This is a genomic window from Salinicola sp. CPA57 (assembly GCF_003206035.1).
GTDB lineage: Bacteria > Pseudomonadota > Gammaproteobacteria > Pseudomonadales > Halomonadaceae > Salinicola > Salinicola socius.
Map to the genome: position 1 here is coordinate 1 of NZ_PZJR01000006.1, position 57671 is coordinate 57671.

Below are 57671 nucleotides of genomic sequence, written 5' to 3' on the forward strand. Positions count from 1 at the left end.
GTCGTTGGTGCCGATAATATTGATCGTGATGGTCTGACTCGCGGAACCGTCGGCCGATTTCACTGCAAAGGTCTCGGTCCGAACCTGACCTTCAGCAAGGTATTGAACCTTGCTGTTATCGGCATTGAAGGTCCATAGACCGTCAGCCGTAACGGAGAGCGAGCCCAACGAGGAGGTGGCACCATTAGTCGTTCCACTGACGCCCGTGAAGGTCACGCTACCCGGCTTGAAACTCGACTGGCCAATATCGATGTCGGTTACCGAGAGCGAACCCGTGGTAGCAAGTTTCCCGCCGCTAACGTTGCTATCTTCCACGACGCTGCCAACAGCAGGGCCGCTGATGATAGCCACATCGTTCGTACCAACGATCGTCGCAGTCAATGTGGTTACTGAAACATTGCCGTGGCCATCACTGACGGTGTAACTGATCTGGGACGTGGTTTTTTCGCCCGCAGCGAGTGAGTTGTATGTATCGCCCGGCAAAAACCGATAACTGCCGTCGGATTGAACGATGAACGTTCCGCCGTTAGAGCCGGCAATGGATTTTCCAACGCCCTCCGAGCGGCCATTGATCGCGACGACATGCAGCGTCGACTGGTCGCCACCCAAGTCAGCATCGTTGGCTAGAACGCCGTGCGCAGCATCGATGCTCAGCACCTGCTCCTGCTGGGTCGAGCCCGTGTCGGCAACCGCTGTCGGCGCGGTGATATCGACGCCGTAGCCATGGGTCGTCGTCGCCATGCCGGTATTGCCTGCGGCGTCGGTGTGAGACACGGACGCACGGATGCTGTCGGTGCCGGCACTCGCCAGCACCGATCCCGGCACCGCCACGCTGAAGATGCCATTGGCCCCGACCGTCGTGGTGTAGTTCTGGCCGCCCACGGAGACCGTCACCGTATCGCCTTGGACCGCGTCGCCGCCGGCGGTGCCGGAGACGCTGACGTTGCTCTTGGCTTCGGCCGCGTTGATGACGTCATCGCCGGCCACAGTGTTGAGACTGATCGAGACGCTCGGCGCGACGGTGTCGACGCCATAGCTGCCGGCGGTATTGGCGCTGCCGGTATTGCCCGCTGCGTCGGTGTGGCTGACCACTGCGCTGACGCTTTGGTGGTTCGCCAGCTGTGAGCCCGGCACGTTGATCGAGAACGAGCCGTCGGCTTTGACGCTGCCGGTATAGGTTTGATTTCCGACCGTCAGCGTCACGCGATCGCCGCTGGCGTATTCGCCGCTGACCTGGCCGCTCACTGGGATCGATTGGTTGGCTTCGGCCGCGTTGACGACATCGTCACCCGCGATGGTGTCCAGCGTGATCTCGAGCGTCGGCGCGGTGATATCGACGCCGTAGCCATGGGTCGCCGTTGCCGTGCCGGTATTGCCGGCGGCGTCGGTGTGACTGATCACCGCAGTGACCGTCGAGCCCGCCGCGCTGGCGAGGAGGCTGCCTGGCACCACGACGCTGAAGGTCAGATCGTCGGCGACCGCTGCCTGATACTGTTGGCCACCGATGGCGACGGTAACGATATCTCCGGCGACGGCATCGCCGCCCGCGCGCCCCGTCAGTGTCACGGGCTGCCCGGACTCTGCGGCATTGACGACATCGTCACCCGCAATCGTGTTCAACTGTACGGTTGGCGCCGGCGCCTCGAGATCGACACTGTAGGGCCGCGTCGATGTTGCCGTGACCACACTGCCTTCACCGACATGCGTCAAGGTCGCCGTTGCCGATGGAAATTGCGCTAGCAGGCCTCCCGGAACGACCACCGAGAAGCCAAGATCCTCGCCCAGAACCGTGGAATAGGCGACGCCACCAATCGTGACCGTGACCTGATCACCAGCGACGGCATCGCCGCCGCCTTTACCGCTGAGCGTAATGCTCTGCCCAGACTCCGCCAGAGTGACGATATCGTCGATCGCGATGGCATCGAGACTGACGCTGACCACCGGTGATGGCACAGCCCCCTCACCCGTTGCCGGACTGGGTTCGGGGCTGAAGCTCGCCGGCGTCACCGTCACTCGACCGAGATCCGAAAAAGATGCCGCATAGCGATAGTCGCTGACTTCTTCACGCCCGGTCCGGGCGATATCGAAGGGCGACGAGAAACCGCCCCCACCTGACTGGCTGCCACCACCGTCTGCGCTGGCACCTGCCGCCGGCGCTTCCTGGATCGCCGTCGGATCCTGACCGGAAGCGATGGCCGCCTGCAGTGCGGCAACGTCGGCATCCGCGGCAGCGGGATCCGGCGAGACGAACGTGGCAACACCCTCGATGACCTGCAGGAGCACCGACTGCCCTGCGTTCAATGGCAGGATCGTGCCGTCGGCAAGCACAAGCCGACCACCATCCGGGGCGAACAACGGGGCACCTTCTGGAATCGCCATTCCCTGAACCACGGGCTTGCGGGGTTCCATCAGGAAAACAATGCCATCCACTCGGACGATAGTGACAAGAGCAGCCATCGAATTACACCTCAGCAAAGCGGCGACGAGATGAGCCTCGTCCATGCGCGAAAAGTAACCGTTCTGTATCCAGACTCAACACAATTTTATTAATGACCCGATACATTCTAATTAACCCTAGCGCAAGCGTTACAAAACCTGAACGTATCGGGTGAATCCAATGTTACCGACCGTGGTTTCGATCGAAGCGCCGATTAGCATGCCGCTAGGCGGCGTTATAAGATCGAGCAGGGTCTGATCCCCCATAAATCCCACAACGCCCTCAATCAGCGAGCCCATCATGTCCGACGTCATCCCCTCCCGACTGCGCCGATACTGCTCCTCCCGCGTTCAGGAAATGCCCGACAACCAGATCGTCGCCGTCGCGGACCTGGCCCGTCATGACGCCTCGGTCGTGAGGCTATGGATCGGTGAGGGGGATCTGCCCACCCCGGATTACATCAAGCGGGCGGCGGTGGATGCACTGGGACAGGACGATACCCGCTACAGCTACTCTCAGGGCTTGCCCGAGCTTCGCCAGGCGCTCTCCGACTACCATCGTCGGCACTGGCAGGTCGATGTCTCCAGCGATCGCTTCTGTGTTTCCATTGGCGGCATGAATGCCGTCACCATGGCGATGCAGGCGATTCTCGACGAGGGTAGCGAAGTCATCATGCCGACGCCCGCCTGGCCCAATGCCCGGCAGATGATCGAGATCGTCGGCGGAGTGAACGTGTCGGTCGCGTTCGACTTCTACCCGGATGGCAGAATCGAGCTCGATCTGGACAAGCTGTTCGCGACAGTGAGCGATCGCACTCGCGCGGTTTTCATCAACTCGCCTTCCAACCCCACTGGCTGGCGCATGCCGCGCCGGGACATGGAGCGGTTGCGAGACTTCTGTCGGGAGAAAGACCTGTGGATCGTGGCCGACGAGGTCTACAACCACTTTGTCTATCAGGATGAGGGGGATGAAAGCGAAGGACCCGCGGCCTCTTTCTTGCAGATCTGCGAGCCGGGCGACAAACTGCTGGTGACCAACACGTTCTCCAAGAACTGGTGCATGACCGGCTGGCGCGCGGGCTGGATCGTGTCCCCGCAGGGTATGGATCAGCTTTTTGCGCGACTGTGCCAGTACAACACCACCGGCGTGGCATCGTTCATCCAGCGGGCCTGCATCGCGGCGCTGGAAGGTGGCGACGCCTTTATCGCTGAACAGGTCGAACGCTGTCAGGCCTCGCGGGACATTCTGGTCGAAGGTCTGGCGGCGCTGGACAACGTGACGGTGTTTTCTCCGCAGGGCACCTTCTATCTCTTTTTCAAGGTGCACGGTCTGGGCGGCTCGAGCCTGGACACGGCCAAGCGGATTCTGCGGGAGGCCAAAGTCGGCGTGGCGCCAGGCAGCGCTTTCGGCCCGGAGGGCGAAGACTATCTGCGGATCTGTTTCGCCATCGACCCCGCGCTCGCCAGAGAAGCGCTCGATCGCCTGGTCCCGTTCCTGGCCGCGCTGGCTGAGGCATCACAGGACGTCACCGTCTGACTGCTTGCCGTCCGGAACGAATCTGCCCGGCGTCATGGGCCGGGCAGTCGTGACACCAGACGCGAAACCGATCAGCAGGCCGACAGTCGTGCCAGTAGCTCGCTGCGGCGCTCCTCTGGCATGAACGCGACCTCGATCGCGTTGCCCGCCAGTTGCCTGAACAGGTCGCGATCCCAATCGAAGGCCTCGAAACAGGCGATGTAGTTCTCCAGCACCCCGCCGCCGAAATAGGCCGGATCGTCGGAATTGAGCGTCACTTTCACCCCCTGCTCGAGCATCGCCGGCAACGGATGATCGGTCATCGCCTGGACGACCTTCAATCGCACGTTGGAAAGCGGGCAGACCGTCAGTGGAATCTGCGACTCACGCAGACGCGCCACCAGCTCGGCATCCTGAAGACAGGCCACGCCATGGTCGACGCGGCAGATATCGAGCACGTCCAGCGCCTCGCTGATGTAGGCTGCCGGGCCCTCTTCCCCGGCGTGCGCCACGCGAGGAATGCCCAACGCCTTGGCCCGTTCGAACACGGCCGCGAACTTGGCGGGCGGATTGCCCATTTCCGCACTGTCGAGACCGACGGCATCGATCAACTCGTAATAGGGTGCCGCCTTCTCCAGCACGTCCATTGCCTCGCCTGCGTCCCGATCGCGCAGGAAGCTCATGATCAGCGCCGAAGTCATGCCCCAGCGTCGCTTCGCATCGCGCATGGCGCGAGTGAGCCCTTCGAACGGCACCGCCAGCTCGACACCACGACTCAAGTGCGCCTGAGGATCGAACGACAGCTCGACGTGCACCACGCCCTCTGCCTGCGCGCGTTCCAGATATGCCATCGCCAGGTCATGAAAATCCTGGTCGGTGCGCAACACTCGCATTCCTTGGTAATAGAGATTCAGGAACGACTGCAAATCGCTGAAATCGTAGGCCGCACGCACCTCATCCACCGTTGCGTAGGGCAGCGACACGTTATTGCGCGCCGCCAGCGAGAACATCAGCTCCGGCTCCAGCGAGCCCTCGATGTGTAAATGCAGTTCGACCTTGGGTAACTCACGCAGCCAAGTCTTCACGAGCGCTCCTCGCCATTGGAATGGATGCGACTCAGGATGCCGAAAATGATTCGTGGAGGAAAGCCGACCGTTCTACACCCGCGTCGTCAGCACCTTGATACCCAGCGCGATCATCGCCACACCCAGCACCCTATCGATCCAGTGGCTGAACCGCTTGAACGCACGATGAATCGGCGGCGTAGAGAGCAACAAGGCCACCGCCGAGAACCAGCCGAGCTGGATCAGCATGATCCAGGCGCCGTAGATGGCGATCTGGTAGAGCGACATCGACGGTGACAGCACGATGGTGAACAGCGAAACGAAATAGATCGGCGCCTTGGGGTTGAGCGCGTTACAGAGAAATCCCATACCGACCGTGCGTAGCGCCGAACGGGGAGGCAAGACTGCCACCGCCCCCGGACTCGCTTCGGTAAACGCCGGACGCGAGCGTAATCCCTTGACGCCGAGGTAGAACAGGTAGGTTCCGCCCAGGAGCTTGATCGCCCACAGCGCCTCAGCGGAGTTGGCGATCACCGCGGCAAGCCCGAAGGCGGAATAGACGATGTGAATGGACAGCCCCAGCGCGATGCCGAGACTGCAAAGCAGCCCGATACGCTTGCCATGATTCAGTGTCTGCTGGGTCACCAGCACGAAGTCCGGCCCTGGCGAGGCCGCCGCCAGCAGGTGCACGAAGGTGATGACGATCAGACCGTGTAGCATTTCCATGGAAATCCCTGCGATGCTGGCGTGAATGTGAATATGACGACATGCTGACGAGCGCGCCCCACTTTGGTACGGAATGGACCATGATCGAATATTTTCGCCATCAAGCCTACTGCAACCTGTGGTCGAACCATCGGCTGCTGGAGGCCTGTGCCCGCCTGTCCGAGGACGCGTTTCATGCGAGACGGTGCAGCTTCTTCCCGTCGATTCACGCCACGCTCAATCATATCCTGATCGTAGACGCCTACTATATCGATGCCCTCGAAGGCGGCACGCTGGGCCAGCGGGCCTTCTATGACGAGCTGCCCTACTCTCGTGTCGACACGCTGTGGCCCGCCCAGGAAGCGCTGGATAGACGCTTGATCGCGATCTGCCACGCGCTCGACGACGCCTCGCTGGCCGCCGACATCACGCTAGCGCGGACCGAGCGCCAGCAGCGCGAGCCTGCGCACCGGGTGCTGGCTCACCTGTTCGTGCATCAGACGCATCACCGCGGCCAGGTTCACGCCATGCTCTCGGAGACCGACGTCGCCCCGCCGCAGCTGGACGAATTCTTCATGCTCGACGAAGCGCCGCTACGGCGAGAGGAGTTCGCGGCATTGGGTATCAGCGAAGCGCAGGTGTGGTCCACGCTTCGCTGATTCCCGTCAAACCCGTTGCCGATGGGCCTCGGCCAGTTCCGCCATGCTGTTGAAACGGAAGTCGACCGAGGGCATGTCGCCAGGGTTCATGGTGGCGCCAAAGCCCTGTTTGTCATGGCGGCGGTAGATCCAGCAGTTGGCCAATCCATTGCGGTTGGCCGGCTGATGATCATGGAACATGCTCTCGGCGGTATGCAGGATCTGAGACTTGTCGATGCCGCGCTCGCCGAGCTTCTCCAGCATGTAGTCGAAGTTGCGCTGCGCCGGCTTGTAGGAGCCGATGTCTTCGGCGGTGTAGACCGCATCGAACTCGACGCCGAGCTTGCGCTGGCTGTAGGCAAAGCTCTCGTTATCCACGTTGGAGAGCACGACCAGCTGGTAATGCTGCTTGAGATAAACCAACGCTTGGGCCGTATCGGCGAAAGCCGGCCACTGTTTGACGAAATCGCCGTAAGCCAGGCATTCGTCATGGGTCGCCGTCACACCCCACTCTTCCGCCAACCGTTTGTAGACCACGGCAAGCAGCAGCCGGTACTGCAGATGCGGCGTGTATCGCTGCTGGCTCGACTCGTGGCGGGCATGCGCCTCGAGAATCTGGTCCCGGTTCAGGTTTCGCCCGGTGCGCTCGAGCAGTGGCTGCAGCCCGGCCACCATGCCGCTCTCCCAATCGATCAGGGTGCCGTAGACGTCGAACGTCAGAGTGGTGAAATCGGTCAGTTGCATGAAAGTCTCTCTAGTAGGTGTCCGGTCGTATCGGGAATGGGTCAGTGGACATCGGGCCCAAGGGTCGAATGCATCCCTCGATGACCTGTCGGTCATCAATCGGTATCGGCGCTGAGCAGACGCATCGCCACCTGGAGTTGTAGCCGGATGTCGGCGTCATTCAGGTTCATGGAGAGCGCCGTCTCCAGTCGTTCGATCCGATAACGCAGGGTGCTGATATGGATATCGAGCGCCCGCGCCGTCTGCGCCAGCTGAAAACCGCTATCGGCCAGCGCCGTGAGCGTCTCGAGCGCATTATGGCGCCTTGCCCCCGTACCCAGCGCCTGTGAAATACGGGCCAGAAACAGTCGCCGCGCCTCACCGTCGCCCTCCAGCACGCGGGTAAACAGCAAGGTTTCGAAATCCCGGCGTTCGCCGGCCTTGAGCGTGGGCAGCAGTCGAGCCACGTCACCGGCACCCTCGGCGATCGCTGTCGCGCCCCGCACTTCACGGCTGACCGCCATGGCCGCCTCGCCGTCGCTCAACGCCCGCCACAGCATGTCGGTCGCGACATCGGCCCGCACCAGAAACAGCAACTGATTGAGCGATACGGAGATCAAGCGTGGCAAACCGAGCGCCTCGAGGTGCGCTCCCAGGCGATGCTCCCAGCGTTCGCGTCGCAGCAGGCCCTCCCGGCTCAGCGGTACCGGCTCGTTGAGCAGAATCGCGCAGACGTGATAGCCGGCGTGAGGATCCCACCCATGCAACGACGCCCGCTCCAGGGCCGCCGGCGTGGCCTCGAACCGACCCTCGAGCAGCGAGTCGACGAAGGCATAGCCGAGCCGGGTTTCCTGCGCCTGCAGCGCCCGCTGATGCGACAGGTGCAGCGCCGAGATCAACGCGGCCTGCTCGGCCGCGCGCTGTTCGAGCTCGCTGATGGGAGAGAGGGTTTCATCGATCCACAGGATCGCCGCCGCTTCCTGTATCCGCACCGGACAGGCCAGCATTCGCCGCCCGGCCTCATCGTCCGAACCGCCCAGAGAGCGAGCGGTGGCCGCGCTGAGAAAACGGGCATCGGTCAGCATGGCCGGCGTGGGTAGGCGCATGGCGTCGAACTCGGCGCTGCCGCCCAGCCATTCGCCCTCCAGCCCGGTGAAGAGCACGTCCCGCTCGAGCAAAAGGCTCAACGCCGTGGCGATGTCGCCCAGGCTATGCGCCGTCAACGCCGAACGGGTGAGATCGCGGTGAATGCGTTCCGCCCGCGCGATCAGCTGTCCCTGACGTGCAATCAGCCAGGCATGCACTTCTTCGGTGATCTGGCTGAACGGAACGTCCCAGGGGATCTCCAGCAGCGGGAAGTCGAGCGATTCGGCAACATGCCGGCTGGTCTCCGGAAAGGCGGTCAGAAACCGGGGCACCGCCAGCGCCACGCCGGCCAGGCCCTTTTCGACCAGCGCCTCGATCAGCGCTCGCTCGGCCTTCGGCTCGTCGGGCCAGTGATAGCCGGTGGTCAGCAGTAACTGGCCTTCACGAACCCAGGCGATGATGTCGGGATGATCGACCATATGAACCCAGCGCAACGGCCGCCCCAGCGAGCGCTCTCCGGCCACCACGCGGGCATGGCGCAAATTGGTTTCCCGCAGCGCCGTGGCAAGATCGAGTTCGATCGGCAACCGCGCGCCGACGGGCGCTTCATCCCGGTTCGTCATCAGCCGTCCAGTCGCGTCGAGACGAACTTGAGATCGAGATACTCGTCGATGCCGTAGCGACCGCCCTCGCGGCCGAGACCGCTATCCTTGACGCCACCGAACGGCGCCTGCGGTACGGAAGGCGCACCGTCGTTGACCCCAACGATGCCGTAATCCAGCGCCTCGGAGACGCGTGTTGCCCGCCCCAGATTGCGCGTCCACAAGTAAGCGGCGAGCCCGAACGGCGTGGCGTTGGCCGCCGCGACCCCCTCTTCCTCGCTGTCGAAGACGATCAGTGGCGCCACGGGCCCGAAGGTTTCCTCCTGCATGATCTGCATGTCGCTGGTGACGTCCGCCAGCACCGTCGGCGCGACGAAGAACCCGTCGACATCCCGCGCCGCCGTCAAACGCTTCGCGCCCTTGGCCAGCGCATCGTCGATGTGGGACTGCGCCTTGTCGCGCCCGGCCTGGCTGACCAGCGGGCCGATCTGGGTCGACTCGTCCTCCGGCTGGCCGACGCAAAGCGCGTCCACCGCAGCGGTCAGATGCGCGGAGAACGCCTCGAGAATGCCGCGCTGTACGTAGATGCGGTTGGCGCAGACACAGGTCTGCCCGCCGTTGCGAAACTTGCTCGCCATCACCTCGGTGACGGCGGCCTCGATATCGGCATCGTCGAAGACCAGGAACGGGGCGTGACCGCCCAACTCCAGCGACATCCGCTTCATGGTCTCGGCCGACCTGGCGTAGAGATGCTTGCCGACCGGGGTGCTGCCGGTAAAGGTCACCTTGCGGATGCGTCGGTCGCTCATCAGTTCATCGCTGATTGCGGCCGGGCGCGCGGCTGTGATCACCTGGAACACTTCTGGCGGCCCGCCGGCCTGCTGCCACAGCTGGGCCAGCAGCAGCGCCGTGATCGGCGTCTGCTCCGCCGGCTTGACGACCACCGAACAACCGGCCGCCAGCCCCGGTGCCACCTTGCGGGTGATCATCGCCGCCGGGAAGTTCCAGGGTGTGATCGCCAATACCGGGCCGACCGGCTGACGCAGCACGGCGAGCCGCTTGTCAGGATGCTGGCTTGGCAGGATGTCGCCGTCGATACGCTTGGCCTGCTCGGCGTACCACTCCAGGAAGCTGGCGGCGTAGTCGACTTCGCCCCGTGCCTCGCGGATCGGCTTGCCCATCTCCCGCGCCATGGTCACGGCGAGGATCTCCTTGGCTTCCAGCATCGCCTGGTGCCACGCTTTGAGCAGCGCCGCCCGCTCGAAGGCGGTAGTCTTGCGCCAGCACTCGAAGCCACGCTGGGCGTTGTCGGCGGCCAACTTCGCCTGCTCGACGCCGCAGTCGGCGACTTCGGCAATCACCTCTCCGGTTGCGGGAGAGCGCAAGGCGTAGCGCCCCGTGTCGGCGTCGTCGAAGCCGACGATCGCGGCGGGATAGTAGGCCGCGTCAGCGGGAGCCCGAAGCTGCGCGGATGGATTCTGACGAGACATTGACGAGGAGGACGTTGAGGAAAGAGCCATCGATCCGGTCACCTGTTCGGAAAGTAGGAAGTTCAGTCATCCTACCCGCGAGACAAGGCGAATACTTCATTCAAAAAGCAGTACGTAGCGGCGCTTTTTTACGACTCAAGAGAGGAGGCATTAAACGACTTCCACGTTCGAGGCGTCACTATCGCTCATTGAATCGCGCCACGTCCGGCCCGGGTCGCCAGTGGTCAGAAGGGTATCGAAGTCGGAAAGATCGGCGAAGAACGCTGCGCGCATCACGTCGAGCTTGCTCTCGTCGGCCACCAGAATGCGCCGCGCCGCGTGCTCGATGGCAGCCTGCTTGGGCGCCACTTCGTGAAAGTGGAAGCAGCTTGCCCCCTTGTCGGCATGGACACCGGCGGCCGAGATGAGCGCCTTGTTGATACCCAGCCGGCGAATCGAGGTGGTGACGTCCTGGCCCCCGAAAGAGTCCGAAGCGGCGTAGTAGAGCCCCCCGAGCACGACGAGGCGCATGTTGGGCATCTCGCGCTGACTGAAGGCGTTGGCGACGTTGAGCGCGTAAGTGACGATGGTCACGTTCATCTCGCGGGGCAGCAGCGCACATAGCGGCATCAAGGTGGTGCCGCAGTCGACGAACACGGTATCGCCCTCCTCGATCATCGCCGCCGCGGCTTCGCAGAGGCGCTGCTTGGCCCTGGCGTAGCGGTCTTTCTGTGCATCGAGATTGTAAGCGGCGGCGAACTGGGGGTTGTCGGCCATGACCAGATGGCCGCCGAAGGAAACGATCGCGCCGTTACTGGCGGCGATATCCCGTCTCACCGTCATCTCCGAGACCTCGCACAGCGTCGCCGCCTCGGCCAGTGGAAGGGTCCCACTCCGCCTGATCGCTTCACGAAGTCTCTCTAGCCGTACGGCGCTGCGGCCATTCATGACCTTCTCCCGATGTTGTCTGCCCCTCGACCTTATCCCCGATCCCTCTCTGGAACGCAACGAGGAGCCTGGAGGCTCCTCGTCGATAACGCCCATCGCTCTCGGACCGGAACGTTCAGACCAGAACTGCCAGACCAGCGCTGCCCAGTCAGAACTGCCAGCCGACCCCGAAGTAGTAGCCCCAGCCGGTGGAGCGCAGCTCGAAACTGTCGCCATGGCTGTTGGGGAACGGCGCCATTTCGCCATCGTTCCACTGGCCACCGTTATGAAAATAACGCGCCACTGCCATGAACCGTAGATGCGTGAATTGATACAGCAGCACGTTGGTCGCCACGGTCGACTCGTTGGTGCGCGTCGGATCGTTGTCGCCCAGATCCGAGCCGAAGTCATGATTGGTGAAACCGACGTAGACCAGCGAGGCACCGTTATCGAAGCTGCCCAGCGGATAGGAGTAGTTCAGCTGCGCGCGATAGCCGTCCCAGGAATTTTCGTTGGCGGCACCGTAGTTTTCCCACTGGCGACGCTTATAGACGTTGAACGAGAGCCCCAGCGGCGAACCGGTGTCGATATCGGTGCCCAGGCCGGCATAGAGCGTATTCTGGCGGCTTTCCGTGGTGTGGCCCCAGTCGAAGATGTAGTCGAAGGCGACGAACCACTCCTTGAACGGACCGAAGCTCAGATCCTGACCGGTCATGTCGTCGATCGACAGCCGCGGTTCCAGCTCCATGAAGACCGGCGAGCCCTTGTCGAAGATGCCGCTGTCCGCTGCATTGCCGGTACCGAAGAATTTCGGGAAATCGATATAACCGTAGAGGTCCAGCGGCCCCTTGCGACCGAAGAATTCGTACTCCAGGTAGATATCGTCGACCTGCTGCGGCCCGAACCGGATGTTCTTGCTGCCGATGACGGTGAGGTTCTGGTGATACCAGTCGGACAGATAGGGCCCGTCGGCGGTCTGCCCCTCTGCCGCCGGCCCTTCGTCCGGCGTCTCCTGCTCGATGACCGGCGCGTCGCCCTGACCGTCGGCGGCCCAGGCCGGGAACGCGGCCAGCGTCATCGCCCCCAATCCCAGCGACACCGACAGCGCCAGATGGCGAGATCCTCCTTTCGGCCACCATTCCATAGCACCCATTGGCCGTGCGATTCGTTCTACCATGCCATTCCCCTACTCTTATTGTGTTGTCATCGTGACGTCATTGCGGCGGCGTCATCGTCCAGACGGTTATCGCCGATTTGTGACTATTTTTTCATTCCCCTGACCGCCCGTGGCTGGCACAGGCATGCCATCTCGTCACTGCTACGCAATGGTGACTCGGAAATAGGTCGTAAAGCACTACATATGGGCCCATTCTTTGTCCAAAAGTACTCTATGAGCTTGTGAGAATAAAAACAACAAGTGACGGGGAAAACCAAAAAATGTTAAAAACATCTCAAGAAGATGTCCTGTCGAAAGGCGTTTTCTACCCATCAGGACCAACACCAAGGACAACAACATGACACTCATCATGGGTCTGGTCGGCGTCGTCGTGCTGCTGCTGATCGCGCTGATCTTTTCGAGCAACCGCAAGGCGATCAGCCTTCGCACCGTCATCGGCGCCTTTGCCATTCAAGCCGGCATCGGTGCCTTCGTGCTCTACGTGCCGTTCGGCCAGGCCGTGCTGGGATCCGTCTCCAGTGCCGTTAGCCAGGTCATCAGCTATGCCAACGACGGCATCGGCTTTTTGTTCGGCAACCTCGCCGATCCGACCAATGTCGGCTTCGTCTTCGCCATCAAGGTGTTGCCGATCATCATCTTCTTCTCGTCGCTGACGGCCGTTCTCTACTATCTGGGCATCATGCAGTGGGTCGTGCGGATTCTGGGTGGCGCGCTGCAGAAGGTACTGGGCACCTCGCGCACCGAGTCGCTCTCCGCCACCGCCAACATCTTCGTCGGCCAGACCGAGGCACCGCTGGTGGTACGCCCGTTCCTGGCCAGCATGACCCGCTCGGAACTGTTCGCGGTCATGTGCGGCGGGCTTGCGTCCGTTGCCGGCTCCGTTCTGGCCGGCTACGCCGAGCTCGGCATCCCGATGGAGTATCTGATCGCCGCCTCGTTCATGGCCGCGCCAGGCGGTTTGCTGTTCGCCAAGATCCTGATGCCGGAGACGGAGAATCCCGACGATGACACGCGTCAGGCCAAGGATGTACTGGAAGCCGAGGACAAGCCGGCCAACGTACTGGATGCCGCCGCCTCCGGTGCTTCGTCGGGCCTGATGCTGGCCGCCAACGTGGGCGCCATGCTGCTGGCCTTCATCGGTCTGATCGCGATGATCGATGGCATCCTGGGTGGCGTCGGCGGCTGGTTCGGGATGGGTTCGTTGAGTCTGTCGATGATTCTCGGCTGGCTGTTCTCGCCGCTGGCTTTCGTGCTCGGCATTCCCTGGCATGAAGCGACGCTGGCCGGCTCCTTCATCGGCCAGAAACTGGTGGTCAACGAATTCGTGGCGTACATCAATCTGGCGCCCTACATCAGCGGCGACACCGTGGTGGAAGCGACCGGGCAAGCGATGTCCGCCCACACCGCCGCGATCCTGTCGTTCGCGCTGTGCGGATTCGCCAATCTCTCCTCGATCGCGATCCTGCTCGGCGGTCTGGGCACGCTGGCCCCCAGCCGTCGCCCGGAGATCGCTCGGTACGGGCTCAAGGCGGTACTCGCCGGCACGCTCTCCAACCTGATGTCTGCCACGCTAGCCGGGATTTTTCTGTCGCTGGCCGGTACTGCCTGAACCGGGATGCGTATCGCATGATCGCCATGAAACCCAGGCAGACTCGGCGGAGACATGCCGGGAGCCGGGCTCGGCAGGAAGCCGCCACCAACACGCCGGACAAGGAGATAGGAAGATGAGCAGTCTCGTGCAAGCCGCCAGCCGGGCGCTGGCCATGATGGACCTCACCTCGCTCAACGATGACGACGATGACGCTGCCATCCGGACACTGTGTCGTCGTACCGACACGCCATACGGAGCCCCCGCCGCGGTCTGCCTCTACCCGGCGTTCATCGACGCGGCGGATCGCGAACTGACGGCCATGGGAATTCGCGACCGGGTACGGATCGCCACGGTGACCAATTTCCCCGACGGTAGCGTCAACGTCGAGCGCGCCTGCCGCGAGACCCGGGCAGCCGTCGCGGCCGGCGCCGATGAGGTCGACGTGGTATTTCCCTACAAAGCGCTGATCGGCGGCGATGCCGAGTCGGGACGCGCCCTGGTCGCAGCCTGCCGCGACGCCTGCGGCGATCGGCTACTCAAGGTGATTCTGGAGACCGGCGAGCTCAAGGATCCCTTGCTGATCCGCCAGGCCGCGGATATTGCGCTGGAGTGCGGTGCGAATTTCCTCAAGACTTCCACCGGCAAGGTGGCGGTCAACGCGACGCTCGAGGCCGCCGGGATTCTGCTGACCGCGATTCGCGACAGCGGTCGCGACGTGGGCTTCAAGGCGGCCGGCGGTATCCGCACGGCGGAAGATGCCAAGGCCTATCTGGACCTGGCCGCCGGTATCATGGGCGAGGCCTGGCTCACGCCGTCTCATTTCCGCTTCGGCGCCTCCGGCCTATTGGATGCGCTGCTCGCCACGCTGTCGGATGAAGAGATCCAGCCGGCCACCGACGGCTACTGACAGCTTCGTTCGTTCACAGGCGGAGAACGCCATGCTGACGCAGGAAATCATTCGCCGTAAGCGCGATGGCCAGACACTCAATCGCAGGATGCTCGATCTGGTCGTGCGGGGCATTGCCGATGGCAGCGTCGGCGATGCGCAGATCGGCGCTTTTGCCATGGCCGTCTATCTCAATGGCATGAACCGGGACGAGGCGGTGGCGCTGACCGAATCGATCCGGGATTCCGGCCAGGTGATGCGCTGGACCGATCTTGATCTACCCGGCCCGGTTCTCGATAAGCACTCCACCGGCGGCGTCGGCGATCTGGTCTCGCTGGTGCTGGGACCCTGGATCGCCGCCTGCGGCGGTCATGTACCCATGGTTTCCGGGCGCGGGCTGGGCCACACCGGCGGCACGCTGGACAAGCTCGAGTCGATCCCCGGCTACGATGTCACCCCGACCGACGACATCTTTCGTCGGTTGGTGAAAGAGGTCGGCGTGGCGATCATCGGCCAGACCGGCTCGCTGGCGCCGGCCGACAAACGTCTCTACGGCGTACGCGACGTCACCGCCACCGTGGAATCGATTCCGCTGATCGTCGCCTCCATTCTGGGCAAGAAGCTGGCCTGTGGCCTGGAGACACTGGTGATGGATGTCAAGGTCGGCAGCGGCGCGTTCATGCCGACACCGGAAGCCTCCCGCGAGCTGGCCGAAGCAATCGTCGCCATCGGCTGTGGCGCGGGAACGACGACCAGCGTGCTGCTGACCGACATGAACCAGCCACTGGCCGACTGCGCCGGCAATTCACTGGAAATCCTCGAGGCACTGCGGTTGCTGGGTGGTGACGGCAAACGGAGCCGCCTTTATCAGGTCACCCGGCAACTGGGGCAGGAGATGCTGCTCCAGTCGGGCCTGGCCAGCGATGCCCAAGACGCCGGAACCCGCCTCGATCGCGCTCTCGATTCCGGCGAAGCGTTGGAACGCTTCTCGCAAATGGTGCACGGTCTCGGCGGCCCAAGCGATCTGGCGGAACGCGCCGGACACCACCTTCCCACTGCATCGGTCACGCTCGATCTCGACGCCGATCGAGCGGGTTTCATCAGCGCCATCGACACCCGAGCGCTCGGCCTGGGCGTGGTCGAGCTGGGCGGCGGCCGACGCAACGCGGGTGATGCCATCGACCACCGCGTCGGGCTTTCGCACATCGCCGCACTCGGCCAACGCATCGAGCCGGGCCAGCCGCTGCTGCGCATCCACGCCGCTGAGCGCGCCGATGCAGAGGCGGTCACCCAGCGCCTGCGTCACGCCTTCATATTGAGCGAGACGGACGATGCCACCACCCCCCCGCTGATCCACGCCACCCTGCGCCAGGAGGATCTGTAATGGGTCAGACATCGAACACATTCGCATCGAAGCGCGCCATCCTGCTGGTACTCGACTCCTTCGGCATTGGCAACGCGCCGGATGCCGCAGACTTCGGCGATGCCGGTTCGGACACGTTCGGCCACATCGCCCGCTATCGAGCCGAAGCCGGCCGCCCGCTCCTTCTGCCCAACCTGGCTCGTCTCGGGCTCTATCATGCTCATCATCTGAGCACCGGCGACTGGGCGGCGGGCGTCAGCATTCCAGAAACCGTCGAAGGGGCCTACGCCTGCGCCAGTGAAATCTCCTCCGGCAAGGACACCCCCTCCGGCCATTGGGAGATCGCCGGCGTCCCGGCACTGTTCGAATGGGGCTATTTTCTCGATCGCGAGAACAGCTTTCCATCAGAACTGCTGGAAGCCTTGATCGAGCAGGCCGATCTGCCCGGCGTGCTTGGCAACTGCCAGGCCTCGGGCATGCCGATCCTCGAGGCGCTGGGCGAGGCGCATATCGAAAGCGGCAAGCCGATCGTCTACACATCGGCGGATTCGGTGTTCCAGATCGCCGCACACGAAACCCACTACGGTCTCGAGCGACTCTATGCGCTCTGCGAAATCGCCCGCGAACTGCTGATGCCCTACAACATTGGCCGGGTCATCGCTCGCCCCTTCGTAGGCGAGACGTCGGAAACGTTCGAGCGCACCGGCAACCGACGCGACTACGCCATCGAACCGCCAAGTCCGACCGTCCTGCAGAAACTGCATGACAGCGGCGGAACGGTGCTCGGAGTCGGCAAGATAGGCGACATCTACGCCCACTGCGGTGTCAGCGAGGTGCGCAAGCCGCACGGTTTTGAGGCGCTGTTCGACGCCACGCTAGACGCTATCGATGATGCCGGCGACCGGACACTGGTGATGACCAACTTCGTCGACTTCGACACACTCTACGGCCACCGCCGCGATCCGGAAGGTTACGCCGGTGCGCTGGAGGCATTCGACCGACGGCTGCCGGAAGTGCTCGCCAAACTCGAACCGGGCGATCTGCTGATTCTGACCGCCGATCACGGCAACGACCCGACCTGGCGCGGCACCGATCACACTCGCGAGCAGGTACCGGTGTTGATCACCGGGGGTGTCATCCCACACGGCAGCTACGGCCGCCGCGACACCTACGCCGATATCGGTCAGACGCTGGCCGGACACCTTGGCCTTTCGCCGATGGAATATGGACGTTCAATGCTGAAAGACAGTCCCAAAGACGGAGATGAATGAGATGGCCACGCCGCATATCGAAGCCCAGCCGGGCGACTTCGCTGACACCGTCTTGATGCCCGGCGACCCGCTACGCGCCCAGTTCATCGCCGAGACGTTTCTCGAGAACGCGGTGTGCGTCAATCGCGTGCGCAACATGCTCGGTTTCACCGGCACCTATCGGGGCCGCAGGATCTCCGTCATGGGGAGCGGCATGGGGATCCCTTCGCTCTCCATCTACGCCAAGGAGCTGATCACCGAGTACGGTGTCAGGCGCCTGGTGCGGGTCGGTTCCTGCGGCGCGGTACGAGATGACATCGCGGTCAACGATATCGTCATCGGCATGGGCGCCTGCACCGACTCCGGCGTCAACCGAACCCGCTTCGGCGGTCACGATTTCGCCGCCATCGCCGACTTCGATCTCACCCGCCATGCGGCGGACGCCGCGCGCGAACGCGGCACGCCCGTGAAAGTCGGCAACCTGTTCTCGGCGGATCTGTTCTACACCCCGGATGGCGACTTCTTCCAGACCATGAAACGCCACGGCATTCTCGGCATCGAAATGGAAGCCGCCGGCCTGTATGGCGTCGCCGCCGAGTTCGGGGCTCGCGCGCTGACGGTGTGCACCGTTTCCGACCATATTCTCAAGGGTGAAGCGCTCGACTCCCAGGCCCGCCAGACCGGCTTTTCCGAGATGATGGCGATCACGCTGGAAGGGCTTTTGAAAGACGACCAGGAGACGCGTCGATGAACAGAGTGATGAGCAAGACAATGAACGACGTCCAGGTGCCCGACGAGATCCGTCAAGCGGCTCTGAACGTCCGCGATCGCGCCTACGTGCCCTACTCCGACCACCCGGTCGGCGCCGTGTTGATCAGCGAAAGCGGCAAGACCTACACCGGCTGCAACGTCGAAAGCGCCAACTACAAAGGGCTCTGCGCCGAGGCCAGCGCCATCGCGGCGCTCGTCTCCAGCGGCGAACGGCAGATCCGCAAGATTTACGTCATCGGCCCCGGGGAACATCTCTGCCCACCCTGCGGCGACTGCCGCCAGCGCATCCGCGAATTTGCCATCCCCGCGACTGAGATCGTCGTGCTCGACGGCGACGGCGCAGCGCTCAAGCACTACACCATGGACGAACTGCTGCCCGACTCCTTCGGCCCGGAAAACCTCAACAAGACATCGGGCATGGGCTAACCGTTTCAACGGTTGGAGGGTAACTATTCGCGTAACGGTTTGGTTATACTCGGCGACAAATAAAACCACTCGACGTATCCGCCCACGTCGCCCGGAACGACCGATGGCCGTAGCCCGCTTCTCCCCCTTCGAAGCCCTGCTGTTGAAAAGCCAGAACCAGCGTCAGAGCGCCGAACTCCTGCTGCTGGCGTGGGTGTTCGTCAACAAGCACGAGGCCCTGGACGAGGATCGTCGGTATCTCGAGATGCTGGGCAAGCGCTGCCATCGCGAACGGGATCTCGTCACGTTGATGGAGATCGCTCGGCGCACCGATCTCGGCGATATCCAGCTGGCAGCCGAAGTGCTCGCGCGGGATAGCGCCGAAACGGCATCACTCTTTCTTCGTCAGGCGATCGCCCTGGCGACCAGCGACGGCGAGCTGAGCCTGCGCAACCACCACATTCTGCGCTTCCTGGCGGATCTGATCCGGGTGATGCCGGAAGATCTATCGCGCTGGTTTCTGGAAGTCACAGGTCGCCAGCTGCAAGCGCCGCCGGACCCGAGCCGCCGATCGTACTGGGCCTCGATCGAAGAAGACGCCGAGACAATAGAGCCTCAGGAAGAAGCACCCGCCCCTGACAGCCAGGAGGCGCCCCGCTCGGCCTCTCGTCCCGGCTGGCGCCAGCGCGCCCGCGAGATGGCCGACCGACAGTGGCAGCAGAGACAGCAACGACAACGTCGCCGCGATCAGGAGAGGCAGCAAGCGCAGCAGGAGCGCCTCGATGCCGAGATGCGGGAGAAAGAGCGTCAAGCGCGTGCCGATCAGGAGCGAGCGAAAGAGCAAGCTCGCCAGCGCCGAGAAGAGCAGCGACGGCGCCAGGACCAAGCCCATGCCGAAGCCGCTTTTCACGCGCCCTATCGCTTTCGCATGGCGCTGATCGAACTCGAGCTCGAGGCCAACGCCTCTCCTGTCGAGATCAAGCGTGCTTACCGACGTCTGGCCCAGCGCCATCACCCGGATCGTTTCCACGGACAAAGCGAGTGGCGTCTGAAGCTTGCCTCGCAACGCTTCCAGCGCATCCAGAACGCCTACGAACTGCTGATGCAACATGCGTGATCTCTACCGACGACTCGAGGTCGACAAGGATGCGCCGTTCGTGGCCCTCTCCAGTGCCATGCAGCGCTGTGCCAACCAGGGACTGAGGGCCGATGCCACTGCCATATTGACCGTTTCCGAGCGGCGAGAGGCCTACGACGACATTCACGAGCTGCTCAATGCGCTCGGTAGTCTGAGGATCGGGCTGGGTCTGACCCACGCCCCTCACTGGCAGGGCGAACTGGCCAGCGATTTCACTCAACCGCCACCGGCCATATCGCGACAGCAGCAACTCCTGCACAAACTGGAAGCGGTGCTGACGCAACGGCAGCAGCGCTGGCGTTTCCGGCTCGGTCTGATGGCCGGTTTGACAGTGCTGTCAGGGCTATTGGTGGCCGCTTTCGTACTGGGCCGCTGGAGTGTCTGACCCTGTGACGCGCTAGCACGGCTCCCCCTCAAGACGAGGATCGCAGCGGATCGAGCAGCGGGCTCAGCCCGTTATGGTCGATCTCCTGCATCAAGGCCAGCAGACGCCCGATCTCGCCCTGGGGAAATCCTTCACGGGCGAACCAGTTGAGATAGGGGCCGGGCAGATCGGCGATCAACCACCCTTCGTACTTGCCGAACGGCATCTTGCGGCTGACCAGCTTCTTGAGGTCCTCGGGCTCCATTTTATCTCCTGTTTAAAATCAACGCGTTATTCTATATCGCCTGATAAGTCATCGTCTGGCGCATTGTGACTCAATGCTGTCATGCGCCCGGCGCATACCCTCATTCCCAGCTTGCGTTTGTCGCCCACCATCACTTGGACGGTAGAGTATGAACGCATGATAGCGGCGCATGAGCCGAACGATAATGATAACGGGAGACAGGGTAATGCAGACCTCACTGCGGCCGCTGGTGTTCTGGCCGACTTTCCTCGTGTTGCTGGCGGCAGTGGTCGCCAGCTACATCGATCTCGACGCTTTCCTGGCGACGGCCAGCGCGCTCAATGACGCCGTGCTCGACAACTTTTCCTGGCTGTTCAGCCTTGGCAGTCTCTATCTTTTGATCATGGCCGTGATCGTCTATTTCTCGCCGTTGGGCAGCATCCGTATCGGCGGGCCAGACGCGACGCCGCTACTGTCACGGTTGCGCTGGTTCTCGATCACGCTTTGCACCACGCTGGCCGTCGGCGTGCTGTTCTGGACCACCGCCGAGCCGCTCTACCATTTCATGAGCCCGCCGACCTCCAGCGGGCTGGAAGCCGGTTCCGGCGATGCCATGCTGTTCGCGATGTCGACCATGTTCCTGCACTGGTCGTTCACGCCTTACGCCATTTACGCCGTGCCCGCGCTGATCTTCGCCCTTGCCTTCTACAACCTGCGCCTACGTTTCTCGATCTCGAGCATGCTGGAGCCGATCTTCGGTCCTGGGGTGAAGCGCTTTGCAGGACTGATCGATGCCGTCTCGCTCTATGCGCTGGTCGCCGGCATGGCATCTTCACTGGGCACCGGCGCCCTGACCCTGGCTGGAGGCATGGGCCAATATCTCGGCGGCGAAACCAATCCGCTGCGCCTGGGTATCGTGATTGCGATCATCGTGGTGACCTTCGTGCTTTCGGCGGCCAGCGGCTTGCAGAAGGGGATCGCCCGACTGTCGTCGCTCAACGCCATCTTGCTCGCGATTCTCGGCGTGTTCGTCTTCATCGTCGGGCCCACCGTCTTCTGTCTGGCCCTGGGCGTGGAGTCGTTCGGCGTCTATCTCGACAATTTCTTCACCAAGAGCCTGTTCACCGGCGCCGCCGGCGACGACCAGTGGCCGCAGTGGTGGTCGATCTTCTACTGGGCAGTGTGGTTCGCCTGGGCGCCGGTGGCGGCGCTGTTCCTGGGCAAGATTTCACGGGGCTACACCGTTCGGGAGTTCCTTCGCGTCAACCTGCTCTACCCGGCGCTGTTCGCCAGCGTATGGATCCTGATCTTCTCGGGTACCGCGCTCTACTTCCAGGCTCATACCGACACTACCGGCGCCGATCTCCATGCCGTACTCAGCGATCGCGGCGTCGAAAACGTACTCTACGAACTGTTCCGCCAGCTGCCGTTCTCGCAGGTGTGGATTCCGCTTCTGCTGTTCATCGCCTATATCTCCTACGTCACCGCGGCGGATTCGCAGACCGACGCCATCGGCAACCTGTGTACTCGCGGCCTGACCGCCGACTCCGATCTCAATGCCGGCGTCCCGATGAAAGTGATCTGGGGATTGATCGTCGGCGTGGTCTCCTGGGTCATGGTCAGCTTCGTGGGAATCGACGGCATCAAGATGCTCTCCAACCTCGGTGGTCTGCCGGCCATGTTGATCGTGCTGCTAGCCACCGGCTCGCTGTGGGTCTGGCTCAAGCATCCCGAGCGCCTCGATGTCGCACCGAGCCGCTCGCCCCTTTCACGCACTGCCAAGGACGAGGCATGAAAATCAGACAGGACTTTCCGCACCGCGTGCGTGAAATCGAAAACCAGTGGATCGTGCTGGCCGACGGCACGCGACTGGCTGCCAGAATCTGGCTGCCGGAGGATGCCGAAACGACCCCGGTGCCGGCGATCCTCGAATATCTGCCCTATCGCAAGCGAGACGGTACGGCGGTACGTGACGAACTGACCCACCCCTGGTTCGCCGGCCACGGCTACGCCAGCGTGCGCGTCGACATGCGCGGCAACGGCGAATCCGACGGCCTGATGGAAGACGAATATGCCCCGCAGGAACAGGCCGACGCGCTGGAAGTGATCGACTGGATCGCGAAGCAACCCTGGTGCGATGGAAAGCTCGGCATGATGGGAATCTCATGGGGTGGCTTCAACGGCCTGCAGGTGGCCGCCCTCAAGCCCGAGCCGCTCAAGGCGATCATCACGCTCTGCTCCACCGACGACCGCTACGCCGACGATATCCACTACAAGGGCGGCAACATGCTGCTCGAGAACCTCGGCTGGGCGGCAACCATGCTGAGCTTCTCGGCCGCCGTGCCAGATCCGGCGCTGGTTGGCGAGCGCTGGCGCGAGATGTGGAAGCATCGCCTCGACAACATGCCACTGCTAGCCGAGACCTGGCTGAACCACCAGCACCGGGACGACTACTGGAAGCATGGCTCGATCTGCGAGAGCTACGAAGATATCGAAGCGGCGGTCTACATGATCAGCGGCTGGGGGGATTCGTACATCAATACGATCCCGCGGATGATGAAAAATCTCTCGTGTCCGAAAAAGGCGCTGCTGGGGCCATGGATGCACAAGTATCCACACTTCGCGATTCCCGACCCGGCCATCGGCTTCCTGCAGGAGGCGCTGCGCTGGTGGGACTACTGGCTCAAAGACATCGACACCGGGATCATGGACGAGCCCGAGTGCACATTCTATCTGCAGGATGGCGTACCGCCGGCGCCCAAATATCTCGAACGCCCCGGCCAGTGGGTGCGCACCCATGGCTGGCCCGCGCCAACGGATGAAATCGAAACGTCGACGCTGACCCTGAGCGACAGCGGCCTGAGTGGTGATGGCGAATTGAGTACCGATCGCCTGATCGCGTCGCCATTGACCGCAGGTTCGCTGCAGGGAGAATACATTCCGCTGTGGTTCGGCGCCGATTTCCCGCCAGATCAGCGCCGCGACGACGGTTTGTCGCTAACCTTCGACTCCGCGCCCTACATCGATGGCCTCGACATCCTGGGCCAGCCGACGATCAACGTGTCGATCGCCAGTGCCGAGGCTTGCGGTCAGTTGCACGTGCGTCTGTGCGATATCGCCCCCAGCGGCGAGAGCGCGCTGATTACCTACGGCACGCTCAACCTCAATCTCCGCGACGATCCCGGCAAGATCACGCCACCGGTGCCCGGCGAGCCGATGGACGTGCGGCTATCGCTGGATCTGATCGGCTACCGTTTGCCCAAGGGACACCGCCTGCGCGTGGCGCTCTCGAGCGCCAGTTTTCCGCTGGTCTGGTCGCCGAAAAAGCGTGCCGATCTGACCCTCAAGGCGGGCCGGCCCGCACTGGAACTCCCGCTATCCAGAGCCGAGCCCATCCCGATGCCGTTCGAGCCGCCGGAGAGCGCCACACCGTGCCGGATCGAGACGCTACGCGCCGGTCAGCCCAAGCGTACGATCAGTGAAGACGTCGGCAGCGGCGAGGTGACAGTATGCGTCGAGGATGACATGGGCGACGTCCGCTTCGAGGATCACGGCCTGCGCGTCGAACAGCGCGCGAAGGAGGTCTATTCGAGCCATCCAACCGAGGCCACGCGTACCCGCGCCGATATCGAATGGGTCTATCGTGCCAGCCGTGATGAGGGCGAGGGCCAGTTTTCGGTGGAGGTGACCAGCCGATATCACCTGCACTGCGACGAAACGACGTTCTACCTGAGCGCCGAGCAGCGGGCGTTCGAGGGAAAGGCGCTGATCAGCGAAAAGTCGTGGGCGCAGGAGATTCCGCGTACCGCCATTTGACGGTGGAAAGCCTCGCGGCGGCCGGTATCGGGACGCGCCGTGTTATGCTCCGGAGCCGTGACTCTCTGGCTTCGGATGCCCGCATGCCCTCTCGCGATCCTCTCCCGCCGCTGTCCTGCCTCCGTGCTTTCGAAGCGGCCGCGCGGCATGGCAGCTTCACTCAGGCGGGTGGCGAACTCAGCCTGACCCAGAGCGCCATCAGCCGGCAGATCAAGCGGCTCGAGGACGACCTCGGTCGCCCACTGTTCGAGCGACACTACGATGGCCTGCGCCTGACCCCGGCCGGCGAACACTACTTTCGCGTCGTGCAACGGCTGTTACGCGAGCTGCGCGACGAGACCGCTCGGCTGCGTCGTCGCGGCGACGATCGCCAACTGACCTTGGCATCCAGCCCGACCATCGCCTCGATCTGGCTGGCACGTCAGCTACCCGACTTTCAGCGCGCCCATCCCGATATCGAGATTCGCATTCTGACCGTGGAGGATCCACATCGCCTGGATCTGGCGGAGTTCGATCTTGGCATCTACTATCACGTGCACAATGAAGTGGATCCTCCCGGCGTATCGGCCGATGCCATTTTCTCACGGGAATCCGTCGCCGCAGTCTGCAGCCCGGCCTATCTGGAACGTCACGGCGCGATCCAAAGTCCGGCCGAGCTGCTCACTCGACATACGATGATGGTGGTCGAGGATCACTATCACGACTGGCTGACCTGGGAACTCTGGTTCCGGGAACTCGGCCAGGAATGGCAGCCGCCCATCCACACGTTGCGGGCCAACAGCTTTCAACTACTAATGAACGCCACCCTGGCGGGACAAGGCGTCACATTGGGCTGGATGCGGTTGCTGGCGGCCGAGCTCGAACAGGGAACGTTGGTTCAAGCGCTACCGCATGCGCTATCCAGTCGCGGTCATCTTTCTCTATTCACGCCCGAACATCGTCATCTGACCGAGCCGATGCGTGCCTTTAGGGACTGGGTGCTTCGCTAGCGCCTCTGCAGGTCAGTCGACAACGAACAGTTTGGCGCCCACCTCCGTCGAGGACCGGTGCGCTTCTGCCTGATCGGCAACTTGATAGCTCTGGCCCGGCGTCAATCGAAAAATCCGGCCATCCTCCAGTTCAGTCACGAGCTCTCCTTCGAGGCAAAGCAGTATATGGCCCTTCGAGCACCAGTGATCGGCGAGATACCCCGGTGTGTACTCGACGATTCGGACCCGAACGTCACCGAAATGACGCGTTCTCCATAATGCCTTTCCGGTGTCGCCAAGGTGCTCGGTCGGAACGATCGTCGACCAATCGGTCGTGCCAAACGGAATGTCACTGAGTTGCATGGGCTCTGTCTCGCGAAAAGGACGAGACTGCACGATGCCACAGCAGCGCACCCTCGTCTCGCAAACTGGATGGGGAATGGCGGGCTATTCCCGAATTCGAGAATAGCGCCGTCGGGGACAATCATAGTGGGGACTTATATGACCATCACCATTGGGAAGTGGATGCGACACCACACCGTCAAACAGCTGGCACGCTTGCTGCTGGAGCCCTGCGATCCCGCCAAAGGGCAAGTACCTTCCGCCACCGTCACCGCTGACATTCGGATGCTGTCGTCACCGGAACGCCAGCGGGTCGATCTGCTGGTTGCAAGAACCCGACGCATCCGTGGTTTGCGCGCTCATCGTCGCATTCCCTTCTTCCTGCGTCCGTTCATCGCTCTTCGCTGGGGGTGTTTCAACGCGTTCGGCCCTGAATTCGCGCCGCTGGCCTGGCTGACTCATGCTTACCTCAGAGACCTGCCGCGCTACAGTACCCACAAAACCCGGCGAGCATGATCCCCTTCTGGCCCAGTGTTAGTCTCTTCGCCCTTTGACTGACGGTCCAAGGGAACATCGTTGCACTGTCCAAGAACCTGCAACGCTTCCTTGACCAGAAAAAAGAAGACCGGCAGCGCTAGCGCTGCCGGTCTTGATCCCCGCGTACCGAGATGCCGGCCCTGTTATCAGGCGCGATGTCCGATGCCGGATGTACTGGAAGGATTCGGTTCCTTTACACGATCCTTCGCTTCGGGCGGTGCGTTATCGCTACGGCAAAGGCGTAGCGCAACAAACAGTCCGAACGCGATAAAACCGATGATGAGACAACCCAGACTCAATAGACTCATTGCGCACCCCACGTATCAGATTCGTTATCTCTCGGGCTGAAGCGCAACATCGTCGAAATCAACGTTTCAAAGCTCGATGTCCATCATCCGGCCCTACCGACGCCATGCTTTCCAATGGGCGCCGTCGTGTTTCCATCACAATCTCGTTCTTTACCCTATTCCTCGGACACCCTTCCTATCCGGGCAGGCAGTCGAAGGTTTCACGAACATGCATCAAAGTTACATTCAGAATCACAAAAAATCAATAACTACTTTATGCTTACCTAATAACACAAATTATAAATTAACGCGTCACTATCGGCCATTAGCGATTGGTGGGCCAGACCAATGGCTATGACAGGCGTCGTTGCTCGTGATTACCTGAGGATCGGCCGCCTGTGCCGCTCGGATTCTGCTCGGCCGCAAACGAGCCGTATGCCCTCGCGATCGCGAGGCCATACGGCCCAAGGGGGTAAATCTTGATTCGATCATCGAACTCTGTGCCGCGACGTACCATCCATTGTTGCAGTGGGCGATCCATTGTTGCAGTGGGCGATCCATTGTTGCAGAGAGCGATGAATAACCTCGATGGAAGCCTGGCGGTGTACCCGCTGCTGACTTGCCTTCAGAGCCGCCCTAGACGGGATCCGGTGCACCCGGTGCCGACACGGGTTCCGGCACCCCGGTAGCGCCGGAGGGGACCGGCTTCTGCTCCATCACCACGCTCATTCTCGGCATGGCCAGATCGATGCCCTGCTCGTCGAAGCGCTGCTTCAGGCGGAGATTGAAAGCTCTTGCCACGTCCCACTGCATGATCGGTGCGGTGCGCATTCGCACCCGCAGGATCGCGGCGCCGGCATCGAAACTCTCGATGCCCTGAACCTCCAGCGCCGACCAGATGTGATGGCGCATCATCGGATCGTTGCGCAGATCCTCGGCAATTCCGCGCACGATTTCGATCGCCTCGTCGATCTTCATGTGATGGGCGATTCGGATCCGCATCAACGCGATACCGAATTCGCGGGAGTAGTTCTGAATCCCCTGGATCTGACTGAACGGAATGATATGCACGATACCGTCCAGATCGCGCAACTTGACGGTGCGAATGCTCAACGCTTCGACCGTCCCCATATGCGTTCCGAGATTGACGAAGTCATCGATCGCCAGCGAGTCCTCGATCAGAATGAACAGGCCGGTGATCAGATCCTGTACCAGCGTCTGGGCGCCGAAACCGACTGCCAGGCCGATGACCCCGGCACCGGCCAACAGCGGCGTCACGTTGACCCCCAGATTGGCCAGCGCAATGATCATCGCCGTCACGGCAATGGTCGCGAAGACGGTATTGCGCAGCAACGGCGTAATGGTCTGAGCACGCGCGCTGGCATTGACCCGCCGACCGTGGCGGCGACTACTGCGCAGTAGCGCATGCTTGATCGCGGTATCCGCGAGTATCCAGACCAGCCACGCCACCAGGAACGTCATTCCCAACCCGAACACACCCTTGGCGATCTGTTGGCTGATGCCGTCCGAATCACCGACGGCCCACAGTGACGAGCCCCACACCCGCATTGCCAGTTCGGCGAAGATCCCCCAGCTCAACAGATGGGCCAGCGTAAAGCCGAAGCGCACCAGCCGCGTCGCATACTCCGACGCGGGCTTTTCCCGCATGCGCTCGCTGCGTCGATGAATCAGCCCGGTGACGACCAGGGTGGCTATCATGAGACCGGCGGTCACCACCGCACGCAAAAACGCGCTGCGCGAGTTCTCTGCCGACAGGATCATCGCGATCAAAGACACCCCGACCATGATCAGAATCGGGATGTGCCAGATACGACTGAATACCCGGACCAGCTCGGTCGTTGCGCGGCGCTCCTGACGTTGTGAATAGGGGCGATTGCGAATCAGATGTCGAATGGGACGCCGGAATACCATGACGAAAATGCCCAGCAACGATGCGGCACAAGCGTTGGCGACCAGCGACACGAACGCCGTCACTCCCTCGCCAAGTGGCCCGGTCAGCGCTTCGGCATGGGCCGCGTCGCCCAGTGCGACGAACGCACCGAGCGCGAATAGCCAACGGCCACCGCGTTGGCGCAGTATCCGCAGCGCCGTATGACGATGACCGCTGCCGAACAGCGAGAAAACGATCTCACAGACCGCCGAGAAGACCGCACCGCAAAGCGTGGCGTAGGCCGCGACCATTGCCAGCGCCATGCCGATCGAACCGTTCGTCACCTGATGAACCGTCGTCAGCGCGACGACGAAGCCGATGGCCAACGGCACCACACGCCGGACGATATGCCGGATCAGCATCCAGGTCGTCGGATCCGCCGGCAGGTGCCAGGGCAGGCCAAATTGAAGAACCGCCCAACGCCAGAGCATCGCCAGCAACAGCGTGACGCCGACCCACAGCGCCGTCACCCAGAGCAGATCCAGCACGATATTGGGCAGTTGCTCATGATGGCTTACCAACCCCGAAATGTCGTCGCCCGCCTGATCCGCCCTCGCCGACCAGTAGCGGATCGGGTTGTCGAGCCCGTCCGTCTCCAACGACGAAAACGATTGCGCCAACGCCCCCAGTAGCCCAGCCGAACCACTCTCCTGCTTGGCATCGGCCGCCGTGACGTCACGCAACTGCTTGAGATGGTCGAGCAGCGCCTGACGCTGATCGCCGTTTTCGAGCGTCGCGATGATCTGATCCAGCGACGCCCGCAATTCTTTCGAAGATGGCGCCGATGCCGCGCTCGCCTCGCTGCTCTGGCTACTGCTACCGCCCATCATCGAAGTCAGGGACTGGGCTCCAGCCGGGGCACTGATGGCCACGGTCAAGGCCAGAAACAACGTCCATCCCAGCTTTTTCAATCCGCTCACATTGACTCCCGTCTACCTCTCCATCGAGCCGTCGATGGCTTGTTGCGGACATCATGCTATCCAAGGGAACCTACGACAACGCCAAGCGGACTTTGGTCCTAAAGTCTAAGCTGCTCTATCTTCAACTGATACGTCTCGCGGCACTCTCATCGAGGGGTCGTCGTCGACTCGCAGCCTCCCGGAAAAGGGCGAACGAGAAATCGGCCCGTTTCGATCGAGACTCATGCACAAGGAGAGAACGATGCGCCTTTCAGGCAAAGTGGCTCTGGTCACCGGCAGCACCCAGGGCATTGGCCGTGCCGTTGCCGAACGTCTTGCCCAGGCCGGCGCCGATGTCGTCGTCAGCGGCAGCCGCCCTTCCGAACGTGCCGAAAAAACCGCAGCGCTGGTACGTGCTCATGGACGACGAGCCGCCATCGTTACCGGCGATATCAGCGACGTCGAAACCAACCGACGGCTGATCCGGGAGAGCGTCGAGGCAATGGGCCGACTCGACATCCTGGTCAATAACGCAGGCATGGAGATCGATGCGCCGTTTCTCGAGGTCAGCGAAGCCGATTACGAGACGGTCATGCACACCAACCTGAAAGGTGTCTTCTTCACGACTCAGGCTTTCGTTCGCTATCTGCGCGACGAGGGGCGCGGTGGTCAGGTCATCAACATGAGCTCGGTCCATGAGGACCTGCCGTTTCCCGGTTTTACCAGCTACTGCATGAGCAAGGGCGGCATGAGAATGCTGACCCGGAACCTCGCCATCGAACTGGCACCGCTGGGGATTACCGTCAACAGCGTCGCGCCCGGCGCGATCAAGACGCCGATCAATGCGGCACTCGACGAGGATCCGGAGAAGCTGCGCCACCTGCTCGGCAACATCCCGCTCAATCGGCTGGGCAGACCCGAAGATGTCGCCGGGGTGGTCGAATTTCTGGCATCCGACGATGCCGCCTACATGACCGGGGCTTCGCTGCCGGTAGACGGCGGCCTGCTGTGGCAGTATGAAGAGTAATCATGGCGCCATGTCGTCAACGACACGCTTTCTGCCAACCAGGGAAAAACGGCATGCTCGATAGTTTTCAGATGACGCCGGATAACGTTGACGCCTTCGAAGAAGCGGCAATTACTCCCTACGACCGTTACGGGGAATTGTTCGAAGCGGTCGCACTGGCGCATATCTTCCACGACTCCAAGACCTTCGCCGACTGCATTCCAAGGCAGCCCCCCGGGCAGATCATGGAAGCCTACGAGCAGCAGCGGTGGCAGGCGGGGTTTGATCTGAGCGCCTTCGTGGCCGATCACTTCTATAGCGACATGGTGCCGGGCAAAGGCTACGAGTCACGACCCGAGCATGATCTGGTCACGCACATCGACAACCTGTGGCCGGTACTCACCCGTAACTCCCGTCAGCATCCGCGGTGGTCGTCGCTGCTCGCGCTGTGCTACGACTACGTGGTGCCGGGCGGACGCTTTCGCGAATACTACTACTGGGACTCCTACTTCATCATGCTGGGTCTGGCGGCCAGCAACCAAAGCCACCTGATGTGCGCGGTCACCGACAACTGCTCCGACTTGATCCTGCGCTACGGCCATATGCCCAACGGTAACCGCAGCTATTATCTGAGCCGGTCCCAGCCGCCGCTGTTCTCGATGATGGTCGAGCTGACGGAGCGACAGGGGCTCAGGGAAGCCATCGACTATCTACCCGCGCTGGAACGTGAATACGCCTTCTGGATGGATGGAGAAGACGACCTCGCCCCCGGCGAGAGTCATCGCCGCTGCGTGCGTCTGGGCGAAGACGCCTGGCTGAATCGTCACTGGGACGATCGCGATACGCCTCGCGAAGAGTCGTTCCGCGAAGACGTGGAAATGGCACGTCACTGCAGCCGGCCCGCACAAGCGCTGTTTCGGGATCTCAGGGCCGGCGCGGAGAGCGGCTGGGATTTCAGCGGACGCTGGCTGGACGACGTGAAGGACCTCGGTTCGATTCGTGCCACGCACTTCGTCACGCCGGAGCTCAATGCCCTGCTGTTTCATCTCGAACAGACGTTGAGCCGTCTCCATGCCGCCGTTGGCGACGACGGCAAGGCAGGAGACTTTCGTCGCCGGGCACTACGGCGGCGAGCCGCGATGGATCACTACTTGTGGAGCGATTCGAGAGGCGCCTACTACGACTACGACTTCACGCGTGGGCGAAGCAGCGTCCACCTGACCGCGGCCTGCGTCGTGCCGCTGTTCGTCGGCGCCGCCTCCGATGCGCAGGCGGAGCGGGTTGCCAATATCGTTGCCGACCGCCTGATGGCCCCGGGAGGACTCGCGACCACCGAAATCACGGATAGCGCCCAGCAGTGGGATCACCCCAACGGATGGGCCCCACTGCAGTGGATGGCGATCGAGGGGTTGCGGCACTATGGCTTCACCGAGCTCGCGGACACCTTGGCCGACCGCTGGCTGGACTTGGTCGAGGACCTGTACCGCCGTGAGCACAAGCTGGTGGAAAAGTACGTGCTCTACCCCGGCGCGGACTTTGCCGTTGGCGGGGAGTATCCGCTGCAGGACGGCTTCGGCTGGACCAACGGCGTGACCCGGGCGCTACTCGCCCGGCGCGCTGGGCATCAGTAACACCACGCCCAATGGCGGCAGCGTCAGCGAAAGACTGGCCGTCTGTCCGTGCAGCGGCGTGTCGAGGGCCTGGATCTGTCCCAGGTTGCCCAGATTGGATCCGCCGTAGCATTGCGCGTCGCTGTTGAAGATCTCCTTCCAACGCCCCAGGGTCGGCACGCCGAGATGATAGTCATAGCGTGCCACCGGGGTCATGTTGGCCACCACCAGCAGCGGCTCTCCGATCAGGTTCCAGCGCAGCCAGGCGAATACGCTATTGGTGCTGTCGTCGCCGACCACCCAAGTGAAGCCCTCCGGCTCGGTGTCGCGCTGGTGCAGCGGCGTCTGTTCCTGATAAAGCCTATTGAGATCGCCGACCAGGCGCTGGATGCCGGCATGGGCAGCTTCGCCGAGCAGCGACCAGTCGAGTTCGCGATCGTGACTCCATTCGCGCCACTGGCCGAACTCGCAACCCATGAACAGGAGTTTCTTGCCGGGCTGCGTCCACATGGTGGCGAGATAGGCGCGTAGATTGGCGAACCGTTGCCATTCGTCGCCGGGCATCTTGTTGATCAACGACCCCTTGCCGTGGACCACCTCGTCGTGGGAGATCGGCAGCACGTACTTTTCCGAGAACGCGTAAACCATGGGAAAGGTCAGTTCGTGATGCGCGTACGAGCGATACACCGGATCCTTGGCGATGTACTCCAGAGTGTCGTGCATCCAGCCCATGTTCCACTTGTAGGCAAAGCCCAGTCCGCCATCACGGGTCGGCTGGGTCACGCCCGGCCAGGCGGTGGACTCCTCGGCGATCACCACCGCTCCGGTCACCTCCTCGGCGACCACATCGTTCAAGTGGCGCAGGAAGTCGATCGCCTCGAGATTCTCCTGGCCCCCGTACTGATTGGGAATCCACTCGCCCTCGTTGCGCGAATAGTTGCGATACAGCATCGAGGCCACCGCATCGACACGTAGCGCATCAACGTGGAAGTGGCGCAGCCAGTGCAGCGCCGAGGCCAGCAGGAAGCCATGCACCTCACGCCGTCCCAGGTTGTAGATATAGGTATTCCAGTCCTGGTGAAATCCCTCGAAAGGATGCTCGTACTCGTAGAGCGCCGTGCCGTCGAAGCGCGCCAGCCCGTGCGCATCGGTGGGAAAGTGGGCTGGCACCCAGTCGAGGATCACCCCCAAACCGGCCTGATGGCAGGCATCCACGAAATAGGCGAAATCCTCGGGTTTGCCGAAACGTCCGCTGGGGGCGAACTGGCCCAGTGGCTGATAGCCCCAGGAGCCGCCGAAGGGGTGCTCCATGATCGGCAGCAGTTCGACATGGGTGAAGCCCATTTCGAGCACGTAGGGAATCAGGTGCTCGGCCAGATCGCGCCAGCTATAGATGACGCCGTCATGTCCGCCATGTTTGCGCCACGAGGCGGCATGCACCTCGTAGGCACAGATCGGCCGGTGAGGGGCCTGATGCTCGCCGCGCCGGGCGATCCAGCCGGCGTCGTGCCAGGTAAATGGCCGGGTATCGGCGACCACCGATGACGTCTGGGGCGGCATCTCGCTGGCCAGTGCCACCGGGTCAGCCTTGAGCGCGATAGCGCCGTGCGCATCGATCAGTTCGTACTTGTAGGATTCCCCCGGCCCCAACCGGGGAAGGAAAATCTCCCAGACCCCGGCGGGATGGCGCAGGCGCATGACATGCCGACGACCATCCCAGCCGTTGAAGTTGCCGACCACCGAAACGCGCCGGGCGTTGGGCGCCCAGACCGCGAAGCGCACCCCGGACACACCGTCGACTTCCATCGGCTGGGCACCCAGACAGTGACCCAGATTGCGGTGATTGCCCTCGCCGATCAGATACAGATCCATTTCTCCCAGCAGCAGATCGAACGAATAGGGATCCTCGGTCTCCTGCTCACCGCTTGGCCAGCGGATACGCAGCGTGTAGGGCGCGACATGGGGCAACCGGCCGGCGAACAGCCCCGGCATCTGGATGCCGCTCAGGCTGCAACGTCGCTCGCCGGTATCACGGTCGAGCACATCCACGCCCAGCGCCCCGGGGAGATAAACCCGCAGCAGACGGGTTTCCGTATTTTCCTCGCCGCAGCCATGCACGCCGAGTACGGAAAACGGATTGCCGTGACTTCCCCGAACCAGCGCTTCGGCGTCATCGGGAGACAACCAGAGGGCGTCATCCCTGCCGGTATTGACGTTCAGATCGGTCATTGGGACCCTCTCATGGACAGTTGATCGACGATTGCCACCAGACCGCGCAGCGGCACGCCCAGCCAGGCCGGGCGATTGGCAGCTTCGTAGGCGATCTCGTAGACCGTCTTTTCCAGCTCGAACAGTTCGAGTGCGGCACTGGCACCGTCCGACGAGGCCCAGCGATGGGCGATATCGGCGGTACTTTGCCAATAGGCCTCCAGGAAGGCGCGCCGACTGGCCACCATATAATGCTCGGCGACCTCATGGGTTACCTCGACGGCCCCTTCTTCACTCGGCTTGCCGGCAGTCGCTTCATCCATCTTGGCGCCGGCATAGTCGAAGGACCGCAGCATGCCGGCGACATCACGCAACGGACAGTCCTTGGCACGCCGCTCTTCCAGAGAGCGGGCGGGCTCACCCTCGAAGTCGATGATGTAGGCGTCGTCATGCGCTACCAGCACCTGGCCGAGGTGCAGATCGCCATGGATGCGAGTGAGCAGACTGCCCTTGGCCTGTCGCGCCAGCGGTTCGATGGCCGACAGCAGTATGTCGCGCTTGCTCAGAACTCGCTCGGCCAGGGCCTGATCGGCTTCCCCGGCATCGCCCTTGTGTCGTTCGAGCAGGTCGAGCGCCGTCACGATCTGTTCGCGGACGCGCTGCGACCAGGCGGCCACATGGGCGTCATCGGCCTGTTCCGGAGCGAAGTCGGGGTTGTCGCTTGCGGCGGCCAATATCCGATGCAGCTCACCCAGGCGCTGCCCCAGGGTCGTGGCGAACCCCTCGAGTTCGTCCAGCGCAGGGTGGCCATGCTGCTCGGCGCTGGCCTCGCCCACCTCGCGAATCGCCCGCTCCAGGACGTTGCGCGTCCACGACCAGGCATCGCCCTGGTTGGCAACGAAGCCCTGTACCAGCATCAGGGTCTGGGACTCGCCATCGGCATTGTGACGCGCCACCTCGCCATACAGCGTCGGCACGTTGGCGAAGCCGTGTTCGCTCAGGTAGCGGCCGATCTCGGCCTCGGGATGCAGGCCCGGCTCCAGGCGCCGGAACAGTTTGAGCACCACCTGGTGGCCGATGATCACCGAGCTGTTGGACTGCTCGGCATTGCTGTAGGCGACATCGACATCCTCGGGCAGCTCCAGCGCGTCCAGTGCCGAGGTCGGCAGGAAGCGTATCTCGCCGTCGGCACAAGGCAGCTTCGCTCCGCTCCGCAGCAGATCGAGAATGCGCAGCGCGAAGGCGTCCAGCCCCAGCGCGTCGGTCAACAGGCCGACATCGCGCCCGCGCCGCACCCGTGCCAGGGCCAGTTGTTCGGCCATGGCGCCGCTGCGGTCGTCCTCGCCCAGAAACCCCAGCGGCAGCAGGTAACGATCATGCCCCTGGGAATGCTCGACCTCGATCTCGCTGAGCAGCATGTTGTGCCGAGCGTCCTCGATACGCACGGCGTAGAGCAATTTCACCTGATGGATGCGCGCCTGCTTGGCGGCGAACCAGCGTCGCTTGGGCAGATATTTGGGAAGCGCCTCGTTCTCCATCAGTCCACGCGATGGCGCATCGAGGATCTCTTCCAACTGACGCTTGATGATCAGCGTCACGTAATCCGGCATCGGCTCGGGTGCCGGCACATGCCACTCGGGCATCGCGGTCTCGGGCGCCAGCAGGAACCAGTAGAAGCCGTAGGGGGGCAGCGTCAGCAGATACGACAGCTTGCCGATCGGCGGAAAAGCGCTGCCGCCGACCATCTCCACCGGCACCTGGCCAGCGAAGGCCGACAGGTCTAGCTCCACCGCCTGAGCGTTGCGCGCCACGTTGGCCACGCACAACAGCACTTCACTGTCGCCATTATCGAGGACGAGCTCACGCAGATAGGCGAGGATATGCCGGTTGGCCGGATAGAGCGGCTGCATGGTGCCACGGCTGAACACGCGATGCTGACTGCGCACCGCCAGCAGGCGACGCATGCTGTTGAGCAGCGAGTGCGGGTCACGCGTCTGGGCCTCGACGTTGACCGACTGGAAGCCGTACAGCGGATCCATTACCGCCGGCAGCACCAGCTTGGCCGGGTCGGCTCGCGAAAAGCCGCCGTTGCGGTCCATCGACCACTGCATCGGTGTGCGCACGCCATCACGATCGCCCAGATAGATGTTGTCGCCCATGCCGATCTCGTCGCCGTAATAGAGTACCGGCGTGCCCGGCATCGACAGCAGCAGGCTATTGAGCAGTTCGATGCGGCGCCGGTCGCGTTCGAGCAGCGGCGCCAAGCGCCGGCGGATACCGAGGTTGATACGCGCGCGACGATCGGTAGCGTAGTGACTCCAGAGATAGTCCCGTTCCTTGTCGGTGACCATCTCCAGGGTCAGCTCGTCATGATTGCGCAGAAAGATCGCCCACTGACAGTTGGGGGGAATCTCCGGTGTCTGGCGCAGAATGTCGGTGATCGGGAAGCGATCCTCCCGGGCCAGCGCCATGTACATGCGTGGCATCAACGGAAAGTGGAAAGCCATGTGGCATTCGTCGCCTTCGCCATTCTCGTTGCCGCCAAAGTAGGGCCGCGTATCCTCCGGCCACTGGTTGGCCTCGGCGAGCAGCATGCGATCGGGATAGCGCTCATCGAGAGCCGCGCGGATCTTCTTGAGAACGACGTGCGTCTCGGGCAGGTTCTCGTTGTTGGTGCCCTCGCGCTCGACCAGATAGGGAATCGCGTCCAGACGCAGGCCGTCGACACCCATGTCCAGCCAGTACGCCATCACCTTGAGCACTTCATCGAGCACTTGCGGATTGTCGAAGTTCAGGTCCGGCTGGTGGGAGTAGAAGCGGTGCCAGAAGTAGGCCTTGGCCACCGGATCCCAGGTCCAGTTGGAGGACTCGGTATCGAGAAAGATGATACGTGTCCCGGGATACTTCTGGTCGCTATCCGACCATACGTAAAAGTCTCTCTCCGGCGAGCCGGGTGCCGCGTGACGCGCGCGCTGGAACCATTCGTGCTGGTCGGAGGTGTGGTTGATGACCAGCTCGGTGATCACCCTCAGGCCACGCTGATGCGCCTCGCTGATGAAGCGCTTGGCATCCTCGAGAGTGCCGTAATCCGGGCTGACGCCAGTGTACTCGGCAATGTCATAACCATCGTCCCGGCGCGGCGACGGGTAGAACGGCAGGACCCAGAGCGTATTCACGCCGAGGCTGACGATGTAATCGAGCTTATCGATCAGCCCCAGGAAGTCGCCGATGCCATCATCGTTGGCGTCGAAGAACGACTTGACGTGGACCTGATAGATCACCGCATCCTTGTACCATAGCGGGTCTTCGAGAAAGTCGATGGCCTCGACGGCGTGGGATTCGCTGCTGGCATCCATCATTGTGCGTTCCTCCTTGATTGATCAGCGCACCGGATGGATGCGCCAGATGGCGAACGGCAAATGCCACGGCTCCAGCCGCATCGACTGCCACTTGCCATGCCATGTCCAGCGATGGCCGCTCATCAGATCCTCGACATGCAGCGCCGCCTCGTCGCCCAGTCCGAACGCCCATAGCGGCAGCTCGAATGGCCCTTCCTGGGCCTCGAACGGATCGAGACTGATCATCACCAGCACGACATTGTCCAGATCGTCGGTGCGCTTGCCGAAGAACAGCACGCGCTCGTTGTGCACCGGGTAGAAGGAGACCCCCAGATGGGTCTGCAGCGCCGGGTTTTCACGCCGGATCCGGTTGAGCTGGGTTATCTCGTAGCAGATGTTGCCGGGGGCGGTGTAGTCCCGCGGCTTGATCTGGTACTTCTCCGAATCGAGGTATTCCTCCTTCCCCGGTACCGGCTCGCCCTCGCACAGCTCGAAGCCCGAATACATGCCCCACAGACCCGAACCCATGGTCGCCAGCGCCGCGCGGATCAGGAATCCGGGGCGTCCGGATGACTGCAGGAAGTAAGGATTGATGTCCGGCGTGTTGACGAAGAAGTTTGGCCGGTAGCACTCACGCATCGGCGATTCGTTGAGTTCGGTCAGATACTCGGTCAGCTCGGCCTTGGTATTGCGCCAGGTGAAGTAGGTATAGCTCATGTTGAAGCCGATCTTGCCCAGGCGCTTCATCATCGCCGGTCGGGTAAACGCTTCGGCCAGGAACAGCACGTCCGGGTCGCGCCCGCGGATATCGGCGAACAGCCACTCCCAGAATGGCAGCGGCTTGGTGTGCGGGTTGTCGACGCGAAAGATCTTCACGCCTTCGTCCACCCAACCCTGCACCACGTCGCGCAGCGTCGCCCATAGCGAGGGCACCGCGTCCTCGGCGTAGAAATCGACGTTGACGATATCCTGATATTTCTTGGGCGGATTCTCGGCATAACGGATCGAGCCATCCGGCCGCCAGGAGAACCACCCCGGATGCTCGCTGAGCCAGGGATGATCCGGCGAGCACTGAATGGCGAAGTCCAGGGCAATCTCCATGCCGTGATCGGCCGCCGCCTTGATCAGATGGCGAAAATCCTCGCGCGTGCCGAGTTCGGGGTGGATCGCCTCATGCCCGCCTTCCGGGCTTCCGATGGCATAGGGACTGCCGGGATCGTCGGGGCCGGCCTGGAGCGTGTTGTTGCGGCCCTTGCGATGGGCATGGCCCACCGGGTGAATGGGAGGGAAGTAGAGCACGTCGAAGCCCATGTCCCGGATCATCGGCAAGCGCTTGTGGACATCGTTGAAGGTTCCGTGGCGCCGAGGATCTTCGGTCTCGGAACGCGGGAACAGCTCGTACCAGCTGGCGAACTGGGCCGCCCGACGTTCGACCTCGAGCGGGTATATCGCCTCGCTGCGGGCCAGATGCGGCCGTGCATCGGCGGCGTGCATCCAGCGGGCGGTCCGGGCGTCGAGCAGGGCGCCGACCCGCTCGCCCTCGTTGGCACCGGCCTGGAAACGCTCGAGTACGCTTTCCAGCGCTTGCCTCAACTCGCCTTCCGATCGCTCGACAGCGGCCGCCACCAGCCGTCGGCCCTCTTCGAGCTCGAGCTCCACGGGCACGCCTGCCTGATGCTTCTTGAAGAGCTCGTCGCGGTAGGTGGCGAACACATCCCACCACGCCTCTATCACGAAGGTGTGCCGACCGATCCGGGTTGGGGTGATGACCGCATCCCAGATGTCCTTGCCCGGCGGGTGCACCAGGTGCATGGCCTCGCGCCCGCCCTGACCGCGGTCGTCGCGCCAAACGACCTCGGCGGCCAGCACATCGTGGCCATCGGCGAAGATCACCGCCGAAACGGTGATGGGTTGGCCGGCGATCGTCTTGGCGGCGAAACGTCCCAGCTCCAGCGAGGGTTGCACGGCCTCGATGGCGATACGCGGCGAACGCGTTGCCGCCTGAAGGCCGTCGTCCCCCGGCGAGGAAATCGGATTCGGGATCTGATTCGGCGATGCACTCGTGGTCATTGACGTCTCCTTCCGTCCTTGGGGCGGAGTTGATGCTCGTTCGGCATCGCCGTCTCGGACGGCAACGTCGCGCTGTACCGCTGCTCAGAAGAACGGATGACCCGGCGTTATGGCAAAGCGCTGCCGTGAGATGCGTCGCAGTGAGTAGCGTCGTTGGCTATCGATGGGGGAGAATCCCTGTCAGGCATAGGCTACCTGCCGACCCGCGGTCCTCGGATGGTTAGCCATACGCAGACTCCTCTTCGATGAGTTCGAACAGGGAGAGACTGCGAGCCTTGACGTGGTAATCGCTCTGCATCGGGCACCGCACGTCGCCGGCGCCGGGATCGAAGGTCTCGACACGCCTGCGCCACTCGATGCCACCGGGAACGTCGGGCAGGACGAAGTCGGCATCCTGGTCTCCAGCATTGAGCGCCAGAAAGACGGTGATATCGGAGCCTGGGCGGCAGATGCCGGTGGGCTGCGCGTGACCGTTGAGAATCACGCCGATCGCCTTGGCGTCCGCGTCATGCCAATGCTCCACGCCCATCTCTTCTGCTGCAGGCGTGAGCCAGGTGACATCCTTGATGCCCAGATTGTCATTCAGCTCTCCGGTCATGAAGCGTCCACGCTCCAGAATCGGATATTGGCGACGCAAACGAATCAGATAGCGGGTGAAAGCCAGTAGCTCTTGCCCTTCCTCGGAGAAGTTCCAGTCGACCCATCCGATCCCGCCATCCTGACAATAGGCATTGTTGTTACCGCCCTGCGTGCGCCCGAACTCGTCTCCGGCCAGCATCATCGGCGTGCCCTGCGAGAGCATCAGCGTGGCAAGCAGGTTACGCATCTGACGCATGCGCAATCCCCTGATCTCGGGGTCATCGGTTTCACCCTCGACACCATGATTCCAGGAGATGTTGTCGTCATGACCGTCCTGGTTGTCCTCGCCGTTGGACTGATTGTGCTTGTCGTTGTAGCTGACCAGATCACGCAACGTGAAACCGTCATGGGCGGTAATGAAGTTGATCGACGAGAAAGCCTTGCGGCCGCGGTGGTTGAACAGATCGGCCGACGCGGTCAGACGATTGGCGAATGCCGGCAGCTTGCCTTCGTCGCCGCGCCAGAACGCTCGCATGTCGTCACGGAAACGGTCGTTCCACTCCGCCCATCCCGGGGGAAACTTGCCGACCTGATAGCCGCCGGGTCCGCAGTCCCAGGGTTCGGCAATCAGCTTGCACTGCGATAACAGCGGATCCTGTCGGCAGGAGTCGAGGAAGCCGCCGCCCTCGTCGAAGCCGTCGGCCTCGCGCCCGAGAATCGTCGCCAGATCGAACCGGAAGCCGTCGACGCGCATCTCGTCCGCCCAGTAGCGCAACGAGTCGTTGACCATCTGCAGCACGCGCGGATGCGACAGGTTCAGCGTGTTGCCGGTGCCGGTATCGTTGATGTAAAAACGCGGCTCTTCCGGCATCAGGCGGTAGTAGGAGGCGTTGTCGATCCCCTTGAACGATAGCGTCGGCCCCATCTCGTTGCCTTCCGCCGTGTGGTTGTAGACCACGTCCAGCAGTATCTCGATGCCAGCGGCATGGAAACGCGCCACCATCTGCTTGAACTCGCTGATCGTTTCCGTCGCCATGTAGTGGGTATGGGGCGCGAAGAAAGCCAGCGTGTTGTAGCCCCAGTAATTGTGCAGCCCCTTTTCCTGCAGGTGGCGATCGTCGGCGAAGGCATGGATCGGCATCAGCTCCAGCGAGGAGATGCCCAGGTCGGTCAGATAATCGATGACTTCCGGCACGGCGAGACCGGAGAAGGTTCCCCGCAGCGCCTTCGGCACATCCGGGTGACGCATGGTGTAGCCACGAACGTGCGTCTCGTAGATCACGGCGTCGCTCCACGGGACCCGGATCTCGCCGGAGCGCCCCCAGGTGAACGCAGGATCGATGACCCGACACCGCGGCATGAACGGCGCGCTGTCGCGCTCGTCGAAGCTGAGATCGCCATCCTCGTGACCGATGGTGTAGCCGTAGAGCGCATCGTCCCAGATCAGTTCACCCACCAACTGCTTGGCGTAAGGGTCGATCAGCAACTTGTTGGGGTTGAAACGATGCCCCGCCTCCGGATCGTAGGGGCCATGAACCCGGTAGCCGTAGAGCTGGCCCGGATGCGCGTCCGGCAGATAACCGTGCCAGACCTCATCGGTATACTCCGGCAACACGACCCGCTCGACCTCCTCCTGCCCGGTTTCATCGAACAGGCAGAGCTCGACTCGAGTCGCATTCGCCGAGAACAGCGCGAAGTTGACGCCGAGTCCATCCCAGGTCGCTCCTAACGGGTAGGGCAATCCTTCTCGAATCCGCGAGCGCAATACGCCAGCCTCCTGGACGACCTTGCCCATCGATTCATCATGGCTCCATCGCATATCGCTCATATCCTGCCCCCCGAGTGAGCCAGTTCAACCCTGCCATTCCATGCTGCCCAATATGGGCGATCACTCACTCTTGTTGCCGCCCGTGCCACGAGGCTTGCGGGGTTTGGGCGCAGGCTTGTCATCATCGCCCTTCGCGGCTTTCGTCGTGCCCCGCTTGCGCGGTGCTGGCTTGTCGCCGGCGCTTTCGTCGCCACTCGCTGCCCGACCTCGCGGTGACGAGGGCCTGGCTGGACGCTGCTCCGCTTGCACCTCGACGCCCGTATCCGCTTCCTTGCGTGCTTCGGTTTCGGGATCATCCAGCGGCAGCCGCATCTCGTCGATACCGAGCTCGTCGGGCTCCGCCGTCGGCTCCTCGCCTTCGAGCGGTGAAGGCTCGTTCGACGCGGCGCGCCACTCCTGCTCCTCTTCACGCGCGTTCTCGGCCTCGACGATGCGTTCGGCCATCGCCCAGTGGCGCCCCTCCTGATCGTCGGGGCAGCCTTCCGATTCCCAGATGCGATAAGCCAGCATCCGGACACGTTGTTCGCGACTGGTCATCATGACGCCTCCTTCCTGTTCTCGTTGCATGGCGGGGTCATCCCTGCTCCCGCCGGATCCGTGTCAGACCGATACCGGCCAGGCTGGCACCGCACTCTCAGCGTAGCTGGGTTCCGGAAGTCCACACCCAGGCACCGCAGGGAAAAGCCGACAAATGTTCGTGTAGTCGAATAACGGTAGGCGTTTCCACTGGGGTCGAGGTCAGCCAGCCCTCGCCGGCGCCTTCCAGGCCCAGGGCATCGAGCATCAGCGAGGTGTCCCCCCACCGCAGTTGCTGATCGTCGGACGCCCCCGACAATGCCATCGACAGCCGCGGCACGGCGACCACCAGCGTCAGCGTCGGCGTTCTGCGAGCAAAGGCGATGACGTGTTCGGCACAGGCACCGACCGCGTGTAGTGGCAGATACTCGCCCTCATGGAAAAGCTCGGGGTGTTCACGTCGCAGGATGAGTAGACGCTGGATGACGGCCTGCTTGACTGCCCCGTCCCGCCAGTGACGCCACGCCGAGGTCGGCGCTTCGGCTTCATCCAGCGCCTCGCGACGGGCCGCCATGTCGACCGGACGGCGGTTGTCGGGATCGACCAGCGATTGATCCCAGAACTCGGTGCCCTGATAGAGGTCCGGCACACCCGGCGAACATAGCCGAAGCACCGTCTGCGCCAGGCCGTTGATCGCGCCCGGCAGATCCAGCAGCGCCGCCGCTTCGGCCAGTTCGCGGGTCAGCTCGTCGCCGCTCAGCGCGCAGCGAATGGCGTCTTCGCCAGCCTGCTCATAGGCCTCGTCGGGAGCCAGCCAGTGGCTCGCGAGCTTGGCTTCACGCATCGCCTTCTGCTGCCAGGCGACGAGCCGATCGGCGAAGGCGTTCAGCCCCTGCCGATCGCAATCTTCAAGCTCGGCGTCCGGCACCATCCCCGACGTCAACGCCAGCGGCCATGCCGTCAGCAGCAGCTGCAGCATCATCAACCGATCCCCGCCACTGGGCGTTTCGCGACTATCGTAGAGACGCTGGTCGGTCGCCCAGGCTTGCATCTTCGGCACCAGCACGTCGCTCAGCTCGCTGATCGCCGCCAGCCTGGCACGGACATCTTCGCCGCGCTTGTGGTCGTGCGTCGCCGTGGTCAGCATGGCGCGAGGGAATGTCGCCAACCGTTCCCGATTCGCCTCATGCAGGCGAGCCGGCGCGTAGGCGAAATGCGCGCCCTCGCAGCCGACATCGTTGCGTGACAGCAGCACGGCCGAGCGGTAGCCCGCGGTATCCTCGACGGCCTTCGCTGCCAGCGGCGAGGTCAACTGCTGGAACCGCGTCGTCGCCGTCAGGCGCAACTGCCGCTCGGGCTCGTCGAAGGCGTCGGCGGCTCTGCCACCGAACCAGTCGTCGAGCAGCGGGAGCCAGGCCGCGTCGGCCGCCGTCAACAGCGATCGCGCGACGTCCATGGCGTGATTGAAATCCCCGGCATCGGCGTCGGGACGGCCGTTGCGATCGGCGTAGCTGCGATAGACCGGATAGCCCACAGCCAGCGCGCCGAGCACGCGCCGAATCGTCGCCGCGCTGAATTCCCGCGTGGCGGGATCGATACTGGCGAGGGCGTCGATGGACTGGACGCAACGTTCGAATTCGGCGGTCAAAGCGCCGTGGAGCATCTCTCGGCGCGCCGCCTGAACCTCGGCGGCGAAATCATCCGGGCGTCCGCTGATCTCGCGCCATAACCGGGCCAGTGGCTCGCGCCCGGCCGGATCGTGCTGGATGCCGGATACCAGATCGAGGAATTCATAGCCGGTAGCGCCATCCACCTCCCAATCGGTGTGCAGACGTTCGCCGTCGCCCAGAATCTTTTCGACATAGATCGGTCGGCGATTGGCGCCGTCCCGCCCGCCATCGAGTTTGCGGCGACGCTCGGCAATCGCCTGGAGACGCGAGCGCAGCCGGAGCGCGTAACCTCGGGGATCGGCGAGACCATCGATATGGTCGATGCGCAACCCGTCGATCCAGCCGCGTTCGACCAGCGAGAGTAGATAGGCGTGGGAAAGATCGAATACGCTCTCGTCCTCGACCCGCACCCCCACCAGTTCGGTGATATCGAAGAATCGACGCCAGTTGAGCGCGTCGTTGGCCGTGCGCCAGTAGGCGAGCCGGTAGGCCTGGCGCTCCAGCAAGCCGTGCAGCCGTGCTCGCCCTTCTCCGGTACCGGGGTCATGCCGAGCGATCACCGCGGCGACGCGCGAATCGTCACTCTCGCGCTCGTCGCTCGGGATGCCGCCGGGCCGAGCATCGCCACCTGCGGCTGTCAGCAGCGCCGCGGCATGCGCCGGATCCAGCGGAAATCGATGCTCGTGATAACCGATGAAGAAGGCACCATGGCGAGCATCCCAACCCAGGGTCAGTTCACCGTTTTCCAGTACCCGAACGTAACGGTCGCCGAGAAACGGCAACAGCAGCCTGCCGTCGGCGCCGGGCTGCTCCCAGTCGATATCGAAGCAGGAAGCGAAGTCGCTGGCGCGACCGCGAGCCAGCACGTCCTGCCACCAGGCGTTCTCGGCGCCCACGGCCAGATGATTGGGCACGATATCGGCAAGAATACCCATGTCCCGGGCGTGCAGCGCCTCGACCAGACGCGCCAGCCCGGCTTCGCCACCCAGCTCTGAATCGACGCGAGTGGGATCGACGCCGTCGTAACCGTGCATCGAACCCGCCCGCGACGCGAGGAAAGGCGACAGATAGAAATGGCTGACGCCCAGAGCGGCGTAGTAGTCGACCTGGCCGCAGGCGTCATCAAAGGTAAAACCGGCGTGCAACTGCAATCTGACGGTGGCGCGAAGCTGCCTCATGTTCGACGCTCCCGGCGTAGGCGATCGATGCGTGATAAACGTTGCTGGACCGCCGGCGCTTTCAACGCCTGCGGCGCGGGGGCCGGCAGACGCCGGCGCCAATTGGGGTGTTCGTCGAGCGTACCGGGCAGGTTGGCCTGCTCCACCAGCCCCAGCAGATCCTCGAGCGGCAATAACGCCAGCGGCGTCGGCGTCGCCGCCACATGGACCAGCGCGGCATCGATTACATCGTCGACGCTCACCCTGTCGCTGGCGATGCCGTCATCGCCCGCGATCCCGTCGAGCCCGCAGACACCGACCAGACGGCGACGATCATGGCGACGCTGCTCACCGAGCACGGCGGGATCCTCGTCCGCCGCCAACAGTCCCAGCCTTTCTCGCCAGCGGAGATCGTTCTCCAGCCACCAGCCGGCCACCGTGGGCAGATCGTGGGTGCTGGTCATGGCGATGGTGGTCGGGCGCCAGCGCTTGGCCGGCAGAAACGCCTCGCCCTCTCGCTCGAACCACATCACGCTCATGCCGAGCACGCCGCGCGCCGCCAGCCGATCGCGCAATCCGGCTTCCACGGTGCCCAAGTCCTCGCCGATGACGATGGCCCGATGCCGCCACGATTCCAGTGACACCAGTCGCAGCAGATCGTCCAGCGGGTAGCGCAGATAGGCGCCCTGCTGCGCGGTCTCTCCATCCGGGACCAGCCACAGCCGCGACAGTCCCAGAATATGATCGATTCTCAGGCCGCCGGCGTGGGCGAGACTGGCCCGCAGCATGGCCAGAAATCCCCGGTAGCCGGAGTCGACCAGCCCGACCGGCGAGAACGCGGCCACGCCCCAACTCTGCCCGTGGGCGTTGAAAGCATCCGGCGGCGAACCGGCGTTGAGACCGGGAAACAGCTCATCGGGATCGCTCCAGGCCTGACTGCCGGCGGGATCGACACCCACCGCGAGATCGGCGATCAACCCCACCGCCATCCCCGCCTGACGGGCGTTGCCCTGCACCTGATCGAGCCCGGCCGCCACCAGCCATTGCAGAAATACCGCGAAAGTGATCGCTTCCCGGTACTGCTCGGCAAAGGCCTCGACCGCTTCGCTGCGGGGATCTCGCCAGGCCTCGGGCCACTGTCGCCAGTCATTGTGGTCGGCGTGCGCTTGAAGCACTTCGAACCGACAGTGACGTTCGAGGCTATCGCCGCCGTCGCGACGAAAGGCAGCCAGCCGAGAACGCCATGCCAGCGCGCTGTCGTCCTGCTGAACATGTCCGAACAGCCGTTCCAGCATTGCCAGCTTGAGCCGTGCGCTGGCCGGCCAGTCGATCAGCTCGAGTGCGGCCTGGTTAGCTATCGCGTCGGCAAATGGCTCCCGCACCCGCGCCAGCGTCGCTTCGTCGAACAGGCACTCGGGCGAGGCGTGCCAGACGTTGTAGAACAGCCGGCTGGAGGGCGAATAGGGGCTGAACCGCTCGGGGTGCGCGGTAAACAGCGCATGCAGCGGACTGATGGCCACCGCATCGGCGCCGGCGCGTGCCACTACGGTGCAAAGCTCGTCGAGCGCCTGAAGATCACCGATGCCGGCATCGCCGTCACGCCTAAGCGCGTAGAGCTGTACCGCGACGCCCCAGTAGCTGGGCTGCGCGTCGCCCTGCTCCCGAGCGACGTCATCCAGCGTAAAGCACCGCGGCGGCGCCACCGCCAGCATCCGGGTCACGCTGTCCCCACCCGGCTCGGCGAGAAAACTCACACGGTGATACCCGGTCTCCCGAATCGCAGGCAAGTGGCCTTGAGCGTCGAGATGGCCATCCAGCGTCTCGCCACTCTCGAGCCGAAGGACGAACGCGCAGCCGCCACCATCGGCGACGGGAATCTGCAGCGGCTTGTCCTGATCGGCCAACAGCATGGGCGGCAACCGGTCGAACGCCGCCGGGCATTGGCGCGACTGCCAGCGGGCCAGACTGGCGGCGACCTCGTCGTCGTCCCCCGCCGGCCAGCCGAGGCGAGTCAGCATCCTGCGCTGACGCGCCTCGGACAGCGACTGGGGCTGGTCATCGCTGCCGGCCCATTCGAGCAGCAGGCCCACCGACGACGCCAGTTGGCGCAGCCTGGCAGCGGATTCGTGATCCGATGGCTGAACCGTGGTCATTCGCCTGACACTCCGGATACCCCATCCGACGGCTGAAGCCAGACGACGCTGGTCAGCGCCGGCAACTGGCCATCGGCGACGGGATCGCTACTATCCTCTCGCGAGCAGACCAGCGGCGTGCCTGACGACCCCACCGCCACCGGCTGCGCGGACAGGTTGATCGCGATGGTCAGGATCTGGCCATCACCCAACCGCCACTGGCCCTGAACGGCCTTGTCGCCGAGCACGCGAGCCGCAACGGCACGACAATTTTTCAGTGCCGGAATGACATGTCGGTGACGCAACGCCAGCCACTGGCGAAAACGCCCCTGATAATGCCGATGTTGCGGAGCGCGGGGCTCCTCCTCGTCGAGGCACGATGCCTCGTAGGTCGCCTGCGCGTTGGGATCGGGAATGCGCTCGCGCTGGTCCGGATCCTCGAAGGCACTGAAATCCGCGAACTCGCGGCGCCGGCCCTCGCGTACGGCATCGGCCAGAGCGTCGCGATGATCGGTGAAAAACAGAAACGGCCGCGTCGAACCCCACTCCTCGCCGATGAACAGTAGCGGAATGGCGGGAGAGAGCAGCAGCATCAGCGTTGCCGCATCGAGCGCATCCGGATCGGCCAGGTGAGGCAGACGATCGCCCAGCGCACGATTGCCGATCTGATCATGATTCTGCAGAAAATTGACGAATGCCGTCGGTGGCAGATGCCCGCTGGACTCGCCGCGCGCTTCACCCTTGCGGGAGCGCTGGCCCTGATAGACGAAGCCTTCACCCACTGCCGTTGCCAGCTTTTCCGTCGCGTTCTCGACGAAGTCCGCGTAATAGCCTTCGCGCTCGCCGGTGAGCAGAACATGCATCGTGTTATGCCAGTCATCGGCCCACTGCGCGTCGAACAGTCCCGGTTCAAGCAGGCTGGCCTGATTGTGCTCGTTTTCCAGGATCAGATGGCAATGCCGATCCGGGCCGACACGCTCCCGCAGGGTATGCCCCAGCTCCACCAGGAAATCCCGCTCGCTGATGGCGTGAACGGCATCGAATCGTAATCCGTCGAAACGGTATTCGAGGAGCCACATCAGCGCGTTGTCGATGAAAAAGCGGCGCACCTGGGGCCGGCGAAAGTCGATGGCGTCACCCCAAGGCGTCGCGAGGTCTTCGCGGAAGAACGGTTGGGCATAGTGGCCGAGAAAATTGCCATCCGGCCCGAAATGGTTGTAGACCACGTCGAGAAGGATCATCAGCCCGTGCCCGTGGACATCATCGATCAGCGCCTTGAGCGCCTCCGGCGTGCCATAGTAGGACGCGACGGCATAGGGCTGAACGCCGTCGTAGCCCCAATTGTGCTGCCCCGGGCATTCGGCGAGCGGCATCAGCTCGATGGCGGTCACGCCCAGCTCGACCAGTGCCGGCAATCGCCGACGCAATCCGTCGATACCCCCGCAGGCGCCCAGGTGGACCTCGTAGATGATCGTCTCTTCCCAGGGCCGGCCGGACCATTCGCCGTGGCGCCAGGTGTAACGATCCGGGTCGATTACGCAGCTGGCGCCGTCGACCCCACCCTGCAGGGCTTTCGAGGCGGGATCGGGAACGGCAAGTCCGTCTTCGTCGCCATCGACGAAGACGCGGTAGCGATAGACCGTATCCGGCAGGCATTCGGTTTCGAGCTCGAAATGTCCGTCCGCCGTCGGTTCCATGGGCAGCGAAGACTGCCCCTCGCGCTCCAGCGCTACCCGCTGAGCGCTGGGCGCCCAAAGGCGAAACCGAACCCGCCCCTCGCGAGTCGGAGACGCGCCGTAGAAAGAGGACCAGACCGAATCTGCCACCTCCCTGGAACGCAGGGTGGCAACATTCGATCCACGGGAAACGGAAGACGCGCTCATGGAGACTCTCCGAGCCAATTTTCATGACGCAGGAACAGCGCCGCCATCGGTGGCACCGTCACGGCCAGTGACTGGGCATGCCCATGACTGGGGATCGGCTCCGAGGTCACGCCACGACCGTTGCCCACGTTGCTGCCGCCGTAAAAGACACTGTCGCTGTTGAAGGTTTCACGCCACCAGCCGGCGCTGGGTACGCCAAATCGATATTGATAGTGGACGCAGGCCTGGAAGTTGCACAGGCAGATCATGCTGGCGTGACCGCTCTCGGCATGGCGGGCGAAAACGATGACACAGTTATCGCTGTCGTCGTCGACCAGCCATTCGAATCCGAGATGGCCATCGTGACGAATCTGCATGGCCGGCTCGTTGACGTAGAACCGGTTGAGATCGGCGACGAGACGCAGGACGCCCGCATGGCGACTTTCGAACAGCAACGGCCAATGCAGCGGTTCCGGCCAGGGCTCGGACAGCATCTGACCGAGCTCCACCCCCATCGCCACCTGCTTGTCGCCCGGCAGCGCCCACATCAATGCCAGGCTGGCCCGGAGGGCGGCGAAGCGTTGCCAGTCATCGCCGTGAACGGTCTGTCGCCACTGGCCGAGCGCCGATCTGTCGTCCGGCATCTGCTCCAGCAGGCCGCGCTCGCCTTCGCTGGGCGTCAAGGCAGCGACCCAGTCCCCGTATCGACGACAGCGCGAGGCCGGTGCCAATGCCAGATAGTCGGCGCTTGCCAGCCGCCATTGCGGCCGCCGATACAGGGTCAGGCTGGTCTCGGTAGTCTCGCTCTGAAATAGCCGACAGCCGCCGGCCCAATTGGAGTCACCGTCCTCTTCGAATCCGTCGATATGACACCGCTGACACCAGCCGAGAAATTCGGATTCGGTCGACGACGCAGTCGTCGGGCGATGCACGAGGACACCGACGCCGGCAACGTGGCAGGTCTCGACGAACCGACAGACCCCGGTTTCGGGCTGCCCGACGAGCGCCTCGTCGATAACGATATGCGTGAAGCCGAGGTCGGCGACGTAGGGCACCAGTTCCTGCGCGAGATCGAGCCAGTCCAGCGGCAGCGGGAACCGGGAGACGTACCAGTCCAAGGCTGACAGGCAATAGAGTGCCAGCGGCATGTCCCCACCATGACGTCCGACTCGGGCGCGCATCCAGTCGCCGTCGTCCCAGGACCAGGTGGCTGCTTTCATGCGGTTCCCGGACTGGCCGGAGGGGGAAGAAGGGAAATTCGCTCTGGTGCGATCACCACCGGCAGCGGTCATCATCGTCTCGTCACGACGTCATCGGATCGCACTATCGCCTCCGTCAACAGATCGGCATATAACCGTCGATAGGGAATCACTGCCTGACGCCAATGTAGCCTCCCGGCCATCGACGCTCGACGCATGGCGTAAAACAGATCGGTCGCGCGGAACAGGTCGAAGGCCCGCAGCACGGTGGCGCGATAGGTTTCCAGGCTCATGTCATCGAACAGCAGACCATTGATGCCGTCCTGAATCGTGTCCGCCAGCCCGCCGGTTCGATGGGCGATCGGCAGCGAGCCAAAACGTTGCGCGTAGAGCTGGCTGAGGCCACAGGGCTCGAAGCGGGACGGCATCAGCAGGAAGTCGCTGCCGGCGTAGATCTGGCGCGCCTCGCCTTCATCGAAACCGATATTGACCCCGACATGGCCTGGGTAGAGCGCCGCCATTGCGATCAGCGCCTGCTCGATGACGTACTCGCCTCGACCGATCACCACCAGTTGTCCACCGGCTTGGACGATGGCGTCGGCGACCTGAATGGTGAGGTCTAGCCCTTTCTGCGCCACCAGCCGAGACACCACCGCGAACAGCGGACCGCTGCTGGGTGCCAGGCCGAACATGCGACGCACGCGCTGCGTGTTGGCGCGCTTGCCATGCCAGTCGTTGATACCGAAGTTGGGCGCCAGATGAGGATCCGTACGCGGATCCCAGTGATCGTCGATGCCGTTGAGCAGGCCGCTGAGCCGCCCTTCCAGCGCGCGCTTCTTGAGCAGGCCTTCCAGTCCGCAGCCGAGCGGCGCCGACGTGATCTCGTCGGCGTAATTGCTGCTGACCGTCGTGACATGGGACGCGTAGGAAAGGCCCGCCTTCATGAAAGAGAGCTGGCCGTGAAACTCCACGCCATCGATATGGAACGCGGTGGAGGGGATCCCCAGCGCCGCAAGACGCTCGACGGGAAAGAGCCCCTGATAGGCGAGATTGTGGATGGTGTAGACCGACGGCACGTAGCGTTTGCCGAGCCAGCGCACGTAGCCCGCCGTCAGGCCCGTTGCCCAGTCGTTGAGGTGCAGCAACTCGACCTGCCACTCGAGCAGCGAGGCGTCGTTGACGATCTCGGCAGCCGCCATCGCCAGACGCGCAAAGCGGATGTCGTTGTCCGCCCACCCGACGCCCAGCTCATCGCCGTAGGCGTTGCCGACCCTGTCGTAGAGTTCCGGACAGAGCACGACGTAGACGATCAATCCGTCTTCACAAAGAAGACGACCTATCTCGCAGGCGGGAAGGTCATGCCGGGCGGGCAGGCTGGCCACGTGCACGATCGGCCGACCGGCGGTCAGCAGCTGACGATAACCGGGCATCAGCACACGCACGTCGTAATTGGGTTTCAGCGCACGCGGCAACGCGGCGGAGACATCGCCCAGCCCACCGGCCTTGATGAAATCGGCAATCTCGGTCGTCACGAACAGAACGCGACGTTGGCGACTCGACGAGCTGGGAACGGGCCGCGACAATAGATTGTCCGGCGAGTTGGACGCGCCGGAGCCGGTTACCGACACAGACCTGCCGGGATTCCCCCCAGCTCTCGCAGCCGTCTGACTTTTCCTGCCATCTACTGCGGCCTGCGCCATGTTCAGCCTCCCTGAACATTCGGTCCACCAGTCAATATTAACCAGCGTCCACCCAACATCCTGCGCCCAGGCGGCAGGCACGGCCATAACCGACGTTAATTTAGGAAGATCAAGGCCATGGCTGCTATCTGTCGATGCGCGGGGCAATGACTCGCCGGCACGACGGGCTTGCCGTCGCCGCCGGTGCCACCCTGTCTGTCTCGGCACAGACGCGAGCCCTGTCTACAGATATATGCCACCGGCCGGGAAGCGTCAAAGCCTGTTTGGAAGATTGCCGAGTCCATGGGAGGAGTCGATGAGAAGAAGCCAATAAAAAAGGCAACCTCCAAGGGAGGTTGCCTTTGAAAGACCGAGCCATCGGTCATATCGACTTCAGAAATTAGTGGCTGTCGCGAGCTTCCTGGTGGCTATCGTTACGCGATTTGCCCTTGCCGAACCTCGATTGCAACCCGTGTGTGACTTTCATGATCAGCACGTAGGTCGCCGGCACGAAAATCGTGGCCAGCAGCGTGATCGAGATCATCCCGCCCACCACCGGCGTGCCGATCTGGTTACGACTCGCCGCACTGGCGCCTGACGCCAGCGCCAGCGGCAAGGTGCCGCCGATGAAGGCCAGCGAGGTCATCACGATCGGACGGAAACGCTGACGAGCCGCCACCTTGGCTGCATCGATCACCGACAGCCCCGCGTGCTTGCGCTGCTGCTCGGCGAACTCGACGATCAGGATGGCGTTCTTCGCCGCCAACCCGACCACCACCAGCAAGCCCACCTGCAGATAGACACTCGTGCTCAAGCCCGCCAGGTAGACGGCGAGAATCGCGCCGACGAAGGCGAACGGCACTGCCGACACCACCGCCAACGGCAACGTCCAGCTCTCGTACTGCGCCGCCAGAATCAGGAACATCATGATCACGCCGAACGACAGTGCAAGCGTCGCCGCGGTACCGACATTGACCTGCTGATAGGCCTCGCCGCTCCAACCCATCCCGTAATCGGTGCCCAGCGTGTCGGCAACGACTTCCTGCATCGCCTGCACCGCTTCTCCGGAGCTGTAGCCCGGCGCCGGCCCGCCGGAGAACTGAGCGGCCGAATAGGTGTTGTAACGCTGCAGCACCGACGGGGCCTTGTCACGAGTGAGCGTGACCAGCTCGGACAGCGGAATGCGCTGACCATCGCCACCGCGCACGTAGACCTTGCTGAGATCATCCGGATTGCGTCGGAAATCGTCCTCGGACTGGAGATAGACCTGGAAGTTGCGGCCCGAACTGGTGAAGTAGTTGACGAACGCACTACCGAAGGTACTCGCCATGGTGGTGTTCAAATCGCCGATGTCCACGCCCAGGCTCCGGGCCTTCTCGGTGTCGACATCCGCCTTGTAGACCGGCACGTTGACATCCAGCGACGAGAACACGCCCGCAAGCTCAGGCCTTTTGGCCGCCGCCTGCATCACCTTACCCGACGCCTCGGCCAATTGCTGCGCGGTATCGCCGCCGTAAGCCTGAAGATAACCGGTAAACCCGCCGGTGGGCGACAGGCCCTGGATCGGCGGCAGGTTGAAGGCAACCGTCTTTCCGCCCTGAATCTGGGCACCGATCTGCATGATTTTCTGGGTCAACTGATCGATGGTGATATCGCGATCTTCCCACGGTTTCATGGTGACGAAGACCGTGCCCTTGGCGGTATTGGGCGAACTCGACAGAATGTCGAAGCCCGGAATGCCGGTCACGTAATTGATTCCGGGAACGGCATCACGCAGCCGCTGGCTCAACTCCTGCACGTAGGCATCCGTGCGCGCCACCGACGACCCTGCCGGCAGGCTGACCGAGGCCAGCGCCACGCCCTGGTCCTCGGAAGGCAGAAGCGCCGCCGGCAGCTGGGCGAAGATCAACCAGGAAACGACACCGGCGGCAGCCAGACCTACCAGCACCAGCCACAGCTGATGAATGATGAAGTTGGTGATCGCCATGAAGAAGTCGGTGATCTTGTCGAAGAGCTTGTTGAACCAGTCGAACGGCTTACGAATGACGCGCACGAAGCCGGACTGCTGGATGCGATCCTGATGCTTGAGGAAGATCGCGCTCATGGCGGGCGTGAACGACAATGCCACGATCGCCGAGATCGCGACCGAGATCGCGATGGTGATCGCGAACTGCTGGTACATCTGTCCGGTCAGGCCGCTCATGAAACCCACCGGCACGAATACCGCCGACATGATGAACGCCGTCGCGATGACCGCGCCGGAAACTTCTTTCATCGCTTCGAGCGCCGCACTGAACGGAGTCGCCTCTTCGTCTTCCTCCATGATGCGTTCGACGTTCTCGATCACCACGATGGCATCGTCCACCACGATACCGATCGCCAGTATCATGCCGAACAGAGACAGCAGGTTGATCGAGAAATCGAGCAGATACATCCCGGCAAACGTACCCACCACCGAAATCGGCACTACCGACATCGCCACCAGCGTCGAACGCCAGCTCTGCAGGAACACGAACACGATCACCGCGACGAGAAGCAGAGCCTCGATGAACGTGTGTTCGACCGACTGGATGGAAGCATCGATGAACAGCGTGGTGTCGTAGGGGATCTCGAAGTCCAGTCCCGGCGGGAACCGTGTCTTGAGATCCGCCATGGAATCCTTGACTTCCTTGGCCACGTCCAGCGCATTGGCCCCCGGCTGCAGATAGATCGCAATCGGTGCAATCGGCTTGTTGTTGACGTAGGCCTGAATGCCGTAGCTGTTCTTGCCCAGCTCGATCCGCGCGACATCGCTCAAACGCAGCGACGAGCCGTCAGCGTTGGTTCGCAGGATGATGTTCCGGAACTGATCGACGCTCTCGTAACGACCTTCGGTGGTGATGGTGTACGTGTACGGCGTCGGGTTGCTCTGGGGCTCGGCACCGAGCTTGCCGCCCGCCACGACCGCATTCTGTGCCTGGATCGCCGAAGACACCTCTGCCGGCGTCAGATCGTACTGCGCCAGCTTGTCCGGGTTGAGCCAGACCCGCATGGCGAATTCCTGGCTGCCAAGGACTTCCGCCTGCCCGACGCCGGGAAGCCGCGAAAGCTCGTCCGTCACATTGATGTTGGCGTAGTTGGTCAGGTAGAGCGAATCGTAGGCATCCGAGGTCGACGTGATACCGACGAACAACAGGATGCTAGACGAACGCTGTTCGACGGTGACGCCCTGTGACTGTACCTCGCTCGGGAGCTGCGACAACGCCCGCTGAACCCGGTTGTTGACGTTGATCGTCGCCGTCTGCGGATCGGTACCGATATTGAAATAGACACTCATCGACATCTGACCGCTGTCGGAACTCGACGAGGTCAGATAGATCATGTCCTCGGTGCCATTGATCTCCTGCGCGATGACGGATGCGACCGTGTCGGAAACGGTCTGGGCACTGGCGCCGGGATAGGTCGCGGAAACACTGATCGTCGGCGGTACCACGGGAGGATACTGCTCGATCGGCAACGTCCTCATGGCCATCAGGCCAATCAGCGTAATGATGACCGAGACGACCGTGGCAAAGATCGGGCGTCTGATGAAAACGCTGGCAAAGTTCATCAGTTGGCTCCGTTCTGTCCGTCTTGGGCGTCACGACGGGCGCCCTCGACGCCTTCACCACCCTTTGCATCAGGTTCCTGGGACGGATTTTCGCCAGCGTTGTTCTGCGGTGCAGGCACCTTGCCGGTGAACGGCTGGGCATCGATCTGATCGCCGGCGGAGATGCTGCCGATCCCCGATACGACGACACGATCGCCGGGCTTCAGGCCTTCGGTGATGATCTGCCAGTCGCCGGCGATCTCGCCCAGCGAGACGAAACGCGATTCGGCCTTGCCTTCACCGTTCACCACGAACACCTGAGGCCCCTTGAGACCTTCGGTCACGGCGATGGCCGGTACGGCGTAGACGTCGTAACGCATCACATGCGGCAGAGAAATCCGTACGAACTGTCCGGGCAGAAAGAGCTGGTCATCATTCTGGAACACGGCCTCGGCCTGTACCGTGCTGGTGGACTCATCGACCCGAGAGCCCAGGAAGTCCAGCTTGCCGCGCAACTGGAGCGCGTCCCGAGAGGCACTTTCCGTACCCGGCGCGGTCAGAATCACGGTATCCGTTGCGCCTTCGTCTTCCTTCTGGCGCTGCTGGCGCAGCGAAAAGGCGTCATCGGCGGGCAGCGAGAAGCGAACCTCGATCGGATTCAGCGGGGTGATGGTCGCCAACTCCTGGGGCGGCTGCACCAGGTTGCCGACATTGATCTCGCTCAGGCTGATCATGCCGCTGACCGGGGCGTTGACCTCGGTATAGCTGAGATTGATCTGGGCGCTGTCCAGTGCCGCCCGCGCCTGTGCCAGCGCCGCCTGCGCCGTGCTCAGGTCTGCCTTGGCCTGGTCGCGCTGCTGCTGGCTGACGGAGTTCTGATTGTAGAGCCGGGCGTAGCGCTCGGCATCACGCTTGGCACGGGAAACCTCGGCCTGCGCACTCTGCACGTCGGCCTGATTCTGTTTTACCGTCGCTTCGTAGGGCGCCTGTTCGATGGTGAAGAGCTTGTCGCCCTTCTCGACCATGCTGCCCTCGCGATAGTGCCGCGCTTCCAGGACGCCTTCGACACGACCCATGACGGTCACTTCGCGGTTGCTGCGAACCTGAGCGGGATATTCCTTGGAGAGCGCGACATCGTGCGCCTCGACCTCCATCACTTCCGCTTTCGCGGGCGGCTTCTGCTGTTGCCCGCCACCTTGTTGCTTCGCGCTCTGCTGATCATCGCCGCCACAGCCGGCCAATACCAGCGACAGCAACAACGCCCCACCGAAACCGAGGGTGCAATTCTTGAGATTAGGGCGCATGAGTCTCCGTCCTGGAAGAATGATACTTAAGTTAATGTGGCGAGCTTACAGGCATACATACATGAATGTAAACTTGAAGAGAAATTGGTTATGCTCTGTCGACGGCGGTTTTAATCACACTCCAATAAATGCCGGTCCACGCTCGCCCACCACTCACCTGTCGACGACATCCCCATGCCCAAACGCACCAAGGCCGAAGCAGAGGCAACCCGCGAAGCGCTGTTGGACGCGGCCGAAGTCATTTTTCTCGAACGCGGCGTGTCACGAACTTCGCTCGAACAGATCGCGCGTCAGGCCGGCATGACTCGCGGCGCCGTCTATTGGCACTTCAAGAACAAGTCCGACCTGTTTCACGCCATGCTGGACCGGGTCAAGATGCCACTGCGCCAGTTACTGGATGATGTCGAGGACCCGGAGCGCCCGCGAGCGCCGCTGGAAAGCCTTCGTCTCGCCACACTTCATGCCTTGGCCAGGCTGCAGCGCCCTCGGTCCCGGCGGGTTCATACGATTCTTTTCCACTGCTGCGAGTCATCCAGTGACGTCGATATTCTCGATCTCCATCAGAAGCTCTCCGATGAGTGCTTCGAAACCATGGTCGAGCGCTTTCAGGAGGCGCATCGCACCGGCACCCTGGTCGAAAGCGTCGAACCGGAGATCGCCTGTCGCATGCTGATGTCGATGTTTCTGGGCCTGATGCATGAATGGCTCCGCGGCCCCGACCGCTACGATATCGGCGAGATCGGGCCGCGCATCATCGATACCTTCTTCGAGCGTATAACGCTTTACCCGA

40 protein-coding genes (1 of these 40 running past the window's edge) are annotated in these 57671 nt (G+C 62.9%); 17 read left to right on the top strand and 23 right to left on the bottom strand.

The window, feature by feature from the left end; all coding sequences use genetic code 11:
* Window positions 1-2457 (bottom strand): retention module-containing protein (locus tag DOM36_RS07490; protein WP_198651234.1); only part of this gene is annotated, 2457 nt, incomplete at its 3' end.
* Window positions 2458-2737: 280 nt separating this feature from the next.
* Here DOM36_RS07490 and DOM36_RS07495 point away from each other — a divergent pair.
* Window positions 2738-3973 carry a pyridoxal phosphate-dependent aminotransferase gene (locus DOM36_RS07495; protein WP_110642329.1) on the top strand — a complete coding sequence of 412 codons (1236 nt, stop codon included), beginning with the start codon at window positions 2738-2740 and terminating at the stop codon, window positions 3971-3973.
* A gap of 71 nt (window positions 3974-4044) precedes the next feature.
* Here the strand turns inward: DOM36_RS07495 and DOM36_RS07500 are convergent, their stop codons facing one another.
* Window positions 4045-5037 (bottom strand): adenosine deaminase, encoded by a 993-nt coding sequence (locus tag DOM36_RS07500; RefSeq protein ID WP_110642332.1) that lies wholly within the window; start codon window positions 5035-5037, stop codon window positions 4045-4047.
* 72 nt (window positions 5038-5109) lie between these two features.
* The gene (locus DOM36_RS07505; protein WP_110642334.1) at window positions 5110-5742 is read right to left on the bottom strand and encodes a LysE family transporter; all 633 of its coding nucleotides are present in this window, start codon (window positions 5740-5742) and stop codon (window positions 5110-5112) included.
* An 80-nt stretch (window positions 5743-5822) separates the two neighbouring features.
* Here DOM36_RS07505 and DOM36_RS07510 point away from each other — a divergent pair, with 80 nt between their 5' ends.
* Window positions 5823-6380 (top strand): DinB family protein, encoded by a 558-nt coding sequence (locus tag DOM36_RS07510; protein ID WP_075571506.1) that lies wholly within the window; start codon window positions 5823-5825, stop codon window positions 6378-6380.
* Window positions 6381-6386: 6 nt separating this feature from the next.
* Here DOM36_RS07510 and DOM36_RS07515 read toward each other — a convergent pair whose 3' ends face one another.
* The 5 genes from DOM36_RS07515 to DOM36_RS07535 form a co-directional block, all read right to left on the bottom strand.
* Window positions 6387-7103, bottom strand: a complete 717-nt coding sequence (locus tag DOM36_RS07515; RefSeq protein ID WP_075571507.1) for a haloacid dehalogenase type II — start codon at window positions 7101-7103, stop codon at window positions 6387-6389.
* 95 nt (window positions 7104-7198) lie between these two features.
* Window positions 7199-8791, bottom strand: coding sequence for a PucR family transcriptional regulator (locus DOM36_RS07520; RefSeq protein ID WP_075571508.1), 1593 nt, complete (start codon window positions 8789-8791; stop codon window positions 7199-7201).
* Window positions 8791-10290, bottom strand: coding sequence for an NAD-dependent succinate-semialdehyde dehydrogenase (locus tag DOM36_RS07525; protein WP_232823764.1), 1500 nt, complete (start codon window positions 10288-10290; stop codon window positions 8791-8793). Before DOM36_RS07525 ends, DOM36_RS07520 begins: the two co-directional genes overlap by 1 nt.
* 120 nt (window positions 10291-10410) lie before the next feature.
* Window positions 10411-11187: a DeoR/GlpR family DNA-binding transcription regulator gene (locus tag DOM36_RS07530; RefSeq protein WP_075571509.1), complete on the bottom strand. Its 777-nt coding sequence runs from the start codon at window positions 11185-11187 to the stop codon at window positions 10411-10413.
* A 148-nt stretch (window positions 11188-11335) separates the two neighbouring features.
* Complete coding sequence (locus DOM36_RS07535; RefSeq protein ID WP_198651235.1) at window positions 11336-12319, bottom strand: nucleoside-specific channel-forming protein Tsx; 984 nt, start codon at window positions 12317-12319, stop codon at window positions 11336-11338.
* 361 nt (window positions 12320-12680) lie between these two features.
* On the opposite strand from DOM36_RS07535, the gene DOM36_RS07540 reads away from it, so the two are divergent.
* The 8 genes from DOM36_RS07540 (at window position 12681) to DOM36_RS07575 (ending at window position 20132) form a co-directional block, all read left to right on the top strand.
* Window positions 12681-13952 (top strand): NupC/NupG family nucleoside CNT transporter, encoded by a 1272-nt coding sequence (locus DOM36_RS07540; protein ID WP_110642338.1) that lies wholly within the window; start codon window positions 12681-12683, stop codon window positions 13950-13952.
* A gap of 115 nt (window positions 13953-14067) precedes the next feature.
* On the top strand, window positions 14068-14841 hold the full coding sequence (deoC, locus tag DOM36_RS07545; RefSeq protein ID WP_075571512.1) for a deoxyribose-phosphate aldolase: 774 nt from the start codon (window positions 14068-14070) through the stop codon (window positions 14839-14841).
* A 31-nt stretch (window positions 14842-14872) separates the two neighbouring features.
* The gene (deoA, locus tag DOM36_RS07550; RefSeq protein ID WP_110642340.1) at window positions 14873-16204 is read left to right on the top strand and encodes a thymidine phosphorylase; all 1332 of its coding nucleotides are present in this window, start codon (window positions 14873-14875) and stop codon (window positions 16202-16204) included.
* On the top strand, window positions 16204-17454 hold the full coding sequence (locus tag DOM36_RS07555; protein WP_110642342.1) for a phosphopentomutase: 1251 nt from the start codon (window positions 16204-16206) through the stop codon (window positions 17452-17454). The genes deoA and DOM36_RS07555 overlap by 1 nt, the downstream gene beginning before the upstream one ends.
* Window position 17455: 1 nt before the next feature.
* A complete protein-coding gene (gene deoD / locus DOM36_RS07560) occupies window positions 17456-18184 on the top strand; it encodes a purine-nucleoside phosphorylase (RefSeq protein WP_110642344.1) in 729 nt (242 codons plus the stop codon).
* Window positions 18181-18630 (top strand): cytidine deaminase, encoded by a 450-nt coding sequence (locus DOM36_RS07565; RefSeq protein ID WP_348626389.1) that lies wholly within the window; start codon window positions 18181-18183, stop codon window positions 18628-18630. Before deoD ends, DOM36_RS07565 begins: the two co-directional genes overlap by 4 nt.
* 103 nt (window positions 18631-18733) lie before the next feature.
* On the top strand, window positions 18734-19726 hold the full coding sequence (locus DOM36_RS07570; RefSeq protein WP_110642346.1) for a J domain-containing protein: 993 nt from the start codon (window positions 18734-18736) through the stop codon (window positions 19724-19726).
* Window positions 19719-20132, top strand: a complete 414-nt coding sequence (locus tag DOM36_RS07575; protein WP_075571517.1) for a hypothetical protein — start codon at window positions 19719-19721, stop codon at window positions 20130-20132. The genes DOM36_RS07570 and DOM36_RS07575 overlap by 8 nt, the downstream gene beginning before the upstream one ends.
* 28 nt (window positions 20133-20160) lie before the next feature.
* Here the strand turns inward: DOM36_RS07575 and DOM36_RS07580 are convergent, their stop codons facing one another.
* Window positions 20161-20376 carry a DUF3820 family protein gene (locus tag DOM36_RS07580; protein WP_075571518.1) on the bottom strand — a complete coding sequence of 72 codons (216 nt, stop codon included), beginning with the start codon at window positions 20374-20376 and terminating at the stop codon, window positions 20161-20163.
* A gap of 205 nt (window positions 20377-20581) precedes the next feature.
* On the opposite strand from DOM36_RS07580, the gene DOM36_RS07585 reads away from it, so the two are divergent.
* From DOM36_RS07585 to DOM36_RS07595, 3 genes are all read left to right on the top strand, one after another.
* Entirely contained in the window at window positions 20582-22150 is a 1569-nt protein-coding gene (locus tag DOM36_RS07585; RefSeq protein ID WP_110642348.1) for a BCCT family transporter, read from the top strand.
* Window positions 22147-24171, top strand: coding sequence for a CocE/NonD family hydrolase (locus tag DOM36_RS07590; RefSeq protein WP_110642350.1), 2025 nt, complete (start codon window positions 22147-22149; stop codon window positions 24169-24171). The genes DOM36_RS07585 and DOM36_RS07590 overlap by 4 nt, the downstream gene beginning before the upstream one ends.
* An 83-nt stretch (window positions 24172-24254) precedes the next feature.
* Window positions 24255-25160, top strand: coding sequence for a LysR substrate-binding domain-containing protein (locus tag DOM36_RS07595; RefSeq protein ID WP_110642542.1), 906 nt, complete (start codon window positions 24255-24257; stop codon window positions 25158-25160).
* Between the two features lie 12 nt (window positions 25161-25172).
* Here the strand turns inward: DOM36_RS07595 and DOM36_RS07600 are convergent, their stop codons facing one another.
* A complete protein-coding gene (locus DOM36_RS07600) occupies window positions 25173-25502 on the bottom strand; it encodes a DHCW motif cupin fold protein (RefSeq protein WP_075571522.1) in 330 nt (109 codons plus the stop codon).
* 138 nt (window positions 25503-25640) lie between these two features.
* On the opposite strand from DOM36_RS07600, the gene DOM36_RS07605 reads away from it, so the two are divergent.
* A complete protein-coding gene (locus DOM36_RS07605) occupies window positions 25641-25997 on the top strand; it encodes a hypothetical protein (RefSeq protein WP_110642352.1) in 357 nt (118 codons plus the stop codon).
* Between the two features lie 944 nt (window positions 25998-26941).
* Here the strand turns inward: DOM36_RS07605 and DOM36_RS07610 are convergent.
* The gene (locus DOM36_RS07610; RefSeq protein WP_232823765.1) at window positions 26942-29176 is read right to left on the bottom strand and encodes a mechanosensitive ion channel family protein; all 2235 of its coding nucleotides are present in this window, start codon (window positions 29174-29176) and stop codon (window positions 26942-26944) included.
* A gap of 241 nt (window positions 29177-29417) precedes the next feature.
* Between DOM36_RS07610 and DOM36_RS07615 the strand changes: the two genes are divergently transcribed.
* Together DOM36_RS07615 and treF are read left to right on the top strand one after the other, a co-directional pair.
* Window positions 29418-30182 carry a 3-oxoacyl-ACP reductase family protein gene (locus DOM36_RS07615; RefSeq protein WP_075571525.1) on the top strand — a complete coding sequence of 255 codons (765 nt, stop codon included), beginning with the start codon at window positions 29418-29420 and terminating at the stop codon, window positions 30180-30182.
* 53 nt (window positions 30183-30235) lie between these two features.
* Entirely contained in the window at window positions 30236-31792 is a 1557-nt protein-coding gene (gene treF / locus DOM36_RS07620) for an alpha,alpha-trehalase TreF (protein WP_232823766.1), read from the top strand.
* Here treF and glgB read toward each other — a convergent pair.
* The 12 genes from glgB to DOM36_RS07685 form a co-directional block, all read right to left on the bottom strand.
* Window positions 31763-34000, bottom strand: coding sequence for a 1,4-alpha-glucan branching protein GlgB (gene glgB, locus DOM36_RS07625; RefSeq protein WP_110642354.1), 2238 nt, complete (start codon window positions 33998-34000; stop codon window positions 31763-31765). The two genes, treF and glgB, sit on opposite strands and share 30 nt — an antisense overlap.
* Window positions 33997-37338, bottom strand: a complete 3342-nt coding sequence (treS, locus tag DOM36_RS07630) for a maltose alpha-D-glucosyltransferase (protein WP_110642356.1) — start codon at window positions 37336-37338, stop codon at window positions 33997-33999. The genes glgB and treS overlap by 4 nt, the downstream gene beginning before the upstream one ends.
* A 21-nt stretch (window positions 37339-37359) precedes the next feature.
* On the bottom strand, window positions 37360-39387 hold the full coding sequence (locus DOM36_RS07635; RefSeq protein WP_198651236.1) for an alpha-1,4-glucan--maltose-1-phosphate maltosyltransferase: 2028 nt from the start codon (window positions 39385-39387) through the stop codon (window positions 37360-37362).
* Between the two features lie 220 nt (window positions 39388-39607).
* Window positions 39608-41794 (bottom strand): glycogen debranching protein GlgX, encoded by a 2187-nt coding sequence (glgX, locus tag DOM36_RS07640; protein WP_198651237.1) that lies wholly within the window; start codon window positions 41792-41794, stop codon window positions 39608-39610.
* A 60-nt stretch (window positions 41795-41854) separates the two neighbouring features.
* Window positions 41855-42334 (bottom strand): DUF2934 domain-containing protein, encoded by a 480-nt coding sequence (locus DOM36_RS07645; RefSeq protein WP_075571527.1) that lies wholly within the window; start codon window positions 42332-42334, stop codon window positions 41855-41857.
* Between the two features lie 94 nt (window positions 42335-42428).
* Entirely contained in the window at window positions 42429-45158 is a 2730-nt protein-coding gene (gene treY / locus DOM36_RS07650) for a malto-oligosyltrehalose synthase (RefSeq protein WP_110642358.1), read from the bottom strand.
* The gene (gene malQ, locus DOM36_RS07655) at window positions 45155-47290 is read right to left on the bottom strand and encodes a 4-alpha-glucanotransferase (protein WP_110642360.1); all 2136 of its coding nucleotides are present in this window, start codon (window positions 47288-47290) and stop codon (window positions 45155-45157) included. The genes treY and malQ overlap by 4 nt, the downstream gene beginning before the upstream one ends.
* On the bottom strand, window positions 47287-49152 hold the full coding sequence (treZ, locus tag DOM36_RS07660; RefSeq protein ID WP_110642362.1) for a malto-oligosyltrehalose trehalohydrolase: 1866 nt from the start codon (window positions 49150-49152) through the stop codon (window positions 47287-47289). Before treZ ends, malQ begins: the two co-directional genes overlap by 4 nt.
* Window positions 49149-50351: an alpha amylase C-terminal domain-containing protein gene (locus tag DOM36_RS07665; protein WP_157958593.1), complete on the bottom strand. Its 1203-nt coding sequence runs from the start codon at window positions 50349-50351 to the stop codon at window positions 49149-49151. The genes treZ and DOM36_RS07665 overlap by 4 nt, the downstream gene beginning before the upstream one ends.
* 71 nt (window positions 50352-50422) lie before the next feature.
* Entirely contained in the window at window positions 50423-52117 is a 1695-nt protein-coding gene (gene glgA / locus DOM36_RS07670) for a glycogen synthase GlgA (RefSeq protein WP_342353254.1), read from the bottom strand.
* Between the two features lie 292 nt (window positions 52118-52409).
* Window positions 52410-55598 (bottom strand): multidrug efflux RND transporter permease subunit, encoded by a 3189-nt coding sequence (locus DOM36_RS07680; protein ID WP_075571532.1) that lies wholly within the window; start codon window positions 55596-55598, stop codon window positions 52410-52412.
* A complete protein-coding gene (locus DOM36_RS07685) occupies window positions 55598-56881 on the bottom strand; it encodes an efflux RND transporter periplasmic adaptor subunit (RefSeq protein WP_110642370.1) in 1284 nt (427 codons plus the stop codon). The genes DOM36_RS07680 and DOM36_RS07685 overlap by 1 nt, the downstream gene beginning before the upstream one ends.
* A gap of 174 nt (window positions 56882-57055) precedes the next feature.
* Between DOM36_RS07685 and DOM36_RS07690 the strand changes: the two genes are divergently transcribed.
* Window positions 57056-57671, top strand: partial view of a TetR family transcriptional regulator gene (locus DOM36_RS07690; RefSeq protein ID WP_110642372.1) — the 5' portion only. It continues 56 nt past the right edge of the window; only the first 616 of its 672 coding nucleotides appear in the window; its start codon is at window positions 57056-57058; its stop codon lies beyond the right edge, outside the window.

What these genes read in the sequence shown, in the direction of transcription:
- DOM36_RS07515 (WP_075571507.1), bottom strand. Translation starts at nt 7,103, where the DNA reads ATGCAACTGACCGATTTCACCACTCTGACGTTCGACGTCTACGGCACC.
- DOM36_RS07525 (WP_232823764.1), bottom strand. Translation starts at nt 10,290, where the DNA reads ATGGCTCTTTCCTCAACGTCCTCCTCGTCAATGTCTCGTCAGAATCCA.
- DOM36_RS07580 (WP_075571518.1), bottom strand. Translation starts at nt 20,376, where the DNA reads ATGGAGCCCGAGGACCTCAAGAAGCTGGTCAGCCGCAAGATGCCGTTC.
- DOM36_RS07535 (WP_198651235.1), bottom strand. Translation starts at nt 12,319, where the DNA reads ATGGGTGCTATGGAATGGTGGCCGAAAGGAGGATCTCGCCATCTGGCG.
- DOM36_RS07595 (WP_110642542.1), top strand. Translation starts at nt 24,255, where the DNA reads ATGCCCTCTCGCGATCCTCTCCCGCCGCTGTCCTGCCTCCGTGCTTTC.
- DOM36_RS07600 (WP_075571522.1), bottom strand. Translation starts at nt 25,502, where the DNA reads ATGCAACTCAGTGACATTCCGTTTGGCACGACCGATTGGTCGACGATC.
- DOM36_RS07680 (WP_075571532.1), bottom strand. Translation starts at nt 55,598, where the DNA reads ATGAACTTTGCCAGCGTTTTCATCAGACGCCCGATCTTTGCCACGGTC.
- treZ (WP_110642362.1), bottom strand. Translation starts at nt 49,152, where the DNA reads ATGAGCGCGTCTTCCGTTTCCCGTGGATCGAATGTTGCCACCCTGCGT.
- glgA (WP_342353254.1), bottom strand. Translation starts at nt 52,117, where the DNA reads ATGGCCGTGCCTGCCGCCTGGGCGCAGGATGTTGGGTGGACGCTGGTT.
- treY (WP_110642358.1), bottom strand. Translation starts at nt 45,158, where the DNA reads ATGAGGCAGCTTCGCGCCACCGTCAGATTGCAGTTGCACGCCGGTTTT.
- DOM36_RS07510 (WP_075571506.1), top strand. Translation starts at nt 5,823, where the DNA reads ATGATCGAATATTTTCGCCATCAAGCCTACTGCAACCTGTGGTCGAAC.
- deoA (WP_110642340.1), top strand. Translation starts at nt 14,873, where the DNA reads ATGCTGACGCAGGAAATCATTCGCCGTAAGCGCGATGGCCAGACACTC.
- treF (WP_232823766.1), top strand. Translation starts at nt 30,236, where the DNA reads ATGCTCGATAGTTTTCAGATGACGCCGGATAACGTTGACGCCTTCGAA.
- DOM36_RS07540 (WP_110642338.1), top strand. Translation starts at nt 12,681, where the DNA reads ATGACACTCATCATGGGTCTGGTCGGCGTCGTCGTGCTGCTGCTGATC.
- DOM36_RS07555 (WP_110642342.1), top strand. Translation starts at nt 16,204, where the DNA reads ATGGGTCAGACATCGAACACATTCGCATCGAAGCGCGCCATCCTGCTG.
- DOM36_RS07520 (WP_075571508.1), bottom strand. Translation starts at nt 8,791, where the DNA reads ATGACGAACCGGGATGAAGCGCCCGTCGGCGCGCGGTTGCCGATCGAA.
- DOM36_RS07575 (WP_075571517.1), top strand. Translation starts at nt 19,719, where the DNA reads ATGCGTGATCTCTACCGACGACTCGAGGTCGACAAGGATGCGCCGTTC.
- DOM36_RS07615 (WP_075571525.1), top strand. Translation starts at nt 29,418, where the DNA reads ATGCGCCTTTCAGGCAAAGTGGCTCTGGTCACCGGCAGCACCCAGGGC.
- DOM36_RS07585 (WP_110642348.1), top strand. Translation starts at nt 20,582, where the DNA reads ATGCAGACCTCACTGCGGCCGCTGGTGTTCTGGCCGACTTTCCTCGTG.
- DOM36_RS07495 (WP_110642329.1), top strand. Translation starts at nt 2,738, where the DNA reads ATGTCCGACGTCATCCCCTCCCGACTGCGCCGATACTGCTCCTCCCGC.
- DOM36_RS07685 (WP_110642370.1), bottom strand. Translation starts at nt 56,881, where the DNA reads ATGCGCCCTAATCTCAAGAATTGCACCCTCGGTTTCGGTGGGGCGTTG.
- treS (WP_110642356.1), bottom strand. Translation starts at nt 37,338, where the DNA reads ATGATGGATGCCAGCAGCGAATCCCACGCCGTCGAGGCCATCGACTTT.
- DOM36_RS07505 (WP_110642334.1), bottom strand. Translation starts at nt 5,742, where the DNA reads ATGGAAATGCTACACGGTCTGATCGTCATCACCTTCGTGCACCTGCTG.
- deoD (WP_110642344.1), top strand. Translation starts at nt 17,456, where the DNA reads ATGGCCACGCCGCATATCGAAGCCCAGCCGGGCGACTTCGCTGACACC.
- DOM36_RS07565 (WP_348626389.1), top strand. Translation starts at nt 18,181, where the DNA reads ATGAACAGAGTGATGAGCAAGACAATGAACGACGTCCAGGTGCCCGAC.
- glgX (WP_198651237.1), bottom strand. Translation starts at nt 41,794, where the DNA reads ATGAGCGATATGCGATGGAGCCATGATGAATCGATGGGCAAGGTCGTC.
- DOM36_RS07530 (WP_075571509.1), bottom strand. Translation starts at nt 11,187, where the DNA reads ATGAATGGCCGCAGCGCCGTACGGCTAGAGAGACTTCGTGAAGCGATC.
- glgB (WP_110642354.1), bottom strand. Translation starts at nt 34,000, where the DNA reads ATGACCGATCTGAACGTCAATACCGGCAGGGATGACGCCCTCTGGTTG.
- DOM36_RS07590 (WP_110642350.1), top strand. Translation starts at nt 22,147, where the DNA reads ATGAAAATCAGACAGGACTTTCCGCACCGCGTGCGTGAAATCGAAAAC.
- DOM36_RS07605 (WP_110642352.1), top strand. Translation starts at nt 25,641, where the DNA reads ATGACCATCACCATTGGGAAGTGGATGCGACACCACACCGTCAAACAG.
- deoC (WP_075571512.1), top strand. Translation starts at nt 14,068, where the DNA reads ATGAGCAGTCTCGTGCAAGCCGCCAGCCGGGCGCTGGCCATGATGGAC.
- DOM36_RS07645 (WP_075571527.1), bottom strand. Translation starts at nt 42,334, where the DNA reads ATGATGACCAGTCGCGAACAACGTGTCCGGATGCTGGCTTATCGCATC.
- malQ (WP_110642360.1), bottom strand. Translation starts at nt 47,290, where the DNA reads ATGACCACGGTTCAGCCATCGGATCACGAATCCGCTGCCAGGCTGCGC.
- DOM36_RS07635 (WP_198651236.1), bottom strand. Translation starts at nt 39,387, where the DNA reads ATGACCACGAGTGCATCGCCGAATCAGATCCCGAATCCGATTTCCTCG.
- DOM36_RS07570 (WP_110642346.1), top strand. Translation starts at nt 18,734, where the DNA reads ATGGCCGTAGCCCGCTTCTCCCCCTTCGAAGCCCTGCTGTTGAAAAGC.
- DOM36_RS07665 (WP_157958593.1), bottom strand. Translation starts at nt 50,351, where the DNA reads ATGAAAGCAGCCACCTGGTCCTGGGACGACGGCGACTGGATGCGCGCC.